The sequence below is a fragment of the Nocardia sp. NPDC050710 genome, from assembly GCF_040654375.1.
GTDB lineage: Bacteria > Actinomycetota > Actinomycetes > Mycobacteriales > Mycobacteriaceae > Nocardia.
The window spans coordinates 115,344-173,014 of the sequence record NZ_JBFAHV010000013.1; the positions used below are offsets into that span (position 1 = coordinate 115,344).

The following is a 57,671-nucleotide window of genomic DNA, read 5'->3' on the forward strand; positions in this document are numbered from 1 at the left end:
TCCGGGGTATCCAGGACCTCGGGCGGGATGCCGCCGTAATGCCCTACCGCGGAGAGGAATTGATCATCGGGCAGACTCGACAGGCGTCCCGGCCGCGGCAGGTGCGGCGCCACCGACCCGCCGAGGAACAGCATCTCCGGAGCGACTCCGGCGGGGAGTCCGCGTGCGACCTCGAAGGCCGTCAGCGCGCCGAGGCTGTGGCCGAAGAAGGCGAACGGCACATCGGTGAGCGGAACTACCTGCGCCACTGCGGCATCCACCAATTCTCCGAACCGGCGGATCGGCGTCTGCCCGAGATGCCGTTGCCTGGCAGGCAATTCGACGGCGCACAACTCCACCCAGTCGGGCAACCGTGTCCGCCACTGCGTGTAGGACGCGGCCTTCCCACCCGCGAACGGCCAGCAGAACAGGCGTAACAGCGCGGGCGCGGCCGGCCGCCGGTGCAGCACCAACCGATCCGCGGGTGGTGCGGGCGGCGTACTCGCCATGGTCGGTGGGGTCGGCAGGCTCGCCACCGGTGGCGCGGACCGAGCGCTGGGCATTCGCGCAGCGGTCGGCTCCGTGTGAACGGCCGACTGCGATGGTTCGGTCCGGAACATTGCGAGATCACCGATGGTGACCACTCGTGACACCTCGACCCCGACCGCCGCGAAGAACTTCGACAACGGCGCCGAAGGGCCGACCTCGACGATCGCCGTTCCGGTGCGGCCGAGTGCCCGCATATTGTCCTGCCACCGGACCGGCGCGCTGATCTGGCGGACGAGATGGTCGGTGAGTGTCTCGGGCCGGTGGAACTCGCCGGTGAAGTTCGAGGTCACCGCCGTCGCACGATCCGCACGCAGCCGTGGCGCGCAGTCGGCGACATACCCGGCGAATTCCGATTCGATCGACCGCATCCACCGGGAATGAAAGGGTGCGCTCACCCTCAGCGGAACGAACCGCAGCTCCGGAAGACGCTCGGCGAGAAGCGCTCTGGCGGCCGCGACGTCCTCGGCGGCCCCGCTGATGACGAGTTGATCCGGTGAGTTGTCGTTGGCGACCTCGGCACCGACGCCGGCGACGAGTTCGGCCACTCCGTGCGAGGCGATATCGGGCAGGATGAGCGCGGCCATCGCGCCGGCACCCTCCGCTACCGCCCGCTGCATGAGCGCACCGCGGGCCCGCACCAGCCGGACCCCGTCGGCGAGTTCGAGGACGCCCGCCGCGACCAACGCGCTGTACTCGCCGAGGCTGTGTCCGCCGAATGCGATCGGCCGCACGCCGCATTCGACCGTCAGCACCCGGTGCACCGCGATCTCCATGGTGAGCACGCACGGCTGGGTGTACTCCGTGCGATGCAGCCGTAGATCCCGTTCGGCGCAGATCCGCAGCAGGTCCTCCCCTACCGCCTCGGCGGCCTCGTCGAAAGCCGCACGCGCGAGCGGGAATTCGGCGCAGAAGTCGGCGCCCATCCCGACCCGCTGCGCGCCTTGACCGGGGAAGACGAGGGTACGTTCGGCATTCATCGCACTACCTCCGCGGACCCCATCGGCGAGACGAACGCCGGATATGTGCGTCTCATCGCGCCGCCTCGACGGTCGATTCGGCCGCCTTCGACGCCGGGATATAGCCGACCTCCGCGCAGTGGGCCAAATAGACCTGAACCAGTTGTTCGGTGGACGGACATTCGATGCCCGCCGCGCCGAGCACCCGCCGGGTGTACGCGCAATCGGCGTAGGAGCTCTCCTCGTAGTGGATGAAGCCGAAGAGCTCGATGCCGTACTTGAACATCTCCAGGGTCTGGCTGTCGTAGACCTCGTCGGTGCCGCGGCGATAGATCTCCCGTTCGGTGACCCGGCGATGGAATTCCTCGAGCGGCACGAGATCGACGTCGTACCCGGCCTGTTGGACGTAGCGCACGACGTCGTAGTAGCGCCGGATGTCTGGATTGGTCAGGTGATAGGTCTCCCGATAGGTCGGTCTGCGCAACCCGATGTGCACGATGGCCGCGCTGACATAGTCGACCGGCGAGATGTCCCAGTACACCGGCGTCAGCATCGTCTCGCCGCTCTCGATCATCGTCTTGAGGATGTCGTAGTAGACGCCCTTGACACTCACCTCGGAGAACGGATACCGCCCGGTGACGCTGTCGCCCATGATGTTTCCCGGACGCACGATGTCCCACAGCAGACCGCGCTCGCTCGCCGCCCTGATGAGTTTCTCGGACTCGTATTTCGTCTGCTGATATGGCAGATGGTCGTAGGCCTGGCCCAATTCGAGGTCGCGCTCGGTGAACGGCGGGTTGTTGAAGTTGAGCCGGTCACCCAGCACGCTGAAGCTGGAGACGTAGACGAGATACTTGCCACGCGACTCGAGCGCGAAATCAACGGCGCGCCTGGTGCCTTCGACATTGATCGGGGCGAGCGCGTCGTAGAAGGTGACGAGCGTGGTACGGCCAGCGGCGTGGATGGTCAGGTCGACCTCTTGCGCGATGCTGCGCCAAGTCGACTCGTCCAGGCCGAACAGGTCGTTCGATACGTCACCGAGCACCGGCGTCACCCTTGCCGCAAAGGCGTCGTCGAGGGCGCCGTCCGGGTCGTAGGTGGAGAGGAAGTGCTTGATCCGTTTCTCGGCCGCCTCCAACGAGGTGCCGCGTACCAGGCAGGTCACCCGGACGTCGGTCTGCGCCAGCAGATCGTGCAGCACCTTGCCGCCGAGCACACCGGTAACGCCGGTGATGAAGACCGATGCCACCGCGATCGGTGCGTCCATGGTGACGACGGGGATTTCGACCTGCGCATCGACCGAGCGTGCGTCGGCCGTGCCCTGCGGAGCACCGATCGGCGCGGTCGAGGATGCGATGATCCCTTCGGCGACGAGGTAGTCGGAGAGCGCGCTGATCGTCGGGTACAGCTCGATCGATTCGGCCGGAATCTTGACCTCGTGCAGCTTCATGAGCCGGTTGAGCATGCGCACCGTGGCCACGGAGTCGAAGCCGAAGTCGACGAACTCCGCGTCCAGCTCGAGCTCCGCCGGATCCGTTTTGGTGAGATCGGCGAAGATATCGCGGATCTGCTCCTGGAGCAGTGCGCGCAACTCGTCGTCGGATTCGCCGGGCACCGCGGGTTCCGGCTCGGCCACGATCGGCGAAGCGGCCACTACCACGCCGTCGCCATCCCCGGTATGGGCGTTCACCTCGCCCGCCGGGATAGTCTGCGCGGCCGCACCATTGGGCCGGTGGCCGTTGTGCTGACCGGCACCGGTCAGCTCCGGGTGCTGCGCGACAACCGTCTTCGCGACGAGTGTCGACATCCCGGTGGGCGCGGTGCGGCGGCGGTAGTCCTCGGGCACGATCCAATGCCTGCGTCGCGCGAACGGGTAGGAGGGCAGGCTGACGATGCTGCCGAAGGGGCGCTCGTAGACCCGTTCCCACTCCACCGTCCACCCCGCGGCCCACAATTCGGCCGCTCGCGGCAGGTTGCCGGAGCGCAGCAGGCCGCGCAGCTCGGTGCGGTCCGCCTCGGATTCACCGGGTAGCTCGTCGAGGTCGCGATGGGTGCGGGCCACGCCTCGGAACACCAGCAGCCCCGCCGCGGGCACCTGCGCGGCCGGATCGACCGCACTCTCCAGCAGTTCGACCAGTTCCGCGGTGGAGGTGGCCACCACGGCAAGCCGATGCTCGAACGCCACCCGGCCGACGGCCAGTGTCCAGGCCACATCCGCGAGCGGCAGCGGGTTCTCGCGCAGCTGCCGAGCCAACCGGCCGACCCCCTCGGTCAGGCGGTCGGCGTCGCGCGCCGACAGCACCACGAGCCGCGGCTGGTCATCCGCCTCGGACGGTGGGAGCTGGTCGGCGTCGGTGAGAATCACATGGGCATTGGATCCGCCCGCACCGAACGAGCTGACAGTGGTGATTCGCGGTGTGCCATCCTCGGACCGCGGCCATGCGGTGGGTGTGTCGATGATCCGGAACGGGGTCGCGGCGAAGTCGATCGCCGGGTTCGACGGGTCGCTGTGCAGGTTCGGCGCCATCGTGTCGTGCCGCAGTTGCAGCAGCGCCTTGACCACACCCGCCACACCCGCGGCCGCCTCCAGGTGCCCGACACTCGATTTCGCCGAGCCGATACCGCAGTAGCCCCGGTCGGTCGTAGACCGGCGGTAGGCCCGTGTCAGCGCCGCGATCTCGATCGGATCGCCGAGCGCGGTACCGGTGCCGTGTGCCTCGACGTAGCCGATGTCGCGGGCATCCACCCCGGCAGTGGTCAGCGCACGGCCGATGAGATCGGCCTGTGCCGTGGGATTCGGCACCGTGAACCCGTTGGTACGACCGCCGTGATTGACGGCGCTGCCCCGGATCACGCCGTAGACCCGGTCTCCATCGGCACGCGCATGCCGGAGCGGCTTGAGCACCAGGGTGACCACGCCCTCGCCCGGCACATAGCCGTCACCGCCGGCGCCGAACGAGCGACAGCGGCCATCCGTGGAGGCCCATCGTCCGTAGCCGAGCAGCAGGTACTTCCCAGGATGAATCGACACATTGACGCCGCCCGCGAGGGCATAGGCGGATTCACCGCGTCGCAGACTCTCGCACGCGAGATGCAGGGCGCTCAGCGAGGCCGAGCACGCCGTGTCCACCGCCAGGCTCGGACCGCTGAAACCGAGGTGATACGAAACCCGGTTGGGGATGGCGAAATAGCCGGAGATCGGCACACCGACGAAGGCTTGGTACTCGGCGTACCCGACACCGGCGAAGACACCGGCGTCGACCAGTCCGCGGGCCCCCGCGGTCGCCCGCACCCGGTCCGGCGTGTAACCGGCGTCTTCCAAAGCAGCCCAGGATGTTTCGAGGAACAGCCGCTGCTGCGGGTCCATCTCCTCGGCGTCTTTGGGAGTGACACCGAAGAACCGTGCGTCGAACTTGTCGACGTCATCGATGAAACCGCCCCAGCGCGCGTAGGTGGTGCCGGGCTCGTCGGGGTCGTCGGAGTGGAAGGCGCGGTGATCCCAGCGGTCCGGCGGCACCTCGATGATGCAGTCGCGGCCGGCAACCAGGTTGGCCCAGAATTCTTCGATATCCTGTGCCATCGGGAACCGGCCCGCCATGCCGATAACGGCGATGTCGTCGTTCTCGTCGCGTACGGGGCGCATGGCCGTGGGGTCGACGGCGGCCGTGGGGGTGGTGTCCGCCGATCCGGCCGCCGTAGGGGTCGAGGCCGGGGCGTCGGGCGTGAACGGCGGGGTGGCTTCGGTGCGCAGCGCCACCAACCGTTCGGAGTGCTCCTCGGCGAGGTAGCCCGCGATATCCCGGACGGTTTGGTACTCGAAGAACAAGGTGCTCGGTAGCGGGCCGAAGTCGGTCTCCAGCCGATCATTCATTCTGCTGATGAGCACGGAATCGATTCCGTAGTCCTGCAACGGAATACGTGTTCGAATCCGGTCGATATCAAGTCGGCAATACGCGGCGAGCAGACCCTTCAGGTAGTCCTCCGCGATCCGCGGGAGGGAAGCGTCCTCGGTGGACCGGACGGATCGAATCGCCTGTTCCGCGGTGGATGTCGCCATCGCGGCACGCGAGGGTGACCTGCCCTGATCGGCGACGAGCGCCGGCTGCGGCGCAGCCGTAGGTCGCGATGCCGGTTCGGCAACTGTTGTCCCCGCCGTCGCGATCTCGGATGCGGTGTCGTCGGGCACCCAGCACCGTTCTCGCTCGAACTGGTATCCCGGCAGGTGGACCCGCCGCGCGAATCCCGCCGACCAGCCCGTGAATTCGACTCGCTCGCCCGCGACCCATCGCCGCGCGGTCTCGATCGGATCAGCGAGCACCGTCGCGGCATGTTCCGCAACCGTGGTGTCGGAGAGCAGGCCGGTGAAAACGGTTGCCGGAGTGTCGCCTTCGATGAAGTCCGCCAGCCGTGCGGTGAGGCCGTCGACGGAATCCGCGACGATCGCGAGTCGGTGCTCGAAGGCCGCCCGGCCGAGGGCGAAGGTCCGCGCGATATCCGGGAGCGTGACCTCCGGGTGCGCGGCCAGATACCTGCGCAGCGCCCGCACCGCGCGAGTGAGGCTGCCCGCCGTGCGAGCCGAGAGCACCACCACTTGCCGTCCATCGCTTCCGGCATTTCGGTGGGGTGCCCGAGCCGACGGGTAGTCGTCTACGACGAGATGGGCATTGGTGCCGCTGAAACCGAAGGAGCTGACGGCGGCGCGGCGCGGCCCGTCCGGCCACGCACGCAGGTCGGTATTGACGAAAAACGGCGAATTCGTCAGATCCAGTAGCGGGTTCACCGACTCGACGTGCAACGACGGGGGAATCTGCCCGGCGCGCATGGCCAGCAGCACCTTGAACAGGCTGGCCATTCCGGCCGCGTGCGAGGCGTGCCCGATATTCGATTTCACCGAGCCGATCGGGATGGTGCCTACCGTGTCGGTGTAGGGGCGGAATGCCGAGGTGAGGGCCGCGACCTCGATCGGATCGCCCAATCGCGTTCCGGTGCCGTGTGTTTCGATATAGCCGATACTCGACGGGTCGATGCCGTTGACCCGATAGACCTCGAGTTCCAGCTCGGTCTGGGAGCGTGTGCTCGGCGCGGTGATGCCATTGGTACGACCGTCGTGGTTCACCCCGATCCCGCGGATCACCCCCTGGATGGGGTCACCGTCACGTTCGGCCGCGGCCAGTGGCTTCAATACCACCACGCCGACGCCTTCGGCGATAACGAACCCGTCGGCGGCCGCGTCGAAGCTCGCGCAGCGGCCGTGGGGCGACAGCATCCCCATCGACGAGGCCAGCAGGTGGTACTCGGGCGTCACGAAGACCGCCACCCCACCCGCCAGTGCGAGATCGGATTCACCGGTCGCGAGGCTGCGGCAGGCCTGGTGCACCGCGACCAACGCCGACGAGCAGGCGGTATCCAGCCCGAGACACGGTCCGGTGAGATCGAGATGGTAGGCCACCCTGGCGGGCAGGATAGCCGGGCTGTTACCGGTGAACATATGGTGCGACCCGAACCCGGCGCGGTTGCGCAGCAACGTCGCGTAGTCGGATCCGGGCGACCCGGCGAAAACACCACATCGGCTACGCCGCAATGACTTCGGATCGATCGCCGCGTCTTCCAGTGCCAGCCAGCTGTGTTCGAGGAACAACCGCTGCTGCGGGTCCATATAGTCGGCCTCGGTGGGCACCATATCGAAGAACGCCGGATCGAAGCGGTCGATGTCGTCGAGGAATCCGCCCCATTTCGAGTAGGTCTTGCCGGGTATGACCGGTCCCGGCCGGAAGTGGTCGGCGATCGGCCAGCGCGACGGCGGGACCTCGGTCACGACATCCCGTCCCTCGGCTAGGTTTCGCCAGAATTCTTCGAGATTCGCGGCGCCGGGGAACCGCCCCGACATTCCGATGACGGCAATATCCATCGACTGCGGCACGGTCCTTCCTGACGGGATCGACGGTGCAGACGGTGCGATCGTGGGGCGAACGGATGGTGCCGCGGCGGGCGTTGTGGGCGCGGATGAGATGGCGGCGGGCGCCGCGGCAGTGGGTGTCACGGCGGCGAGCGCGCCGTCGTCGGCGATCCGTCGGCTCAATTGCCGCACCGACGGGTGATCGAAGACCGCTGTCGGCCGCAGCGACAACCCGTACCGGGCATTGACCCGGTCGATGATCTTGACCGCGAGAATCGAGTCGACACCGTACTCGGACAGCGGCAGCTCCGGATGCACCTCGGCGTCCGACACCCCGATCCCCTCGGCGACCATGCCGATGACCTCGGCTTCGAGGCTCGAAATATCCACCGAGTTGCCATGATCCAGTGACGCGGGCGGGGTCCCGACGGCAACTGTGTCCTGCTGCGAGACCGCTGGCGCGGAGTCACTCACCCCCGCCAGCAGGCGGAAGCTCGGCTCCGCGTCGGCGGAGAGCCCGGGGCCCCAAGCCCGCACGCCGGTGCAGCCGGCATTCGTCAGCGCGACGCGCCACTGATCCTCGGAAAGCAAGGGCGAGTGCGCGATCCGCAGTTCGGGATCCTGATATCCGTGCCAGCCGTCGAGCAGTCCGAAGGTCAATGCGAGCACCTCGAGATCGGTGGTCGCCTCGGTGAACGCCAGCACGCCCCCGGGTGCGAGCAGACGGCGGACGTGATGCAATGCGGGTCCGATCGCACGCACCGCGTGTAAGACGTTGGCGCACACCACGAGATCCGCGTCCGCGACGGGGAATCCTTGCGTCGCCGGATCGGCCTCGATATCGAGCACCCCGAAACGCATCTCGGGCCGGTCGGCGAAGGTGCGTTTGCCGTGCGCGACGAAGCTCTGCGACACGTCGGTGTAGTGGTATTCGAACGGCAGCCCGGAGGCGACCAGCGCGGCTACCACCGCGTGCGTCGAGCCGCCGGTGCCCGCGCCGACTTCCACCACCCGCAGCGGCGCCGCATTGCCGGTCCGCGCCCGGTCATCTGCTCGCTCCTGCCCGACCGCCGCCACGAGATCGGCGAGCAGGCCGTTGGCGAAGTCATAGGCCGCGTTGCCTCGGTAGATCGCACCGACCAGATCGAGCTCGCCGCCCGGGAACAGCACCTCGGTCGCCGCTCGCTCGCCGCGCAGCACCTGCGGGTAGGCGGCCAGGCAGGCATCGAGCAGCGTCACATACGGTTCGGTCTCCGGGAATCGGGCGAGCAGGTCCGCACGCATCCACGTTGTCCCCGGCGGTGGCCCGGTGACCACGATCCGGTCGCCTTCGGCTCGCACCACTCCGTGCCGGATCAGGATGTCGAGGCAGCTGGCCAGCAGTCGTCGGAAGCGAGGTAGCGCGCCGATTCGACCGCGCACCGATTCGACCGACCACTCCCCTGCCGAGAGCCCGAGGTCGGTCAGCACGCCGAATAGTCGCATCGCCGCGTAGCGCCCCAGCTCCGTTTGTCCGGGCTCAACGATCCCGCGCTGGCGCGGAGTGGACTCGAATCGTGCCACGGCCGCGTCGAATCCGGAGTTCGGTGGCGCGATGATCCAGTAATCCTGTTGATCGAAGGGGTATCCCGGCAGCGGCATCCGCCGGGTTGGTTCGGTCCAGTCGACAGCGCCTCCCGCGACCCACCGCCGTGCCATCTGTTCGGGGGACGTCGCAGGCCCGAGTTCCGCCGGCCGCGTAGCGGCGTCCGACGTTCCGGTCAGCACGGTGCTCGACCGGTCGCCGAGGTACTGCTCGAGCGCGATCGCCACGGCATGGGGGCTGGTCGCGACAACCGCGAGCCGATGTCCCCATGCGGGCCTGCCGACCTGCAGCGTACGCACCGCATCGGTGAAATCGGCGGGGTCCAGCGCATGGAAATGGCGCGCCATCGTCTCGGCGTAGTACCGGAGCCGGTCGGCGGACCGCGCCGAAAGGACGAAGACCTCTGGTTCGCCCGTCGCCGCGGGCCGCGCCCGCTGGTCGATGAACTCCGCGAGCACCACGTGGGCATTCGCACCGCCCGCGCCGAATGCGCTGATACCCGCGCGACGCGGCACCGCAACGCCGTCGACGGTCGCGCGCGGCCAGTCTTCGAGCTGTCGCGGCAGATGGAACGGCACCGTATCGAACGCGATCGCCGGATTCAGCTCCGCCGCATGCAGGGTCGGCGCGATGCGACCGTGCCGGAATTGCAGCAGCACCCTCGTGAGGCCCGCGATGCCCGCGGCCGCCTCCAGATGTCCGATACTCGATTTGGTGGAGCCGAGCGCACGCTGTCGCCCCTCGCCGACAGGATGGCCGAATGCCACTGCTAGGCCAGCGATTTCGATCGGATCACCAAGTGCGGTGCCGGTGCCGTGCGCCTCGAGGTAGTCGATCGTCCCGGGTTCGACCCCGGCCGCGCGCAGCGCCTCGGTGATCACCTCGGCCTGCGCCCCGGGGTGCGGCACGCTGTACCCGGCGGTCTGCCCTCCGTGATTCACCGCGCTGCCCAGCACCAGGCCGTGGATGGTGTCGCCGTCGGCGAGGGCGGTGCGCAACGGTTTCAGATAGACCGCGCCGACCCCTTCGCCGGGCACATACCCGTCGGCCCCGGCACCGAACGGCCGGCACCTGCCGGTGTCCGACATCATGCCCAAGCTGCTCAGCAACAGAAACTTGTCTTGGTGCAGCAGCAGATTCACGCCGCCGACGATCGCCGCGTCACATTCGCCGTCCAGCAGACTGCGCCGGGCCAGATGCAACGCGGTGAGCGACGCCGAACACGCCGTGTCCACGGTGAGACTCGGCCCGCGCAGGCCGAGGGAGTATGACGTCCGGTTGGCAATGGACGACGGAATCGACGCCACCGCGACGGGATCGCCGTTCCGGGTGGCCTCCGCGCCGAGCAGCCGGTAGTCGCTCCAGGTCGCGCCGACGAATACGCCGACCCGCCGATCCCGGACGGCCAAATCCTCGTGGTGGTAGCCGGCGTGTTCGAGCGCCGCGTACGCCTGCTGGAGGAACAAGCGCTCCTGCGGATCCAGGAGCGGGGCATGCGCGGGCGGGATACGAAAGAACTGCGGATCGAAACCGGCCACGTCCCGCAGGAAGCCACCGGTCATCGGCGGGGCGTCGGCCGAACGTTGGGCGGCGGTGAGCCACCACCGCTGCGCCGGGACGGGTCCGACCGCGTCATGTCCGTCGCGCAGGTTACGCCAGAACTCGTCGAGGGTGTCCGCATCCGGATACCGGCCGCTGAAACCGACAATGGCGAGGGGGGTTTCGTCCTCGGCGCGGCGACTCCGCGGTACAGATACGGAAACGGGCTCGGTCTCGGCGGGTGCGCCGGGCCCCGCGGGGATCTCGGTTGGTGTCGTCGCGGGCGAGGTCGGACCTGGGCTCAGTCGTGCACGCACAGTCTCCGCGTCTCCCCAGACACAGGCTACTTGGGCGCGATCGGCCGATGCGGACGACATCAGCAGATCCAGCCCGATATCGGTGGGCAGCAAGCCGATTCCCGCCCGCCGCAATGCCTCGATCTGCTCGGTGGGCGGACGCATCCCTCCCTCGGCCCACAGCGGCCAGTTGATGCTGATCACCCGGGATGATCCCGCGGCATGGGTGTGCAATTCGGCGAAGGCATCGAGATACCGGTTCGCCGCCGCGTAATCCGCCTGTCCCGGATTGCCCAAGACCGCGGAGACCGACGAGAACAGCACCATCAGGCGCGCCTCCGGGACGGCCCTGATCAGCCACTCCGCGCCGCAGAGTTTCGGCGCGAGAACCGACCTCGCCGCGTCGCCGGCCGTGCTGGCGAGCAGTCCGTCGCGCAACTCTCCCGCGCCGTGGTACACCGCGTCGATACGTCCGAAGGTGGCGCGTGCGATAGCCGCCGCTCGTTCGACATCGGCGGCAACCGAGACGTCCGCCCGCACATGCACGGCCTCGCCGCCGAGGCCGGTGATTTCGGCCAGCAGCCTCGCCCCCGACTCGTCGAGTGGACTGCGCGACACCAGTATCAGCCGAGCCCGATAATCACGGGCGAGCCTGCGGGCGAGTTGCTTGCCGATGCCGCCGAAGCCGCCGGTCACCATCGCCACCACGTGCTGTTCGAGCGGCGAGGCGGTCGCTTCCGTTGCGGCAATGGAGATTTCCCGTGGCGTCCGGATCTCGCGCCGACCCGCGCGATAGCGGATCTCGGCCGCCGGGTCGTGGTCGTCGATGGCGAGTTCGGCGGCGATCACGGTATCGAAATCGGCTGCCGTATCACACAACACGGCCCGGACGATCGGTCGTGGCAGCTCGAGCCGGACGGTGCGCCCGAAGCCACCGATCAGTGCGTTGCTGAGCGTTCCCGGGGTCGACGTTGTCGAAAGGGCCAGTATCCGGTGCGCGGGTGCGTCCGAAGCATCCGCCATGGCTCGCACCAACTCGCGCAGCGGGAGGTACACCTGTTCCGCGATGCGGTGCGGGTCGATCTCGGCTCCGGCGAGGCGCTCGCTCCACAGGTACACTGCCGCGTCGAAGGTTCGGCCTCGGGTGGACAGCTCGGTGAGCAGTAACCGCAGCTGGTGCGGGTCGGCTGGATCGACGACGAATTCTGAAGTACCGGAAACGAATTCGGCACCGGGACGTACCCGGACGACCGTTGCCTGTCCCTCGTGCAGATACGGCTGATCCGCGGTGTCGAAGACGAGCAGGCTGCCGGGCTCCCGACGATGTGGTGAATCCGCGGGCTGCCAATCGAATCCGAAGGTGACCAGGCTGTCCCGGCGCGGTTCGACCTGCCCCGCCGCCACCGGTTCCGTGGCGGCCGCACGGTACCGCGAGCCGACGGTGTCGGCCAGATGCCCGGCCAGCGCATCGATGGTCTGGTACTCGAACAGCAGGGTCGGATAGAGCGGGTCACCGACCCGTGCCTCCAACTCCGCGGTCAACCGCAATAGTCGGCTCGAATCGAGGCCGAGTTCATAGAAGCCCACGTCGGTCGCGATGCCGGTGGAGTCGACTGCCAGCTCGGCGGCGACCAGCGCCGCCAAGTCTCCGGTGATCACCGCGAGCGGATCCCGGGTATCCGCTCGGTGGCTCGGCGCGTACCCGGCCTCCGCCGGTGCCGATTCGATCGGACCGGTCGAAGCCACGACCGGTGACATCGGCTGCGCTCCGTCGGACGCGGTCAACAACCGATGGATATCCGCGCTGCCTCGAACGCGTTTGGAGGTCAGCCGGTATTCGGCGACCGGACGGCCGGCCTCGTCGTAGAGCTGCACCTGCGCCCGCAACAGATCCTGGCCGTGGCCGCCGACCGCGGCACGCACGAACACCCGCTCCGGCGTCGGGCGCCACGCCCTGACCTCGCTGAAGTGGATCGGAATGAACGCGCTGTCGTCATCGATGCCCAGTCGATGCGGGTCGACGAACGGCACGATTGTCGACGCGTCCAAGAACGTCGGATGCAGCAGGAACCCGGGCAGATACGCCGCACCTTCGGCGCCGAGCGTCAGCTCCGCGGTCACCACATCCTCATGGCGACCGAAAACACCCGCGGCACGCATGAAATCGCGATGCTCGATACCGCGGCTGCCGCTCTGCCGATACATCTCGTCCAGACCTCGGGCCGCGACCAGCGCCGCCCGGACCGCACCAGGCGCCACGGGTACCGGATCGACACGCGAATCAGCGCGTGCGACAACGCATTCGGCGACCAACTCGATCGGGCCGGTCGGTACGCCCGCATCGAGGCGCTGTACATCGATCCGGACGCTGCCGCTACTCGCCTCCACTCGGAACGCGATGCGGACCGCGCCGCCGGAGTCCAACGCGACCGGCCGATGGAAGAATGCCTCCCGGATGACCAGGTCCGCCGGTGTATAACCGGCCGCCATCGCGGCACGCAGGATCATGTCCAGGTACACCACACCGGGCAGAATCCGCACGCCGTGCACCCGGTGGTCCCGCACCACCGGATCGTCCGCATGGACAGTGGTGGCAAAGCTCTCCAGTTCGATCATGCCAACGGCTCCACACGCAGGAACGACGCGGCGGGCACTTTCGGTGCGGGACCGGTGGGCACCGGGGGAAGTACGAACCGGGGCCCGGGATCGGCCGATGTGCTCGGAACCGTTTTCGGCAGCATGAAGCTCCTCTTGCGGAAGACTGGTGGCGACAGCGGGTTACGCACCGGGCGGTGCCCCGCCGGTGCCTCTTCGACGATCAGGTGCGCGTTGGTGCCGCCGAACCCGAACGAGCTGACGCCCGCGGCACGCGGCCTGCCGTCGGCGGTGCGCCACGGGCGCAACTCGCGGTTGATGTACAGCGGTGACCCCGCGAACGCGAAACGCGGGTTGAGGTTCTCGCAATGCAGCGAAGGCGGCAGCGCGGCATGGTGCACCGCGAGAATCGTTTTCAACGCACCGGCGATTCCCGCCGCCGAAAGCAGGTGGCCGATATTGGTTTTCACGCTGCCGACCGCACACGGCTCCGGACCGCGCGAGCGGTCGCCGAGCACGGTTGCCAAGGCTTTCAGTTCGATCGGATCGCCGATCATGGTGCCGGTGCCATGTGCCTCGACGTAGGACAGTGCGTCGGGAGACATGCCCGCCGCGTCGAGGGCGGCGGTGATGACCTCGATCTGTGCGTGCATATTGGGGGTGGTGATGCCCATCGTGTGCCCGTCATTGCCGATCGCCGAGCCGCGCAGCACCGCGTAGACCCGGTCCCCATCGCGGACCGCGTCGTCGAGTCGCTTGAGCATCAGCAGTGCCGCGCCCTCCCCTGGCACGAAACCGTCGGCATGCTCGGAGAAGGTGGCGCAACGACCGTTCGGGGACAGCACACCGGCCGCCGCCAGCGTCAGGAACGGTGTCTCGTCCAACAGCACCTCGACGCCACCGGCCAGTGCCGCGTCGAGTTCGCCCGCGCGCAACGCCTGGCAGGCCAGGTGCACCGATACCAGCGACGACGAGCAGGCGCTGTCCAGTATGAGATTGCCCGCGTGCCAATCGAAGTAGTCGGAGATGCGAGCGGCGATGAAGTTCTGCCCGATACCGACAATGGTGTGCCGGTCGGCGACCGGGATGCGGTTGAAGTAGTTGGCCGTGCGGCTGCCCGCGTACACCCCGATCCGGCGGCCCGAGAGCTCATCGCGGGAATATCCGGCATCCGCGGTCGCCAGCACGGAGGCTTCCAGCAGCAATCGCTGGAGGGGATCCATTTGCCAGGCGAGCGCGTCACCGATCCCGAAGAACTCGGGGTCGAACAGGTCGACGCCGTCGACGAAACCGCCCCATTTGCTGTTGGTCAGTCCTTGACCGCCGGTCGGGTGGTAGTACCTCGCGGGATCCCAGCGCGCCGGGTCGACCTCGCGGATACCGGATTCGCCAGCGGCGAGCATGCGCCAGAACGCGTTCGGGTCGTCCCCGCCCGGCAGGCGGCAGCCGATGCCGACTACGGCGATCGGTGCCACCGACCCACCGCGCCGCTCGCCCGATACCGGGAGTGCGCCGGTGCGGTGCGCGCCATTCGTCGCGGCGTGGTCGACTGTGCGCGCCGGACCTGGATCAACCGGGGGTGGAGTCGGATTCGGCTGCGACGCCGCGGCGAACAATTCCGGATGCTGTTCGGTCAGCAGGTCGGCCAGTGCCTCCAAGGTGGGGTACTCCAGCACCAGCGCGGGGTCGAAGGGCTGTCCGGTCACCTTTTCGATGCGGCGCACCGCGGAAGCGATGAGCACGGAGTCGGCGCCGTACTCCTCGAAGCGCTTGTGTCCCTCGAAACGGGCGGGAGCGAGCTTCAGCTCGTCGGAGAAGATCCCCAGTAGCTCTTGATATGCCCGGCTCGGCCCGCCGCGTGCAGCGGCGTCGACGGCGGGCGGGACGGAGGGCGGAGCCGCGGCCGATGTCGATGCCGCCGCGGGCTTCGACGGGCGGAGCGAGAGTTGCAATGGTGCACCGTGATAGGGCAATACGACCGGCGTGTCGGCCAACCCGAGCATGCCATCGAGCAGATCGAACCCCTCCGCGGCCGTCATCGTCGGCAGTCCGGTCGACCGATACGCCGACGTCGTCACCTCACCGAACCCGGTGCCACGGAAAGACGGCCACTCGATCGAACGGAACCAGGTCCTGCCGGTGGCGTGCTGGGCCTCGGCGAACCGGTCCAGGTGTGCATTGGCCATCGCGTAGTCGGACAACCCAACCGCGAGACCTGGCAGGACGGCCGAGACGGAGGAGAACAACACGAAGAAGTCCGGCCGATCCGCCGCGAGCACCTCCGCGAGCACCTCCGTTCCGGCGATCTTCGGCGCCAGCAGGTCCGCCACCGCGGGCGCGGTCTTGCGGACGAATGCGGGGCTCTCCGCGGAAACACTTCCCGCGCAGTGCAATACCCCGCCTATCGGGCCGAGCTCGCGCCGCACTTCCGCGAAGAAACGGGTCAGCGCCGCCGCGTCGGTGAGGCTGCCGAAGTAGGTGCGGATCGCGACGCCTCGGTCGCGCAGCGCGGCCAGTCGCCGCACCTTGGCCGCCTCCGGCCCGTCGGCGTCGGCCAGCCGAGACCATTCGGATTCGGGTGGCAGCGGCTCCCGTCCGAGAACCACCAGCCGCCGTGCGCCGCGCTCCACCAGCATGGCCGCGAACTCCGCACCGAGGCCGCGGGTTCCGCCGGTGACAACGTAGGTGCGTGCGGGATCGACGACGAGTCCGGTGCGTGGCGTCACCGATTCGAAACCGACAGTTTCGCGCTGCCCGGCCCGGTACCGCACCCGCGGAGCGGCATCGTCACCGACGGACGCGCACTCCGCACCGAGGATCTCGATCAGCGAGTGCGGATCCGCACAGACGGTGGCGCGGTGGTCGACCAGATGCACGGTTCGGGTGTGCACGTCACCGATCTCGTCGGCGAGCGCCGCGACCAGCCCGGCGAGCGGTGTGCACTCCGAACCGTCGACGCCCGGATTGCCCGCTGCCACGTGCAGCAGGATCAGGGCGCCTGCCCGGGCGTCGATCACTCCCTGGTACAAGCCCATTCGGCCGAAATCCGTCGTCGGTCGGTGGCCCGGAGACAGCGGGGCGAGGTCGCAGAGATCGATCACGCTGCCGGTATCCGGGTATCGAGCCAGCAGCGCACGGCCGAGCTCAGCGCCCGCGGCGAAATCGGCACGGTCGAGGTCACCGCCGCGTGCGGCATCGGCGACCCGGATGAGGCGCTTCGGATCACCGAGCGCCGCCATGAGCGCCTCGACCAGGGATGCCGGTGTCGCGGCGTCGTACAGGACCACCGGCCGGTGGTCGCGTACATCACCGCGGCCGGGCGTCGCGGGCCGCCAAACGGGAATCAGCGCACGCCGTTGATCGCGCCGGGAAACCGTATCGGTCTCGGTATCAATGGTTTCGAGAGCGACATTGGCAGCGTCCCGATATCCGGCATGCGCCCTGAGATCGGTGGCACCGACTTCGCGACCGGTGGCACTCGCTCCGGGGACGGGTGCGTCGATCGCCGTCGAACTCTCGTGTCCATCCGCTACGTCGGGGATCCAGTACCGTTCGCGAGCGAACGGGTAGGTCGGCAACGGGATGCGGCGGTGGGGACCGTTCTCCCGCACCGTCTCCCAATCGATCTCACCGCCGTTGAGCCAGCCCGCGACGCGGTGATCCGCGGCCGCGCGTGCGGCACCGCGTGCGCCGGGGGCATCGTCGATCCAGGCGCGTACCGCCACGCGGAGCTCGGCCAGGTCGCGGGCTTCGAACGCGGTCCGTACGCTGCTCGCCAGCCTGCCGACCTGCATCGTGTACGCCAGATCGGCCAGGTTCGGCTCGTTCGTGGACAGGAAACGATCCAGTGCGGCCACGTATTCGGCGAGGCGCTCGGCATCCCGTGCCGAGACGGGCACCACCTGATCGCCATGCCACCGGGTGACGGGCCGCTGATCCACGTACTCCTCGAGCACGACGTTCGCATTGGAACCGCCCGCGCCGAATGAGCTGATCGTCGCACGTCGCGGCTGCCCGGGGCCGCCCGACGGCCACGGCAGCGGTCGCTCGGGAATACGGAACGGAGTACGCGCGAAGTCGATGTTCGGGTTGGGTGGCGTCGCGTGCAGTGAGGGCACGATCGTCTCGTGGCGCAGTTGCAGCAGCACCTTGGTCAGTGCCGCCACGCCTGCCGCGGCTTCCAGATGCCCGACGTTGGACTTCACCGAGCCGATCGGCAGCTCGACCCGTCCCGTACCACCGAATACCTTTGTCAGGCCAGCAATTTCGATGGGATCGCCGAGTGCGGTCCCGGTGCCGTGTGCCTCGATGTAGGACACGGTCTCCGGATCGACGCCGCCGGTGCGCAGCGCCGAACGGATCACCGCCGCCTGCACCGTCGGATTGGGCACGGTGAAGCCGTTCACCCGGCCGCCGTGGTTCACCGCACTACCCTTGATGACCGCGTGGATGGTGTCGCCGTCGGCCTCGGCATCGGCCAGCGGCCGCAGCACGAGCGCGCCGACACCCTCACCGGCCACATACCCGTCGCCCCCCGCCCCGAAGGAACGGCAGCGCCCGTCGGTCGAGGCGAACTGCCCCTGGCTCAACGCCACGAATTTGTACGGGTGCAGCGACAGGTTCACCCCGCCGACCACGGCCAACCGGCACTCCCCGGTCCGCAGACTCTGGCAGGCCAGGTGCAGCGCGGTCAGCGAGGACGAACAGGCGGTGTCCACGGCCATGCTCGGCCCCTGGAAATCGAGCGCGTGTGACACCCGGTTGGCGACACTCCAGAAGGTCGATGCGGGCAGGGTCCCGCGGCCGAGCCGCGCCTCCTCCGCGCCGAACATCTGATATGTGCCCCACATGATGCCGAGGAACACCCCGGCATCCTCGGGACGCAACCCGCCACGCGCCAGATCCGCCCTCGAGTGACCCGCGTCTTCCAAAGCGGCCCAAGCGGTTTGCAGGAACAGCCGCTCCTGCGGATCCATCACCTCCGCTTCACGCGGCGAGATCGCGAAGAACAGCGGATCGAAACAATCGACATCGTCGAGGAACCCGCCCCACTTGGTGTAGGAGGTATACGGGTTGTGCCGATCAGGGACGAAGTACCGCGAATGATCCCACCGCTCTCGCGGAATCTCGGTAATGCAGTCGCGCCCCTCGAGCAGCACCCGCCAGTACTCATCCAACCCGTCCGCCCCCGGATACCGACCGCTCACACCCACGATCGCGATATCCCCGGCGCCATCGCTCGGACGATCCCGCCGCGACGGCGCGGAGAGCGAGAGATCTACTGCCCGAACGGTTTCCGAAGCCGAATCGCTCATTGCAGCCTCCTGTGTACCGTTCTCGTCGAACGCGGGACCTGCACGACCTGCCTCATGCGGGACACCTTTTGCCGATGCGGGCGGGCCGGGGCGGTAGGTCTGGACGGGAAGGTCGGGCTGTAGTGGTCGCGAAACCGCATCCGGTGCCGCCCCCTCCGTTGACGAACTCGCCGCGGGGAAGCCGCGGTGCCGCGCATCCGGCTCTGCGCCGGCGGGACCCAATTGCACAAGCAGATCGATCACCGCGCGCGGGGTCGGGTATTCGAAAGCCAGCGTGGCGGGCAGGCGGTGCCCGACGGAGCGGGACAGCTCGTCTCGAATCTCGATGGCCGCCACGGAATCCAGGCCGAGTTCGTGCAGTGGACGATCGAGGTCGGCATCGGGAGTCAGGCCGATACAGCGCCGGACCAGTGCCGCCATCTCGGCGTCGAATCCGTTTCGCTCGTGGATGAGACGGCGCTCCACCGGGACGGAAGACGGGGCGGGCGGCGGTGTCTCGCCTGCGGCCAGGCCGGCCAGTACGTCGGGCACTTCGGCACCGGACCGATGCAGGGCAGACAGGTCGAGCGCCAATGCCGTACGGGCACCACTCTCCGAATCTATGACGCGCGAGAGGATGTCGAACGCATGACGCTCGGAGAGCAGGTGGTAGCCACGGCGCGCGAGGCGTTGCACATCGTTCTCGCCGAGACGATCCATCATGCCGGTTCCGGCCCAAGGGCCCCAGGCGATCGACAGCGCGGGTAAGCCGACGGCTTGGCGCAGCTCGGCCAACCCGTCCAGGAATGCGTTGGCCGCACTGTAACTGGATTGGCCGGGCAGGCCGACCACCGCCGACGCCGAGGAGAACAGCAGGAAGAACCGCAGTGCGCGCGGTGCGGTCAGCTCGTGCAGATGCCAGGCGCCGTGCAGTTTCGGAGCGAACACCCGGCCGAGTCGGGTCGAGGTCTGCTCGGCGATCACCCCGTCATCGAGCACACCCGCCAGGTGAACGACCCCGGCCAGCGGTGGGAGTTCACGGTCGATCCAGCCCAGTGTCGCCGCTACCGAGGCACGATCGGCCACGTCGAGGGAGCGCACCTCTATCTGCGCGCCACGTTCCCGCAGCTCGGTGATCAGCTGGATTGCCGTGGCGTCCGGTGCGCTGCGCCCGGCCAGGACCAGGCTGCGCGTGCCGCGCTCGACCAGCCAGCGGGCCAGGGTCAGGCCGATTCCGCCCAATCCCCCGGTGATCAGCACCGTCTGCGCGGTGGCCGCGTTGTCGTAACCGTTCCGTCCGGGCTCCCGCGCCGGTCGGAGTTGCGATGCCGGAACAAGCCGCGGCAGCAGCCGTTTTCCGCCACGTAGCGCGAGTTGCCGGTGTGGTGTGTCCGAGAGTATCTCGGCGACAACCGCGTTCACATTCACTGCGGTTCGATCGTCGAGATCTATGATTCGGCAGCCGATTTCATGCTGCTCGAGTTGCGCGCTGCGGGCAAAGCCCCACAGTGCGGACTGATCCGGCGCGACCCGATCGGAGGCGTCCACGTACTGGCCGTTGCGGGTGAGCAGCCACAGCGCGGGTTCGCCGGTGACGGCCGCGGCCTGCACGAGGTGCAGCGCGCCCACGACCGCCTGCTGCGCCCGATCCGGCGTCGTAGCCTCGGCCTCGCCCACCGATGTGGTGTAGACGATGCCGCGCAGCGGTGTCCGCCCGTCCCCCGCCGCGCCGAGCAAGGCGCGCACCGCCGCCGGTACCCCGAGGTCCACCTCGAACTCGTCGTCCGCGCGGAATCCGAACCCGCTGCCGGGCCGCGCCACCGCGCAGTGCGCGCCCGAAGCCCGCAGGCGAGCCGCGATCGCGTCGCCCGGTCCGCCCGCGGCGCCGATGACGAGCCAGCGACCCGCCGCGGCGCCGATCGCGACCGGCCCGGCGTCCTGCCAAGCCATCCGGTAGAGATCCCCGTGGGCCGCATCCGGACGTTCGGTGGCCATCCGCATCACTCGCAAGCCGTCCACGATCAGCACCGGAGCACCCTCCTCGTCGAGCAGTCGGACCTCGGCGACACACACCTGTGGCGTCTGCTCGAGGACGCGCACCTGACCGAATCGGATTCGCCCGCCCGCAGCCGCGACGCTCACCCGGTCGATGGCAAGGGGCACCCAGGTGTGGTTTTCCCCCGCCTGTGGCGCCATCGCGGCATAGGTGGCCTGGAAGGCCGCATCGAGCAGGACGGGATGCACCATGTCGGCGCCGGAATCGGTATCGGGATCCGACAGCCTGACGACGGCTTCCCGATCACCGGTCGCGACCTCGACGACACGCCGGAACGCGGGGCCGTAGTGCAGTCCGGCGGCGGCGAGCATCCGGTAGAAGTCGTCGGCGGATTGCCTTGTGGTGCAACGATTCAGCAGTTCGGCGATGGTGACGTCAGCGGTGGGTCGGATGGCGGCGGCGGTGACTTGCGCACGGGCGTGGGTCTGCCAGCCGTCCGCAGTCCGGCTCGCGACCTCCACGGCGAAACCGTTGGGCTGGGGCGTGAACCGCACCTGGGCGGAATGGTCCTTCGTCAGCGTCAGACCGCTGGCGATTACGAGGTCCTCGATCTCGACGACCTCGGTGCCGGTCACCTCCCGTGCCGTCGCCATGATGGTGGCGACGAACCACGCGGCCGGAACCACCACATCGCGATCGACCACGTGATCGGCCAGGTACTGCGGTGCGGCTGGAGCCAGGGTCAGGGCGAAATGTGTGGCATCCCCGGGCAAGTCGAGTCTGCGCGGAAGGTATGGAAGCAGCGTGTCCACTCCTACTGTCGTGGCGGTAACGGTCGGCCGATGACTGGCATTTCCGAAGCGGTGCACGGTCGCGTCGTGTTCGTCCCGGCCGGGCGCCGGAGTCTTCCGCGGCTGATCCACCCAGTAGCGCTGCCGCTGGAATGGGTAGGTCGGGGCGAGGACACGCCGCCGTGCGTGCGGCCGGTGCACGCGTTCCCAATCGATGGTCACGCCGCCGACGTATAACTGCGCCAGCGCATCAGCCGTCATCTCCCGGTCGTCGCGACCGCGACGCAGTGCTGGGACGAACCGCGCGGTGCCCTCGATGGCACGACTGCCCAAGGTGGAAAGTGTTGGCTGCGGCCCTATTTCGAGGAATGTATCGATGCCGAGTCCGACGAGTGCCCGCATTCCCTCGGCGAAGCGGACCGGCTGCCGAGCATGTCGCGCCCAGTACTCCGCGGTGAGCTCTCCGGCGCGCAGGGGTGCGCCGGTGACATTCGAGATCATCGGGATCACGGGGTCCCGCGGCACGGTACGCCGGGCAGCTTCGGCCAGAGCGTCGAGCATCGGGTCCATCAGGGGTGAATGGAAGGCATGCGACACGGGCAGGGCGCTCGCGCGAATTCCCGCCGCCGCCAAGTCGTCCCGCAGCAGGTCGAGCGTGCGGCGAGATCCGGCGACGACGATCTGAGCCGGGCCGTTGAATCCGGCGATCGCCACCGCAGGCTCGTAGCGTTCGAGCAGCCGGGCGATCGCCGCCGGATCGGCCTCGACCGCCAGCATCGCGCCACCATCCGGCAGGCTCTGCATCAGTCTGCCGCGAACGGCGATCAACCGCAGCGCATCGTCCACCTGCATCGCACCGGCCGCGCATGCGGCCACATATTCGCCGACACTGTGACCGAGCACCGCGGCGGGCGTAATCCCCCAGTCGCGCCACATCTCCCACAGCGCCCACTCCACCGCGAACAGCACGGGCTGGGTGAACACCGTACGGCCGAGCACCTCCGCGGACGCACGGCCGGCGTACAAGGCATCGATCAGCCCGATACCGTCCGCGATCGGCCCCAGCACGTCATCGCAGTGCTGCAACGCGCGCCGGAACACCGGTTCGGATTCGAACAATCCACGGGCCATGCCCGGATACTGCGATCCCTGGCCGGTGAACAGCAGCGCGACCTTCGGCGCGGCCGAGGTGCGCTCGACGCGGCCGCGCACCGCCGACCGTGGGTCCGCTGCCGCAGCGCGCAATCGCGTGGCGGCGTCGTCCGCCGTCTCGGCGACCACGGCCAGGCGCTGCTCGAAGTGGGTGCGCCCGCTCGCGGCGGTGTAGGCGAAATCCGCCAGCTCGCTGCCGCTGCCACTCAACCGGTCCGCCCAGCGCTTCGCCGACTCGGCCAGTGCGGCATCGTCACGTGCCGACAGCACCAGCACCTGCGGCGCCGGATCAGACGGCGTGCGGGCGGATTCCACCGCGGGCTGCCGGAGAATGAGGTGAGCGTTGGTCCCGCTCATCCCGAACGAGCTGATGCCGACCGTACGGCGGCGGCCGGTCTCCGGCCACGCACGCGGCTCCCGGACCACCTCCAGCGGCAGTCCCGACCAGTCGATCAGCGGATTCGGTGTGTGGAAATGCAGGCTCGGCGGAATCTTCGCGTGCTGAACCATCAAGACGGCCTTGATCACACCGGCGACACCGGCCGCCCCTTCGGTGTGCCCGATATTCGTCTTGACGGAACCGATCAGCAGTGGCGCGGTGCGATTCTCGCCGTAGACCTCGGCAAGTGCGGTCGCCTCGATCGGATCGCCCAACGGCGTTCCGGTGCCGTGCGCCTCCACGTAGGCGACGTCACCGGGGCGAATTCCCGCCTGCGCCAAGGCATCGCGAATAACTCGTTGCTGGGCCGGTCCGTTGGGGGCGGTGAGCCCATTGGACCGGCCGTCGTGATTCACCCCGATGCCTTGAACGACCGCGAGGACCCGGTCGCCGTGCCTGCGAGCGGCGGACAGTCGCGTCAGTACGAGGACACCGCAACCATCCGCGCGGACATAGCCGTTGGCGTCGGCGTCGAACGCCCGCGAACGACCGTCGGGCGACAGGGAGGCGAGACGGCAGAACCCGATCGTGGTCTCCGGTGCCAGCTGCAAATTGACGCCACCCACCAGTGCCAGATCGCAGCGCCCGGCTCGCAGACCGTCCCAGGCCGACTGCACGGCGACCAACGATGAGGAACATGCCGTATCGAGCGTGACCGCCGGACCCTGCAACCCGAGCGCGTAGGCCACCCGCCCGGCGGCGACGCTCGGTGCCGAGCCGATCACCGAGTAAGCGCCGATCGACGTCGGATCCGTTGCCTGCGCGGGTGTTGCGGCGTACTCACTGAAGCACAAGCCGACGAACACGCCGGTCCGGCTGCCCACCAAACTCCCCGGCGCCCGTCCGGACCGCTCCAGCGCCTCCCAGCTCGTCTCGAGGAGCAGTCGCTGCTGCGGATCCATGGCCCTGGCCTCGGCCGCGCCGATGCCGAAGAAGGCGGGATCGAATTCGTCGGCGCCGTCGACGAATCCACCCCATCGGGTGTACATCGTGCCGAGGGCGGCGGGGTCCGGGTCGTAGAAGGCGTCGACGTCCCACCGCTGCGGCGGCACCTCGGTGATCGCGTCGCGGCCCGCCCACAGCAGGTCCCAGAACTCCTCCGGGGTACGGACGCCACCTGGGAATCGGCAGGCCATGCCGACGATCACGATCGGGTCGTCGTCCTCATCGATGTGGTTGGCGGCAGGGGCGTCTCGATCGTGACGGACAGCGCTCGCCACGTCATCGAGTCGGTAGTCGCGCTTCGGGTGCTCGACATGATCAACACGGTCCGAATGGTCGGCCTGCCCGACACCATTGGCACGATCGAGGCGGTAGTCGCCCTTCAGGTGGTCGACATGATCAACACGGTCGGAATCGTTGACCTGGCCGACACCATTGGCGGGGTCGAGTCCACCATCAGTACCTTTGCGCTGCACCAATTTCGCGATCTCGCGCACGGTCGGATAGTCGAAGACGAGTCCGACGGGCAGGGGTGCGCCGATCTCGGTGGCCAATGCGGCGCGCAACTCCATCCCGATGAGCGAGTCGATACCGGCGTCGTGCAACGGCAGATCCGGATCGATTTCGGTGGTCCGATCGAGCACGAGCATCGCGACTCGCTGCACAAGCGCTATCCAGGGAGCCGTATCGGGTTGGGTAGCAGCGCTTTCCGAAGGAAAGCGCCCGGCCACCGGCTGCGGAGTTGTCTCGGTACCGGTGGGTTGCGTGTCCTGCATCGACTCCCGTTTCCCGTCCGTGGCTGTACCGCGACTCGGATACGCGCCGTACCAGCGATCGGCCGCGAAATCGAAGACGCCGGGACAAGGACTGTCGGCCGTCAGCAATCGGTCCAGCGCCGCGGTGGCGTCCGCCGCACGCAGCGGCGGCAGCCCCCGTCGGTCGAGACGCCGCGTGAGCTCGGGCCGCCCCGCGGCCATCCCGATATCGGCGAAGGGTCCCCACCCGATGCTGAGCGCGGGCAACCCGTCGGCGCGCCGCCGCCACGCCAATGCATCCAGCGCCGCGTTGGCGGCGGCATAGTTCGCCTGCCCCGGGGTGCCGAGCCAGCCAGCGACCGACGAGTACGTGATGAACAGGTCCAGTTCCGTGCCGCGGGTCAACTCGTCCAGATGTTGGGCCGCACGGTATTTCGCTCCGAGTACCGCCTGGAAGCGGGGCCAGGACATTTGGGTGACAACACCGTCGTCGAGCACGCCCGCGCAATGGATGACGCCACGCAGCGGCGGCAACCCCGATTCGTCGATCCCGGCGAGCAACTCCACCACCGCTTCCCGGTCGGCGACGTCGACTCGACGAGATACGACGTCAACGCCGTCGGCGCGCAGCGAAGCCATGAGCCGTTCGCCCGCGTCGTCCGGTTCGCGTCTCCCGACCAGCAGGAGCGTGCGTGCCCCGTGCGCGGCGAGCCACCGCGCCGCGGCCGCGCCGAGTCCGCCGAATCCCCCCGTGACCAAGTAGGTGCCCGTGCCCGAGATGGTTTGGGTGCGGTCCGATATCCCACGGGTTGTCTTGCCTCGCAGCACAATCGGGTCCGCGTGCCGACGCTCCCACAAGGCCCGGAACGCGGACTCCGCGTCGTCTGCCTCGTGCACCGCCGGTTGCCAGGCAACCAACGTACCGTTGTCGAGCAGTTCCATCACCGTGCGCAAGATCGTCCCGAGCCGTTCCGGATCGGCCGAATTCGGATCGAGCACTCGGTAATCGATACCGTGCCCGGCGGGTAACCCGTGTTCGCGCCGGGACTGGACCGGATCCTCGATATCGATGAATCGTCCATGTCGGCCGACGACTTCCGCGGCACGTCCGGCGAACTCACCGGCGATCGCGTTGAGTACCACATCGGCTCTCCGGCCGCCGGTGAGCGCGTCGAGTTGGTCGGAAAGGCCGGGCACACGCCAGGTGTCGACCTGTGCGAGATCGAGTCCGACGCTCGCCGCCCAGCGGCTGAGCGCGCGAGTGCCCAGCACATGCGCCCCCGCCCACCGGGCCAACCGTACGGCTGCCATACCGATTCCATCCGCGGGAGCGTGCACCAGCACGTGTTCACCCGCGCGCACACCCGCCACCTCGAACAGTCCGTACCACGCGGTAACGAACGCGGACGGAATGGTGGCGCCCTCGGTGAAGGTCATTCGCGCGGGCAGCGGCGCCACCAGCCGGTGATCGACCGTGATGTAGCGCGCGAAACTGCCACTCGCCAACGCCACCACCCGGTCACCGACGCGGAACTCGGTGACACCGGCGCCCAGCGCGGTGACGCGGCCCGCGCATTCCAGACCGAGCGGTGCGGGAGCCTCCGGGTGAGTCCCGAGCGCCAGCCACAAATCACGCGCGTTCAGACCGGTGGCCTCGACCGCGATTTCCACTTCGCCCGGCGCCGGCGCGGGTCGGGCAGTCGAATCCCAGTGCAGTCGGCCGAGGTCACCGGATCGGTGGGCCACCAGACGGTAGTTGTCCGCCACATCCGAATCCACCAGTCCGTCCGCCAGGTGGGCGGAGAGCCACCGGCCGTCCCGAACGGCGAGTTCACGGTCTTCGATCCCGGCGATCAAGCCGTCGATGACCAGCGCCGTGTCGACCGCACGTCCCGCTTCCAGATCGACCATCCGACAGTCGAATTCGGGATGCTCGGTGGCGAGAGTGCGCCCCAGCCCCCACATCATGGACTGCTCCGGATCGGGGCGGTCGGAGTCCGAGACGCGTTGGGCACCCACCGTGAGCAGCCACAGCGTGCCCGGCGCGCGGCCCGCACCGTCCAGCGAGCGAGCGAGCCGCAGCACCGTGCCGACCCGGACGGCCGTGGAACTCGTGGTCCAGGCGTAGACGATGCCGCCCAACGGCGTACCGGCGAGAAACTCCTCGAGGTTCGCTTCCGCGGGTTCGATCGACAACCCCCGGCCGAGCACCTCTTCCGGGCGAACCACGCTGGTCTCGATATTTCTGGCCGCCAGCCCGGCGGCGACGGTGTCTCCCGCCGGTCCGTCACTGAACACCAGCCATCGCCCTGCGGAGTCCTGCCCTGCGGGGAGCTGGTCACCAATGGTGATCGGTGTCCAGTCGAGATGATGGAGCAGTCGGTCGACCGCGGTTGCCGCCTCCTCGGGACCAGCAGATTTCCTGTGCATGCCCGAAGTTCTCGCCTCTCGTGGGGCATCGGCGGCCGCGATGAGGCACGCACCACGGATCGTCGCGACCATGCGTCCGGCGCTGTCGATCAGGACGGCGTCACCGATGATCACGCGCTCACTGCGATCGGTCACCCGAACGTGGCAGCGGAGACCATCGCCAGCCGCAATCACGCTGCGGGACACTGTGACTCGATCAATCAACGCAGGAAGAAAGAGAGCGTCCGGATCCGCGGTCAGCACGATGCTGTGCAAACAAGCGTCGAGCAGAACCGGATCGAGAGAACCGGACTCGCTGCTCGCGAACGACCGCAGCGAGGTCTCGGATTCGGTGGCGCTGATCCGCCGGAACCCGGCGGCGCACCGGTAATCCTCGCCGAGCGACAAACCCAGCTCCGCCACCCGGTCGTAGTAGGAAGGCCAGGCCTTCGTGTCGGCACGGTGGTCACTACCGCGATACGGAACGGGTTCGGCATCGCTGTCGGCCGCCCGCAACGCCGCCCGAGCGAAGACCGTCGGTTCACCACCGTCGGAGCCGCTGAGGAACCGCGCCTCGTATCCGGTCGCCACGGCCTCCAACCGCACCTCGACCGCGCCCACCGACCTGACCGCGAGAGGCGATGTCAGTCGCAACCGGGTGACCTCCCACCGATCGGGTCCCGGTAGCTCGGCCGCGATCCGGGCGAGTTGCGTGCCCATCCACGCTGCGGGCACCGTTGGCGCACCGAACAATCGATGGCCGCTGAACATGCCGGGCTCGACCGTCAACACGATGGTCGACGGCCCGCCGACCGGCTGCTCGGGCGCAATGTCAGCTGCCCACCCTCGGCGCGTCGAGTTGTCGACCGGCCGGGACGGTGCTCGGTCATGGGCCGACGGCGGGGATGACGGATCATCGGTCGACAGGGCAGGTGTCACGCTGTCGGCGGTCTGCGCGGGCGTGAGGTCGAGCCAATGCCGCTTACGCTGGAACGGATACGTCGGCAGTTCGATTCTCCGCCATGCTCGTTCGGAATACAGTGTGTCCCAATCGATATCGTCCCCCTCGACATATCGGCGAGCCATCGCCGCAGACTCGTGCGAGGTGGTCGCCGGATCCGCAACTGTGCCTATGGCGTTGCTCCCGGTTGCCAACGACTCGAGTGCCGTGCGCAGTTGCGCGGCGGTGTCGAAGACGATCGCCACCCGGTCGGCGAAATGCGTACGGCCGGTATTCGCCGAGGCGCACAGGTCGCGAAGCCCGGCGTCGGGGTGTGTGGTCAGGAAATCCAGGTATCGAGTGGCCAGGTCGCGCAATGCGCCCGCACTCTTCGCGGACAGGGCCAGCAGGTGCCCGCCCGTACGGTCGGGAGTGTCGCCGTGCGAAATGGCAGGGGGCTCCTCCAGTACCACGTGCGCATTCGTCCCGCTGATACCGAATGCGCTCACCCCCGCCCGGCGTGGCCGTGACGAGCGTGGCCACGCCCGTTCCTCGGCGACGACACGCACATCGATGTCGTCCCAGTCGATATGGGGATTCCCGGACCGGAAATGCAGGGACGGGGGGATCCGGTCGTGCCGCATGGACTCGACCACCTTGATGATGTTGGCGATCCCGGCCGCGGCCTGGGTGTGCCCGATATTCGATTTCACCGAACCGATCAATAGCGGTGCGCCGTCGGGCCGTTCGGCTGTCAGTGCCGAGGCGAGCGCATTCACTTCGATCGGATCGCCGAGTGCCGTTCCCGTGCCGTGCGTCTCGACATAGTCGATATCCGCTGCCGTCAGCGTCGAATCCGCCAGCGCTGCCCGGATCACGCGTTCCTGTGCGGGCCCATTCGGCGCACTCAAGCCCTGGCTGCGGCCATCGGAATTGACCGCCGAACCCCGCACCAGGGCAAGAACCCGATCCCCATCGCGGCGCGCGTCCGACAATCGTTTGAGCACGAGCGTTCCCGCACCGTCGCTCCACACCACACCGTCGGCGCGGGCATCGAAACTCTTGCACCGCCCGTCCGCGGCCAACCCGCGCGCCCGCGCGAAATAGATGTCCAGTGAAGGTGTCAGCACCACGGTCGCCCCGCATGCCAGCGCCAGATCGCATTCTCCGCGCCGCAGGCTCTGCACCGCCAAATGCACGGTGACCAGCGACGAGGAGCACGCGGTATCAACGGTCAGGCTCGGACCATTGGCGCCGAAGAAATAGGATAACCGCCCCGAAGCGACACTTGCCAGATTTCCGGTGCCGAACCAGGCATTCGGCGCCACATCGGCCCGCGCCATCCGCTCCGCGTAGTCGGTGGACATCAGACCGACGAACACACCGGTGCGGCTCCCGATCACCCGATCCGCCGGGTACCCCGCGTGTTCCAGTGCCTCCCAAGAGGTTTCGAGCAGCAACCGCTGCTGCGGATCGAGCATCCGCGCCTCGCCGACCGAAATACCGAAGAATCCGGCATCGAACTCTTCGACATCGTCGACAAACCCGCCCCACCGGGTATATGTCTTCCCCTCGGTATCCGGATCCGCATCGAAGTACGCCTCGACATCCCACCGATCCGCGGGAACCTCGGTCACCGCATCGGTTTCCTCGGACACCAACCGCCACAGGTCTCCGGGGCCACGTACCCCACCGGGATATCGGCATCCCATCCCGACAATCGCGATCGCGTCGTCGTACCCGGATCCGGCGACTTCCAGCTCCTCGCGGCTCGTAACCTTCGACCGCCCACCGTGTTTCGGCCGAGCAGAGGCAGTCTGCCGTTCGGCTTCGCGGAGGGTCCGCGCCGTGGCGCGGTCCTCGGGTTCACTTGTCGACGCGGCGGGTGCAGCGGGATCGGCTTCTTCGGCGGCGGCGAACATCGCAGTGTGGCCGGGATCGCGCACTGCCGCACCCACGCGTGACAGGGGCTGTTCGGCGGCGAGCCGGGCGATCTCGTCGGCGACGGCGGCAACAGTCGGGTGGTCGAAGAGCAGCGTGGTGGGTAGTCGGACCCCGAGTTCCGATGACAAGGTATTCCGAAGTTCCACTGCCATCATCGAATCCAGGCCGAACTCGCGCAGTGGAGTACGGTCCGCGACCGGCGTCTTACGGCCCAACGCGGTGGTGGCGTGCGCGCGGACTGTCGTCAGGATGTCCGCGGTCGAGGGATGTGCGGCGGAGCTCGGTTGCGTGGCAACCAGCGACTGCGCGCTGACGGCGGGCTGGGTAGCCATGTGCGGAGAGGGGGCGGCAGCCGGTTGTGCGGTGGAATCCTCCGAACTCGCAGTGGGAGGCGGGTATACGGCTATCACACCATCGGCACCCAATAGCGACTTCAGGGTTCGCACTCCGTCCTCGACGTCGAGTTGCGCCACGCCGTGACGCTCCCAGCCCCGGCGGGCCGCCGCGTTCAGGCCGCGCGCCATACCGGTGCCTGCCCATGGCCCCCATTGGATGCTCAGGGCCGGCAGGCCCTCGGCAATCCGAAGTCGGGCAAGGGCGTCGAGGTAGGCGTTCGCGGCCGCGTAGTTTCCTTGTCCGGCGGTGCCCACGGTGGCGCTGACCGAGGAGAACAGCACGAACACGTCGAGCGATTGGGCAGCGGTGAGCTCATGCAGATTCCAGGCACCGAGCGCCTTGCCCGCGAACACCCGACGCACGCGCTCCGGGGACTGTTCGATCAACAGCGCGTCGTCCAGTACCCCGGCACAGTGCACAATCCCGGCGAGCCGAGGCAGTTCGCCATCGAATCGGGAGAGCAAGGCAGACAGGGCTGCTCGGTCGGCAATATCGACCTCAACGGTCTCGACCCGGGTGCCGAGCGCCGCGATGCCCGCAATCGCGGCCGCGGCGTCCGCATTCGGACTCCGTCTGCCCGCCAGCACGACCATTCCGGCACCTGTCTCGGCCAGTGCGCGTCCCGCGAGCAGACCCAACGCACCGAGCCCACCGGTGATCAAATAGGCTGCGGCCCTGTCGAGTTCCGTAGTGCTACGGAACTCCGGTAGGGAGAGCGTGTGGTCGCGCTCGGCGGGTGCCACCATACGTGGCGCATGTCGATCCCGTCCCCGCAGCGCGATCGCTGGATCGGTGGCAGCGGCGAGGAGTTCGGCGACGAGCCGGTGGTCGTCGGATCGAGTGTGATCCGGCAGATCGATCGAACGGCAGCGCAGCTCCGGCAATTCGGTGCGCACTACCGTCCCGAGTCCGTACAGCGCGGCGGCCGCCGGACGCACCCGCTCATCCGGCGCTACCGCGACGCCGGCGGTGGTGACCACGTACAGGGGTCCGTAATGCGCGGCACGGGCCATGGATTGCACGACCTCGAGGGCGAGCTCGGTTTCGATGCCCGCCGTGATCGCGCTGTCGTCGGCCTCGGCGTCGCCGAGATAGACAACCGACCGCCCTTCCTCGGCGAGCATCCCTGCGATGGCGGCCCGGTCGGTCGTCCGCTCGATCCCCACCGCCGCGTGACCCGCCGCACGAAGCGCCTCGACCAGCCGATCCGCCTGCATATCGGCTCCGATGACCAGCCACGAATCCAGCTCGGCCACAACGGGTTCAGACGCCTTTGGCTCCCAGGTCGGGAAGTGAATCAGGTCGGGCATGATGCCGCTCTCGTGCGCTGGTCGACCGAATCCGGTCGTCGCGAACCACACATCTTCGATATCGCAGATGAGGTCGCCCTCGGTATCGAAGACCCGGATTCGATTGGTTCGGCCGGTGCGGGTCGCGAGCGCCCACGCCGTCTCGACCGCGTCCGTGCGGTGGATACGCAATCCGCCGATTCCGACCGGCAATTGGCCGGTATCCCCCTGGCGGGTCACCAATGCGAGCCCGGTTTGCACGGCGGCGTCGAGCAGGCACGGCAGCAGCGCCTGCGGTTCGTCGGCCAGCTCGGCGGGGCGAGACAGCTCGGCCAGCATGAAATGATCGCCGGCACGCAGCTGCCTGATCCAGCGAAACCGGGGGCCGAACGTCAGTCCCGCCTCGGCGCAGTTGCGATAGAACTCGGCCACGTCCCATTCCGCCGCGTCGCTGCGCACGACCGCGGCGAGGTCGTTCACGCCCTCCGACCGCACCGTTTTCGTGCGTACCGCTGACGCGGAAACGGCCGCCACTCCTCCGGTTTCGGCAGAGAACCTGATATCGATGCGATCGTCGGCCGCGTCGACCGTCGGCGCTGCGAGCTGCTCCAGCGGAACCGGCCGTGCGATAACGAAATCGACCAGCTCACGACCCGCACCGGCGGCCCGCAGTGCGGCCCATGCCAGATATGCCGCGGGTACCACCGGCCGATCCTGGAACCGATGTTCAGCGAGGTATCCGGTGTCCGCGGACGTTTCGGCACTCAGCGGCAATGCCAGACGCTCTCTCTCGAACGGGTAGGTCGGCAGTCCGTTCCGTCGCCGAGCCCCCTCCGGTACGACCGCTGCCCAGTTGACATCCGCTCCAGCACGGTAGATGTCGCCGAGGCTCGTCAGGATCATCGTGTCGTCGGTGGAGGAGCGGCGCTGGCTCGGCAGCCACATCGCCTCGGGATCGACGCCTCGCCCGAAATCCAGTAGCACCGGATGCGGCCCCACTTCGAGATACGCGTCCGCACCGAGGTCGGCTACCGCCCGTATCCCATCCGCGAAACGTACTGTCCCACGGGCATGTTCGCGCCAATACGCGGCATCCATCGCTGCGCCCTCGATGGACCTCCCGGTCACATTCGACACCAGCGGGATCGAGGTGATCCGGGACGACCCCGGCACCAGCTCCGCCACCTTCGCTTCGAATTCGTCGAGGATCGGGTCCAGCAATGGCGAATGGAACGCCGTCGTGCCGGGCAGCGCGACGGCACGAATGGCACGCTCGGCAGCCGAGTCGCGGACTCGCTGTACCGCGGCCTCGGTGCCCGAGACAACGAACTGGCGTGGTCCGTTGACCGCCGCCACCGCCAGGTCCGACGCGAGTTCACCGAGCAGATCGGCGAACTCGTCCCGCGCGCCGAAGATCGCCGCCATCGCACCCTGCCGCGGTACCGCCTGCATCAGCCGCCCACGCTCGGCCGCCAGCCGCAACCCTTCCTCGAGGTCCAACACACCGGCGACGGTCGCCGCCACCAGCTCGCCGAGACTGTGCCCGAGCACCACATCCGGGCAAATCCCCCACGCGGCCCAGAGTTCGACGCACGCCCACTCGAACGCGAACAGTGCGGGCTGGGCGTACTCGGTACGCGTCAGCGCCTCGTCGCCCACCTCGAACAGCAGCGACCGCAATCGCAGACCACCGGGCAGCACACCGAGGATGTCGTCACAGCGATCCAGGGCCGCCCGGAAGACCGGGTGACGGTGGTACAGCGCGGTGCCCATACCCGCGTACTGCGCGCCCTGGCCCGTGAACAGCATGGCGATCCGGGGATTTCGCCGCTCTTCGGGTAACCCCTCGCGCGGTTGCGGCGCCGCGAGTAGGTTCGCCGCCTCGACCGAGGTCGAGGCGACAATCGCACGCCGGTGCGCGAAGTGCGTTCGCCCGAGCGCCGCGGTGGCGCCGATGTCGGCGAGCGGCAGTTCCGCGCGGGCGAGTAGCGAGCCGTACCGCGCGGAGAGCGCCTCGAGGGCCGTGTCGGTCCGCGCCGAAAGGGCGAGAACCGCAGGCATTTCGGTGCCAGCACCGATTTCGTCGACGGCAGCCGCCGCCTCGAGCACCACATGCGCGTTCGTCCCGGAGAACCCGAACGAACTCACCCCGGCCAGCCGCGGCCCGTCCGCCTCCGGCCACTCGACATCGCGCGTCGGCACCGCCAACGCCGTACCGTCGAGCGCGATTCGCGGATTCATCGTGTCGAATTCGTACTGGCGCAGAATCCGGCCCCGCTGCAACAGCAGCACGGCCTTGATCAGTCCCGCGATCCCCGCGGCCGCTTCCAGATGTCCGATCTGCGACTTCACCGAACCGAGTAAGCAGACCGACCCATCGGATCGCGGTGCACCCAAAACCTCCGATAGCGCCTCGATTTCGATCGGATCTCCGAGTGGAGTTCCCGTCCCGTGGGTCTCGACATAGCCGATCCGCGCCGCGTCACAACCCGCGTCGGCCAGCGCCTCGAGCAGCAACTCTCGTTGTGCCACGGGATTCGGCGCGGTCAGCCCCATCGAACGACCATCGTGATTCACGCTCGAGCCTCTGATGAGCGCATGTATCTCGTCGCCGTCCGCGATCGCGCGCGAAAGCCGTTTGAGCACAACCACTCCTGCGCCCTCGCCGCGCACATACCCGTTCGCTCGCGCATCGAACGGTCGGCACCGGCCGTCGGCCGACAGCGCGCCCATCCGCGACAACGCCGCCGAAGTCAGCTCGGACTGGAGCAGATTGACCCCACCGGCCAATGCGATATCGGACTCCCCCGACCGCAGACTGCGACACGCTTGATGCACGGCGACCAGGGATGACGAGCAGGCCGTGTCGAGAGCGACGGTGGGACCGCGCAAGCCGAGCAGATAGGCCACCCGACCCGCGACGGTGCTCGACATCGTTCCGGTGAGCGTGTGCGCGTCGACCGACCGCACCCAGTCCGGCGTGATGGTCCGCTGATACTCCTGCCAGCTGACGCCCAAGAAGACGCCGGTTCTCGCGGCGGCCGCGCTGCCAGGCAGTAGCGCAGCGTCTTCGATTGCCTCCCAGACAACTTCGAGCACGAGACGTTGTTGTGGATCCATCGCGGCGGCCTCCCGCGGCGCGATTCCGAAGAATTCGGCATCGATCCCATCGATCGGCGCGTCGAGCAATCCGGCCCGGCGCAATCCGCTCGGCTGCGCCGGATCGGTGATCGGCCACCGGTCCGCGGGGACATCGACGATCGCGTTACGCCCCGAAATCAGCAGTTCCCAATACTTTTCGGGATTATCGGCGCCACCCGGGAAGCGGCAGCCGATCCCCACGACGGCGATCGGTTCGTGCGCCTGCCGCTCCGCCTCCAACTCCTGAATCCGACGTAGTGCCCGAGTCAGCAAGGCCCGTAGGCCATACCCATCATCCACCATCTAGCCCGCCAACCACATCGCGCCAAAGTTGTGACGAGCAACATACGACGGCCCCGGTATCGCGTCAATTACCAATAGGGTGCACAAAAGTAGCTAAAGTTACCAGCCGGTAGCTTGTTGCTCAGCGAATGATGTTTGCTGAGACCAAATATTCGTGCCCGAAGGATTGCTCGAGAGTGATTCTGCGGGCGCATCTTTCGATGAATCGCGGGGTACAACCGAGCGGCTCGCATCACCGTGTCACTACTGCGCGGTCGAAGTGTCACGGACAGTGGGGGTTTCGAGCCGCGCCGGAAGCCGAGTAGTTGAAAACGCAATCAGCCACCCGGGCAACGCGATCGAGTACAGACATCGAATCACTGTGGTACACAAGGTATTTCGTATCGTATCCGTCGTCGCTATCGCAGGCCTGAATCGAGGGCTCGATCGCATCGAGCACCGACACAGTCGTCATCGACGTCGCAGTCCCAGACAGGCCTTTCGGCACGGCTGACAGCCGTATTCAGAACCGATTGGGGTCCACTGGCTTTGGAAGAACGGAGGTTCGGCGAATTCGACCCGCCGAGAGTTGTCCGAGTGGATGCTCGCCGACCGAAGTGCTCAGCCCATGCCGTCGACGTCGTCACCGTTCGGCGAGCCGTGGCCGCGCCCGGTAGCCACTTCGTTCGGTTCGTCGACGTCGACTCGACATAGAGTGAGTCCGTGGGCGTGGTGGTCGTTGTCGTGGGAATCATCGTTCTGGGAGTCTTCGGCGCGCTGCACCGGTATCTGTGGCAGCGGCTCGTGCGGGATACAACGGTGCGCGGGTCTATCGCCCGCCGAGTCGGTACCGGGGTTGTCATTACGGGACCGGTGCTGTTGATCGGTGCGTTCGCGGCCGAATCGGCCGGGATTCCGTTCCTGATCATCCAGACCATCGCCTGGCCCGGCTATATGTGGGGCGCGCTGTTCGTCTATCTCGTGCTGTGGCTGCTGGTGGGTGAGCTGGTACGGCCGCTTCTCCTGCGATGGAACGCCCGCGGGAACAACTCCGCGACAACGGTCCCGGTACCCGAGGAGGTCGTGGTTCCCGAAGCCGGGGCATCCGATGCCGGGATGCAAAATCGACAGGAGCACAAGGAGCGTCGCGAGCCGGTTTCACGGCGGCTCTTCGTTTCTCGCGCGGTGGGCGGTGCGGCGGCGCTGGCGGCGGTGACCACCGTCGGCTACGGCACCCATGGTGTGCTGACCGGTCCGCGGGTGAAGCAGTTGACGGTGCCGCTGGCCAATCTGCCGCGCGCCGCGCACGGATTCCGGATCGCCGTGGTCAGCGATATCCATCTCGGTCCGATTCTGGGCCGCGGGTTCGCCGAGCGGGTGGTCGAGACGATCAACGGCACCCAGCCGGACCTCATCGCCGTGGTGGGCGACCTGGTGGACGGTAGCGTCGAACACCTCCGGTCAGCGGTCGAACCGCTGTCGCGGCTCCACGCGCGACACGGCGCCTATTTCGTCACCGGCAACCACGAATACTTCTCCGGCGCCGAACAGTGGACCGAGCATGTACAGGAACTCGGATTGCGTCTACTGGCGAACAGTCGCACCGAACTTCCGCATTTCGACCTCGCGGGCGTCAACGATATTCAGGGCGAACGCATCGGACAGGGGCCGGATTTCGTCGCGGCGCTCGGCGACCGCGATCTCGCGCGTACCGCGGTGCTGCTGGCGCATCAGCCGGTGCAGATCCATGACGCGGTCGAATTCGGCGTCGATCTGCAACTGTCCGGCCACACCCACGGCGGCCAGGTGTGGCCCGGCAATTTCCTTGCGGGCCTGGCCAATCCGACCGTCGCGGGCCTGGAACGCTACGGCGATACCCAGCTCTACGTCACCCGTGGCGCGGGCGCGTGGGGACCTCCGGTCCGGGTGGGCGCCCCCTCCGATATCACCGTGATCGAGCTCGCGTCGAAACAGGCGTGACGAAACCGGGAACCTCTCGAAAAATCGATGTGCGGCCCGGAATGTCGGCGGCGATTCTCATCGAGACCGATCAGAGCCGGATTCAGGACCATCCGGCTGCGACTGTTCGTAGCGGGGGCCGACAAGGGCGATGGCGGTGTCGACCGCGACGTCGATGATGTCGCGGATGTCCTTGCCCGCTTCGACGGTGGAGGCGATGAGCTCGCGGAAGCCGCCGTAGAGGATAGTGGCCATTTGGCGGGTCGGTGGGTGCAGGCCGGGAGCTTCGAATCCCGGTGTGGCGGTCAGGCTTTGGATGAGGGCGATGAAGGCCTCGCCCGCGTCGTGGTGGAGTTGGCCGGCGGCTTCGCCGAGGGCGGGGGTGTCGCGAATCCACGCGACGGTGATCGTCGGGTCCTGCCGGGCGGCGCCGATCCATGCCTCGATGGCCTGGCGGACCTGGGTGCGCCAAGGCGCGGCGGGGTCGACGGCATTGGCGATCTGCTGGATCGTCTCATTGTTGCGTTCGGTGAGCAGCGTGATGAAGCAGTCCTGCTTGCTGTCGAAATGTTCGTAGAAGGTGCGGCGAGAGGTGCGCGCCTTCCGGACCACGTCGGCCACGGTCGTCTCGCGATAGCCGCGCTCGCGTACGGAGTCGGCCATCGCATCGAGGAGCCGGAGCCGGAATATTGATTCCGGAGCGGCCTCGGTGGCGGTACTGGGGGCAGGCTCGGCGCGGGTCATGACAATCAGGTTAGTTCGCCCGCCGCCACGCCGATCACGGCGTGGCGGGCACTGGAACATGCTCGGGGTCGGTGCTCCGGCTCGCGAATCGGATGGTGCCGTCCTCGATCCGGCCGTGGCGCAGCGCGAGCACGTCGTGGGCGTAGTTCATGCCCAACCGCCATGGCCGTCGCGACCCGGCGGTCGGGAATCGGTCGATGGAGCGCTGGACGTATCCGGATTGAAAATCCAAAAGCGGCGCTGCGGCAATGCTCGGATCGGGCCAGGGCGTGCAGTGGTCATAGCCGTTGGCGTCCATATGCCGTAGCAATCGGCAGACGAATTCGCCGACCAGATCCGCCTTCAATGTCCAGGACGCGTTGGTGTAGCCGATGGTGAACGCGAAGTTGGGGACGCCGCTGAGCATCATCCCCTTATAAGCCATGGTGTCGGGCAGGGCGATGGCACGGCCGTCGACGGTGAGCTCGACTCCGCCGAACGCGAGCAGCTGCAGGCCGGTCGCCGTCACCACGATATCGGCCGCGAGATCGGCGCCGGAGGTCAACCGCACTCCCTCGGCGGTGAACCGGTCGATGCGGTCGGTCACCACCTCGGCGCGACCGGCACGGATCGCACGGAACAGATCCCCATCGGGCACCAGGCACAGCCGTTGATCCCACGGGTTGTAAGTCGGTTTGAAGTGGACGTCCACGGCGTATCCGGCGGGCAGCTGCGCGGCCGTCTGTTTGCGGATGAAGTTCCGAATCATGCCGGGCCTGCGCTTGCTGAGCTGGTAGATCATCGTGCTGATCAGCACGTTCTTCCATCGGGTGATGGTGTAGGCCCGACGCGCTCCCAGCCGCGCGCGCAGTCGCGTGGCCACGACGTCCTCGGTGGGTACGGACATGATGTAGGTCGGCGACCGCTGCAGCATGGTCACCCGCGCCGCCGCCTCGGCCATGGCCGGAACCAGGGTCACCGCGGTGGCACCGCTTCCGATCACCACGACACGCTTACCGGCGTAATCCAGGTCGGCGGGCCACTGCTGAGGGTGCACCAATTGGCCTCGGAAGTCCTCGATTCCGGCGAAGTCGGGGGCATAGCCCTCGTCATATCGGTAGTAGCCGCTGCACATGTACAGGAAGCCGCAGGTGAGCGCCGATTGCATGCCGTCGTGCTCGACCGTCACCGTCCAGCGCGCATCGGCCGTCGACCATGCCGCACCGACCACCTTGTGCCCGAACCGGATTCGACGATCGATCCCGGCATCGGCAGCGGTATCGCGAATGTAGTCCAGGATCGATGGCCCATCGGCGATCGCCGCGGCCTGTGTCCAGGGGCGGAAACGGTAACCGAGCGTGTGCATATCGGAATCCGAACGCACACCGGGATAGCGGAACAGATCCCAGGTGCCTCCGATCGCCGTGCGCGCCTCCAGAATCGCATAACTGCGTCCCGGGAACGCCGTCTGCAGATGGTGCGCCGCACCGATTCCCGAGAGTCCCGCGCCGACTATCAGCACATCCACATGTTCGCTCATGCCGCCACTCCCGCCTTGGCGCGGGCGCGGGCGCGCAGCCGCCGCTCCAGCACCGCGTACACGTCGTAGTAGTGGGTCGGGGCGACCCGCGCGAGCGCGTCGAACAGGTAGGCGTCGGGGCCGACCAGAATGCGGGACTTCCCGCGTTCAACTCCGCGACAGATGATTTCGGCCGCCTTGTCCGGCGAGGTCATGGTCAACGCCTCGAATTCTGCCGCCATCTCCTCATGCGAGCGGCCGTATCCCTCGGGATCCTTGCGGACCCGGGCGTTGCGCGCGATGTTGGTGGTGATCCCGCCGGGATGCACGTTCACCGCGGATACTCCGGTGCCCCGAAGTTCCTGGCGCAGAGCGTCGGTGAAGCCGCGCACCGCGAATTTCGCCGCACAGTAGGCACTTTGATACGGCATGCCGACCAAACCGAACACGCTGGAGGTGTTCACGATGGCCCCCTGGTCCTGCGCGACCAGGATGGGCAGGAACGCCCGGGTACCGTTGACGACCCCGTCGAAGTTGATCCGCCGCAACCATTCATCGTCTTCCGGTACCGCGTCGAGCACCGAGGACGACACGCCGACTCCGGCATTGTTGAACACCGCGGCCAGCGGCGCGGTCAGCCAGTCCCGGACGTCGTCGGCGAAGGCCAGTTGATCGGCGGCGTCGGCCACATCGAGCACCCGGGTCAGCACCGGGCCGGTCAGCGACGCGGCCGTCTGCTTCAGTCCGGCCTCGTCGATATCGGCGATCGCCACCGGTGACCCACGGCGGGACAGCAATTGGGCGAGACTGCGGCCGATTCCGGAGGCGGCGCCGGTGATCATGGCGGGGCGGCCGGACAGTGGCCTAGCGGTGCGGGGCATCGGTGCTCCTGGCGGTGCGGATATGGGTGTCGAGCAGGTCGGTCAGCGCCGGCCAGACACCGACGGGCAGGTCATGGCCCATGCCTGGCAGGGTGTGCAGGCGCGCACCCGCAATGGCGCGCGCGGTGCGGGTCGCGCCGGTCGGGTTCACCATCAGGTCGCGGTCTCCGTGCACAACCAGGGTCGGTGCGGCGACGGCGCCGAGTTCCGCTGTCCGGTCACCGGATTTGAGGATGCCGGCCAGCTGACGGCCGACCCCCGCCGCCGGGCGCGGATCGCGATCCCAGGTCGCCGCCGCGGCGGCGGCCACCGCGGATTCGTCGAACGGGTATCCACGCGAGGAGATGTGCCGATACATGCGGACCGCGCTCGCGATGTGCTCGTCGCGATTTCGGGCCGGTCGGCCGAACATCAATCGCCAGGTCGACAGGGCCGGTCGGCCAACGCGTGGCGCCCCGGTGGTGGACATGATCGAGGTCAGCGAGGCAACCCGGTCCGGATAGCGGGCGGCGACGGTCTGCGCGATCATCCCTCCCATCGACATGCCGACCAGATGCGCGGAGTTCAGGCCGAGGACATCGAGCAGTCCAACGGTATCGGCGGCCATGTCGGCGAGGTCGTATTGGTCTGTGTGCCAACGCTTTCGCAGCAGGTCGACCGGACCCGGCGGCCGAAACCCGAAGTGGGTGGACTTCCCGACATCTCGATTGTCGAAGCGGATGACGTTGTAGCCGAGATCCGCGAGGGGCGCGCACAACCCGTCCGGCCAGTCGTGCATTTGCTGCCCGAGCCCGGCGATCAAGACGAGTGGGATCTCGCCGCCACCCGAACGCCGGTAGCAGAGGGTGACACCGCGGCCGACGTCGGCGAGTTGGTCTTGCCCACCCGTCGCCCGGCCACCACCCCCCATCGAATCGCTACGCGATGCTTCCCTCATGCCGTCACCTGCGCGGCGTGCGTCTCAGCGGCAACGGGGGGCCGGGGCGGGCGGTGGCGCACCACGGCTCTGCCCTTCTTGGCGGGCACCAGTGCGACGCCGCGGAAGTGCGTGCGCTCGTCCGCGGCGGTGGTCGGCTCCAGCGTGAAATCCCTGAGCAGCGTGCGCAATACGATGTTCATCTCCATGGTGGCGAACGCCGCGCCGATGCAACGCCTGGCGCCGCCGCCGAACGGGATCCAGCTGAAGGTGCCCGGCCGGACTCCGACGAAACGGTCCGGATCGAAGGTGCGTGCGTTCGGGAACAGCTCCTCGTTGTCGTGCATGAGCCGGATGCTGACCAGCACGTTCTGCCCCTTGGGCAGCGTCCACCGACCCAGCTCCATCGACTCCGCGCGAATCTGGCGCGCCGTCGCGTCGACCACCGGCCGGACCCGCTGTACCTCCAGCAGCGTGGCCTCCCGCAGTGCGGAACCACCCGCATCGACCTCGGCGACCAAGCGCCGCAAAACCTCCGGATGTCTACGCAACCGTTCGATGGTCCACGAGAGAGTGGTGGCCGTGGTCTCATGCCCCGCGGTGAGCAAGGTCAGCAGTTCGTCGGCGATCTCGCTGCGAGTCATCGCGGTGCCGTCGTCGTATCGGGCCTGCAGCATCATTGCCAGCACGTCGTCACGGTCGGCGAGCCGCTCATCGGCAACGGCGCGGTCGATGAGCCTGCCGACGATCTCGTCGTAGTGGCGCCGGTGGGCGGCGAAGCGAGCCCATGGCCCGAACCGCCCCAGGAACTTTCGCGGCACCGGCACAGCGGCCAGCGCCGATCCGACCAGTACGAGTTTGGGCAGCAGCTCACGCAGCTCGTCGAATTCCCTACCCTCGGCACCGAATACGGCGCGCAGGATCACATTCAGGGTGATCCGCATCATCGAGTCCATGGTCGCGAACTCCCGCCCTTGTGGCCAGGTGGCCAGTTCGCGGATCGTTTCCTCCTCGACCAGTGTCTCGTACACGGCGAGGCGGCGCCCGTGGAACGGCGGAGTGAGCAGTTTGCGCTGTTTGCGGTGCTCGGCGCCCTGCAGCGAGAACAGCGAGCCCGGACCGAGGAACTGCCCGAGGTTGACGTCGACATTATCGGCCACGTCGGAGGACGCGGTGAACAACGCCTTGACCTCGGCCGGGTCGGACAGCACCACCATGCGACCGAACCTGGGTAGGTACACGGTGAACGCCGAGCCGTAACGGTCGTACAGCCTGCGCCACGCGTGGGTACGGCCGACCATCACCTCCAAGCCCTGCAAGAGGTCCGGAGTGGTCGGCCCGTCGGGCAATTTCACCGTGGTCATGCGGAGCTCCCAGTGTGGTACTTCTGCGTACCAACACTACGGTACGTTGATGTACCAGATGTGGCAAGGGTCACTTTCGGCCCGATCCGGCGCGCGAACGCGCAGGAAAAACCGATCGACCGGTTTTATGTGCGCTGAGCGGGGAACGCAGTATCGGTGAAGGACGAATTGGAACGTGAAAGCAAATGGGAGGTCGACCAGGTATTCACTCTTCCGATGCTCGACGACTTCGTCCCCGATAGTCGCGTCGAGAAAACCTCGGTCGAACTCACCAGCACCTATTTCGACACCGCCGAGCACGACCTGCTCTCGCACAACGTCACCCTGCGCCGCCGTGAAGGCGAGGACGAATCGGGATGGCAACTGAAGATCCCGCACCCACGCGGTCGCCTCGAACTACTCGCCCCACTGTCGAAGGATCTGCCCCACGATCTCACCGACATCGTCACCGGGGTCTGCTTGGGAAAGAAGCTGCGAGCGGTCACGCGGATCGACACCCAGCGCAACCGGCACCGCGTTCTCGGGTCGGACGGTGAACTGATTGTCGAGGTCGACGACGACACCGTGCGCGCGATACCGGCCGACGAGCCCGCGGACGTCCTAGCCTGGCGTGAGGTCGAGATCGAACTGGGCCCGCATACGAACAAGGTCCCGACGGCGCTGGTGGACAGTCTCGCCGAGGCGGGCGCGCAGTCGGCGCACTATCCGTCCAAACTCTCGCGCGCTCTACCCGAACGGTCCGAGCCCGCCGTCGGCGAATCCGCGGCGGAAGGTGCGATACGCACATACCTCCGCACCCAGATCGACGCGATCTTCACCGGCGACGTAGAGCTGCGCCGGGGCCGGGATCCGATCCACGACACCCGCGTCGCGGCGCGACGACTGCGGAGCACGCTGCGGGTGTACGGCAAGCTGTTGGATCCCCGCGCCGTCGGCGATACAGAGAACGAGCTGACGTGGTTCGCGGGCCTGCTCGGCGAAGTACGTGACTGCTACGTCCAGCGTCGCCGCCTCGCCGACCGGCTCGGGAAACTGCCGCCCGAACTCGTCCTGGGTCCGGTGGCGGCGCGAATCGACGCGACATTGCTGGAGCGTCAGCTGCCGAGCCGCAATGCACTCGCCGAGGCCATGAACACTCCCCGCTACCTGAAGTTGCTCGCGACCCTGCAGGCGTGGCAGTCGGAGCCGCCGTTCGGTCCTCGGATTCGTCGGCGCGAACTGGTCACCCGCGCCGACAAAGCCGCGCGTAAAGCCGATCTCCGCCTCGCGACCGCCCTCGCCGATCAGCGAGCCGAGTCATTGCACCGCGCACGCAAAGCCGCCAAACGGGCCCGCTACGCCGCCGAATTGCATAAGCCGGTACGAAAGTCCGGCCGTGCGAAGTCGAACATCGCGTATTACAAGAAATTGCAACGCGTGCTCGGCGACTACCATGACGGCATGGTATCGGCCGAATTCCTCTGGCGCACCGCGACATCCGCAGGCACGACAGTCGGCGAGAACGGCTTCACCTTCGGCCTGCTGTACGCCGATGAGAAGTATGCGGCCGATCGCGCACGGGAGAAGGTCGCCGAGATCGCCGCCGCACGGTAGATATCGCGGGCGCGAAGAGGGTGTGACCGCCAACGCGGCGCACCGCGGATCGCGTCTGCCGGGCAGCGGCGAATCAGATTGTCACAGTTCGGGTTTTATACTTCATTCGTTCGGTTGGCGGATATTCGTATCTGTCGCACCGAAGAGTTGGTCGAAGTCGAGTGCGCTGGGCCGGAATCCTTTGCGCTGTTCGTTTGCCTTCAGGATCTCCGCCTTGTGTGGGGTCTCCCACCACGGCAGCGTCCGCGCCAAAACCGGCGCACCGAACGACGGCAGCACAACGACGTGTCCGAGCGGGAGGGTGAGCAGGTCAGCCACCGAGAACGGCATCGCTCTGGCATGCCCTCGCGCTCGGGCAAAGAGATCGGGCAGGGAAAAGCGCGGGGGTGACGCGGTGTTGGCGGCACCCGCCTGCCCGGCTGTAGGCGTTGCCGGATAGCCCATCGCCTCGAGGTGTGCCCGTGCGAATCCGATATCTGCGAGGCCGCCGCCGATCACGCGAATATCGGCCGCGGCCCAGATGTCGGCCATACCGTCGGCACCCCAGACATTTACCCCGTGATCCCATGCCTGCAGCATGACCATCGCCATGATTCCCCGCGCGCCCAAACTGCTGTACACACGCGGTAGTTCGCGCCACCGAAGGAGTTGCGGCGTGTCGTCGAAAATCGCGAGCAGAGGAATGGGCAACATTCCATCTCTGGACATCGTGGCCATTCGCAACGCCACGTCGAGCACTGCTTCGGTCAACGCACTGATCAGTGGTGCGGCACTGCCACGACCAGGTGACGAGAGCGCGTATAAGGTGCCATTTTGCGCGATGAATTCATGCTCATCGAACATCCTGCGGTCATTGCTGCGCGTGATCCACGGCTCCAGGCCGGAGGACCGCAAGCAGCGCATTATCCGGATGGCGGCAGCGAAGACGCGATCGCGAGCCCGGGGGTCGCCGTTGTACGTCGAAGACAGGACGGCGGCGGCTCGCTGATGGTTCGCCTGACGCATAATCACGATCGGTTCGAAGTCGTGCGGACTTGTCAGCCAGTCGAAGACATCCATGATGGATCGCCGTCCCACCGCGGCAGCCAAGAACAGATTGGCCAGCAGGTCCTGGCAATCCGCGGCGGCCGGCATATCCGAGTCGGCGTCGAAACCGTCGGCACTGTCCGCGAAGTGCGCCACCAGCCTTGCGGCCCGCATTTCCGCACCGTCCCGCTCAGGATCGACCCAGGCCAGCGGATCCCAGCACCATGATGGTTGCTCACCAGCGAGACCGTGCGGATCGAACACGAAAGTCGGACTCCCCTTCGCTTCCCTCACCTCGCGGGTCAGGTCGACCACATCGCGTTTGGTGGAGGTCACGAAAACAGCGCCGATCGCGTCCAGAATTGCCGGCACAACTCGCGCCGACGTCTTTCCACGGCGTGGACCCACAATGTCGAGCTGGGTGTCACCGTAAGAGGCGTACAACGGTTTGCCACCCCGCACCGAAACGCCCAGGGGTACCCCGGGCGCATCGGCGTAACCAAGTCGCAGCCCACGTTCCGTAGCCTTCTGGCGAGCACCCGCTTCGGTGAAGGGCGCCAGCTCCCGCCGTGTGGCACGCAGAATCGGCTTTCGCCGAACGATCGGATTCATCAACAGCAACGGTTCCCCGTCCGTTGGCAACGGATCCGGGGTCGTGGCAACCGGTATCCGGACCTGCGATTCGACGGTGGGGGGCTGTTCGGGCGGACCGGAGTGTCCGATATTGCGGGCGAAGAGGAATCGGTTCGAGTATCCAGCGCTGTGACGGTCCGGTCGCGGTTTACCTTCGAGTACCAGCAGGTCGGCGGCCCGGCGGAAAATATCGTCGAGGGTGAGTCCGGGCCCCGCTTCCGGGTTGCCGTGCTCGACAACGTCGATGAACGCCTTGGTGAAAAACGTTTGCGGTCTGCGATGTTCGTCTTCGAGCTGATACCACGCCGTGGAATATGGGCCGGTCGCCATCATCAAGTAGGCGCCCGGAGCGGGCGGCAGCTCGATTGTTCCGGAGAGTGTGCCGTTCGGGTTCACCGCCAGACCGGCAAAGCAGCAATCCAGAATCGCGATCTTCGTGGTCGCCCTGCTCGCACGAAAGGCATGTCGCACCTGATCGAAAGGGATGCTCGTGGTCGTGCGCCTGCTGCCTCGGGTGGACGTGTCACGAAACGCCAAGCACAACCGGTCATCCTGGTCGTATTGCCCATGTCCGACGAAGTAGAACAGGGCGATATCACTCGCCTGCTCGAACTTCTCGACCAATTCATCCGCCAGATTTCCCGGCAGACGCTGATTGCCGACCACGAATACCCGCTCGCTCGGCCAGCCACATAACGGACCGGCCAGCAAATCCGCCATCCGCTGGAGGCTGTGGCGCGCCGCGGGCACCGGCGCCAACTCCGAGTAATCCCAGGTGCCGATAAGGATCGCCTGGGAACGGGAGAAGTTTCCGTCAAGGGCGTCCGGCATCGATCACCTTCTGGATCAGCGCCACGCATCCGCACCCCGTGGCAGTGTGCCCCACTCTATCGGGTCGGGTGAAAGTCTTTCTGCCGCAATCAGTGTTGTCGCAGAAGATCGACGACGTCGCTCACTCCGGATCCGTCAAGTCCAGACCGAGGTGTTCGATGTGGTAGACGGCTTCGTCGAGCAGTAACGCGACGTGATCGTCGTACAGGCTGTAGATCACGCTGCGTCCGTTGCGCATGCCGGTGACCAGGCCCATGGCCCGTAACAGCCGAAGTTGATGCGATACGGCGGATTGTTCCATCTCGACCGCCTCGACCAGGTCGCCGACCGAGCACGGCCCTTGCCGTAGCCGCGTCAGTATCCGCAGCCGATTCGGCGTCGCCAGCGCTCGCAGCGTCGCAGCGACGGTCGCCGCCGAGTCCGCGTCCAGTTGCGTCGGCGGTGTCGCTCTGCCCTGGACTACATGTCCCACGACCGATACTGTACCGCTCAGCAAATATATGGAGACATCTTCATATATTCCTGCATCGACGCTCTCGACTCGACGTCCGTACGGAGTATTCGCATCGTCCTCGTCGGACTCGACGACATGCGGCTGCTCACCAACCGGAGGCGCAGTGGGGGTATCAGACCCCCGCGGGGATCTTCTTGGCGTCCTTGCGGATCCCGAAGGCGGTGACGATCTCCATGATGCCGAGCACGATCAGCCAGATGCCCGCGACAAGAACCAGGGTCGCCGTCGAGGTGATCGGCCACACGATCAGCACCACACCGGCGATCGCGGTCAGCACACCGAAGAATATCTGCCAGCCGCGACCCGGGACCGGCTCGGAGATCGCGGCCACCAACAACGAGATGCCGCGAAACAGCCATCCGATGCCGATCCACAACCCCAGCAGAAGGATCGAGGTCAACTCGTCACGAAAGCAGAAAATGCCGATGATGATCGACAGCACGCCGGTGATGAATGCAAGCACCCGCATGCCAGTGCTGACGTGGGTGCCGAAGGCCGCGATCAACTGCAGGACGCCGGAGACCACCAGATAGATACCGAAGAGGATGCCGACGACGACCAGGGTCGGACCCCGCCAGATCAGCATCATGACACCAAGGATCACCGACAGGATGCCGATGACCAGAACCGATTGCCAGGCACTCTTCGCAAGCGACTGCAGAGGGCCCTCGAGCACACTGTTTGTGGTCATGACGTGATGTTATGCCGTGCGCAAGAGGTTTTCTGAGCATTTGCTATATAACGCGCCGGGTGCCTACACCGCTCTGACCGGCCGATCTATTCCTTGGCGGCGGCGATGTTCACCATCCAGGCCACGCCGAATTTGTCCTGGCACATGCCGAACTCGTCGCCCCACATCTGCTTCTCCAGCGGCACCGTGACCGCGCCACCGGCCGACAGTTTCTCCCAGTAGCCGCGCAGTTCGTCCACGTCGTCACCGCTGAGGCTGACCGAGATGCTGCTGCCCGGGTGGTATTCCATACCTGGCGGGGTGTCCGCCGCCATCAGGGTGAAGCCGCTCTGCGTCTCCAGCATGCCGTGCATGATCAGGTCCGCGCCGGGCGCGTCCTTGTCGCCGAATTCACCGAAGGTGCTGAGGGTCAGCTCACCGCCGAACACCTCGCGATAGAACTCGAGGGCCGAGCGCGCGTTCTCGTCGAAGCCGATGTACGGATTGAGCCTGGAGACCATGGGAATGCTCCTTAGCTGTAGGTGCCGCCATCAGCGAGATTACTGCCATGGACAACCCGATGTGACCGATAGCGCCGCACTCGCCCGGTGTTTACCGCCGTTGCGCTCGGGGAAGTCATCCCTCAGTGGCTCTCCCCGTTGCGCACCGGCACGGTCGTACGGACGAGTCTGGTTGGTGAGTCTCTGGTGGCTAGGAGTAGAGGGTGGCGGTAGTACTCGTGCTGCAGGCACGTGGACTGGGTGACTTACTCACCGCGGTCCCGGCGCTTCGTGCGCTGCGACGGGCCAAGCCGCGCGACCACATCGTGCTCGCCGCCCCGCAACGGCTGAAACCGATCGTGGACATCATCGCCTCCGTCGACACCATGGTGCCCACCGCCGACGTGACCGCATTGCGCTGGGACGGCCCCACACCGCAGCTCGCGGTGAATATGCACGGCCCGAGCGCCGAGAGCATTGTCGAGCTGACAAGGACCGAACCCGACCGCATCCTGAGCTACCGCAACGCGGCATTCCCGGATCTGGACGGCCCGGTCTGGCAGCCCGATATGCACGATGTCGAGCGCTGGTGTCATCTCATGGAGTCCGACGGCATCGTCGCGGACCGGCGCAATCTGGGCTTGGTGCCGCCGGTCGCCACCACCAGCCACCGCGACTGCGTCGTGGTGCATATCGGTGCGGGCGCCCCGGCGCGGCGCTGGCCGCCGGATCGGTTCGCCGCCGTGGTCCGGCATCTCCTGGTCCTCGGCCGCGAGGTGGTGCTCACCGGCGACGAATTCGAACGCGATATCGCGCTGAACGTCGCGGCGCGGGCCGGCCTCCCGGTACACCGGGTACTCGCGGGCGAGCAGAACCTCATCGAACTCGCCGCCACCGTCGCAGAGGCGGCGCTGGTCATCTGCGGTGACACCGGCGTCTCACATCTGGCCACCGCGTTCGGCACCCGGACGGTGCTGTTGTTCGGCCCGACGTCGCCGCGCTGGGGCGGACCACCGCCGCACCTGCTCGGCAGGCATGCCGTGCTGTGGGCCGGTCAGGTCGGCGACCCGGACGCCGACACCCCCGATCCCGGACTGCTGCGCATCGGGGTCACCGAAGTCATCGCCGCCGTCGATAAACAGCTGACCCAGCGCACCTGGCCGGGTACCGGCACCGAGCGCCGACGCTCGCCGTACCGCCGCGTCGGCTGAACCCGGGTCGCGTTCGCACCGCAGTGCCAGCCGGTGGGAGATCTCGTTCAGCTCACACCTCGGCCCGCGCGTCGCTGAGGGCGGCGGCATAGGCGGCGAGGGCGCTCGGCCAGAACTGTTCCAAATAGTCGCGCGCGTCGCCGAGACCGCGTGGGTCCAGCGAGTACAGCCGCCGCGTCCCTGCCGGGCGCACCATGACCAGCCGGGCGGCACGCAGCACCTTCAGGTGCTGCGAGACGGCGGAACTGGTGATGCCGACCGTCGCGGCCAGTTCCCCGACCGACCGCGGAGCCTGCGGTAACGCCTCGAAGATGGCGCGGCGAGTCGGGTCAGCGAGAGCTTCCAGCGCTAGAACTCCGTTAGTGGCCACTTAAATAGTGTGATCAACTAGCGGGCTGCTCGTCAAATCACCGATTTACAGCATTTCCCCAGGTCGACTCACGATCCGCGCCATTCCGTTATCTCTCCGTGATCTTCCGTCAGGGCTTTTACCTTGCTGTGATGGTAGCCACAAGGTTACTGACCCTGCATAACGCTCCCGTACGTTCGAGTCATGCCCGTGACCGATCTGTTATTTTCTCGTCAGCCCGGCGCGACCCGCTCCCGCCGCTACCGCGTCGCCACCCGTGTGGTGGCCGCGTCCGCCGTCGTTACCGCCGCGTTCGGCGTGTTGGCCGCCACCAACCAGCCCGACTCCGACACCGGCCACACCAATGCCGCCGCGTCCGTGAGCGCCGATTCCCTCGCCGCCCCGGCCGCGCCCGCCCCGGACGCGCCCATCCCGGCTGCGCCCGCCCCGGACGTGCCCGCCCCGGACGCGGCGTCCATCAACTCTCTCACGCCGCCCGAACCGCCGCCCGTAGCGCCGCCCGCTCCCGAGCCCGCGGTCTGGGAGCAGAACAACATTGCCGCTGAGCCTCCCCGGCCGCTCACCGTACGTCCCGTCGGGGGTGTGCTGACCTCCAACTTCGGCATGCGCTGGGGTGCCATGCACGCCGGACTCGACTTCGGCGACCCGCTCGGCGCTCCGATCGCGTCCGTGACCGACGGCGTCGTGATCGAAGCGGGTCCCGCCTCCGGTTTCGGCCTGTGGGTGCGCGTGCAGCAGGACGACGGCACCGTCGGCGTCTACGGGCACGTGAACGACATCCTGGCCTTCGTCGGCCAGGAGGTCCGCGCGGGCGACATCATCGCCACCGTGGGCAACCGCGGCTATTCGACCGGCCCGCACCTGCATTACGAGGTGCACGAGCCCGGCATCGGTGCGATCGACCCGAGGCCTTGGCTGGCCGCACGCGGCATCGACGTCGGCTTCGCCGACTGACATCCCGCACCTCGCGAGTGCAATGAGGGGCTCGCGACTGACCGGACCGACCTGACCAATGCCCGCGAACAAGGATGTTCGCGGGCATTTGTCGTATCCGGGCCCCTACCGCAGTGGCGAGCATCGGTGCGGCCTAGCACCCGGGTACTGGATCCGAATGGTGCCGCGGCGGGACGTGTTCGGGTATGTCGAATCCCTAGCGTCGAAGCATGTCGACGATCGATATCGATTCCGCCATAACGAATTCCACGCCCGGACGGCACCGCCGCACGGCCGGACTACCCCGTGGAGGACGGCTGCACCGTCCGCTGCTGGCCATGGTGTACGCCATGACGGCACTGGCTGTCATCTCGGCCATCGGCATGCTCGTCGACGATCGCCAACTGCTCGGTGAGTCGGTGTGGTTGAAGCCGTTGAAGTTCGGGGTCGCATTCGCGCTCTACGGGCTGACGCTGGCCTGGCTGCTGTCGTTGCCGCACCGGGGCCGCCGGGCCACCTGGTGGCTCGGCACCATTTTCGCGGTCACCGGCTTCCTGGATGTCGGATTCATCGCGGTACAGGCCGCCCGCGGCACCTTCAGTCATTTCAACAACTTCGACCTCGACCCGGTGAACACCATCGGACAGCAGATATTCATGTCCGGCGTTCCGGGTTTGTTCCTCGCGAATCTTGTTATCGTGCTGATTCTTTCGTGGCAGCGACTAGTGGACCGGCCCACCGCGCGGGCGATCCGCGCCGGACTGGCGCTGGCGGTGCTCGGCATGGCACAGGCCTATCTAATGGGGTACACCGGCAAACAGCGGGTGCTCGACGCCGACGGCGCCGTCGTCGAACTGATCGCCGGGCACACCGTGGTCGACGCGGCCACCCGCACCGAGGCGACCCGAGACGCGGTCGGCATGCCGATCACGCACTGGAGCACCATCGGCGGCGATCTGCGGATACCGCACTTCGTCGGGCTGCACGGAATCCAGGCGCTACTCCTCGCCGTGGTCGCGTTGGCCCGGCTGGCGCCGCGCTATCCCTGGCTTCGCGCAGAACGCACCCGTGCCGAGCTGATCGGGGTGCTGGCACTGGGCTACACCGGACTGTTCGCACTGGTGTTCTGGCAGGCGATGCGCGCACAACCACTCACCCACCCGGACTCCGCCACTCTCGGCGTTTTCGCGGGACTGATCTCGGTCGTCGCCGGGCTGACCGTGCTGGTCTATCTGCGGGCCCGGCCGCGGGCCGGGCTCACCGGAGGCGCTCGGCCTCTCTCGTGAGCTCGACCAGAGTTTTGCTCAACATCGCCAATTCGCTGGTGTCGGCGCCCTCCTCGATCGCGATCGCCACATCCTCGGCCGCGCAGCGGGCGGCGAACCAGCGATCGGCGAGGTTCGCCGCCTCCTGCGCGCTGAGCACGACAGAGTCATTGGGAATCCCGGTCCCCTTCAGACTGTTGCGGTGCTCGTAGGCGCGTTGGCGACAGGATTGACGGCAGTACCGGCGACGGCGTCCGGCCTCCGATTCGTTGATCTCCCGCCCACACCACAGGCAGCAGGAAAGCACGCGGCGCGACATGAGGCAGAACATTAATGCTTCCCCCGCCCAACACGCCCACAGGTCCCGGGAATCGGTGCGGCCGGGGCGGCGACCGGCCCGGGGCTTGGTCGGGGAAACCCACCCGACCGACTACACTAGAACGGTTCACCGTCGCCGGGGCGGGGAACTAATGAGGCAGGCCCGTTCGTTGCACTGATGGTCCAGCGAGCGCGCGACGTGCTCGTCCGGACACGGTCGCAGCGCAACACAGACTCGAGCACACAGGGAGAGGCACACCATGGCAGATCGCGTACTCCGGGGCAGTCGGCTCGGAGCGGTGAGCTACGAGACCGATCGCGACCACGACCTGGCTCCGCGTCGGATCGCCCGGTACCGCACCGATAACGGCGAGGAATTCGATGTTCCCTTCGCCGACGATGCCGAAATCCCCCCGACCTGGTTGTGCCGTAACGGTCAGGAAGGCGTCCTGATCGAGGGCACCACCCAGGAGACCAAGAAGGTCAAGCCCCCGCGCACCCACTGGGACATGCTGCTGGAGCGTCGCAGTAAGGATGAGCTCGAGGAACTGCTCAAGGAACGCCTCGAACTCCTCAAGACCCGCCGCCGGGCGTAAGACAGACCGAAGGCCGCCTCCGTCGATCGAATCGACGGAGGCGGCCTTCGCTGTATCTAGTGGCTGGCGACCTTGCGGTAACGCAGCAGCGCGAGCGGGACAGCCACCGCGAGAATCGCGATCGAACACGCGATGGCGTATCCGACGCAGTGATCGGCGGCCCAGCCGCTGGGCGGCACGAACGACGGCGGCGAACCGTTGTCGAAAAGTTCGCGCCCGGCCGCGGATACCGCGGTGATCGGATTCCATTCCGCGATGGTGCGCAGCGGTCCCGGCAGCGTCTCCGCGGAGATGAACGCCGAGGATATGAAGGAGAGTGGGAAGAGCCAGATCAAACCCGCGCTCTGGGCCACCTCGACGGTCGGCGACAACAGACCGGTGAGCGCCCCCACCCAGGACATGGCGAAGGCGAACAGCAGAATGATGCCGAAAGCGAGCGCGGCATCGGCGATCCCGCCGTTGATACGCCAGCCCACTACATAACCGCAGCCGACCATGACCGCGAGGCTGAGGATATTGACCACCAGATCCGAGAGGGTGCGGCCCATCAGCACGGCCAGCCGCGACATCGGCAGCGTGCGCATCCGGTCGATGATGCCCTTGTGCAAATCCCCCGCCAGGCCGACGGTGGTGAAGGCCGCGTTGAAGGCGACCGTCTGCGCGAAGATTCCGGCCAGCAGGAATTCCCGGTACTGGCTGCCGCCCAGCGAGGCGCCGAAGATGTAGGCGAACAGGAATACGAACATCAGCGGCTGAATGGTCGCGGTGACGAGCAGGGTCGGCACCCGCAGGATGGTCAGCAGGTTGCGGTAGGCGACGATCGCGCTGTCGCGGAAGATCCGCAACCGCGGCGCCGGAATCTCCTGGGACATGTCCGGCCGCACCGGCTTCGGCGCGGAATCCACTGACGCTTCGTCGTCCACGACGGTACCGGCGACACTCACGACATGATCTCCTCTTGTACGTCATCGGTTTCCGGCTCGGTGGCGGCGCCCGCCGCGGAAGTGCCGGTGAGGGAAAGGAATACGTCGTCCAGAGTGGGCCGGTGTACCTCCGCGTCGACCACGCAGACGCCGGCGTCGTCGAGTCGGCGCAGCGCCTCGACCATGGTGCGCGAACCGTCGCCGATCACGATCGACACCTCGACGGTCCCCGGCTCGTACACGGGTTCCCCGATGCCGACCTGGGCCAGCACCGCGAGTGCGGGCGCCGTCTCCTGGCCCGCGGCCAGGGTGATGGTGAGCCGGTCGCCGCCGATGGAGGTCTTCAGCTCGTCGGCGGAGCCGCGGGCGATGACCCGGCCACGGTCGATGACGGTGATGCGGTCCGCGAGCAGGTCGGCCTCTTCCAGGTACTGGGTGGTGAGCAGCACGGTGGTGCCGTCATCGACGAGATCGCCGATGACCTTCCACATATCGAGCCGACCCCGCGGGTCCAGTCCGGTGGTCGGCTCGTCCAGCACCACCACCGCGGGCCGCGCGACCAGCGCGCCCGCCAGGTCGAGCCGACGTGCCATACCGCCGGAGTAGGTGCCCGCGCGTCGGTGCGCGGCGTAATCGAGGCCGAGCGCGCCGAGTAGTTCGGCGGCACGGGCCGTCGACTGCCGCGGCGACATGCCGTACAGCCGAGCCACCATGCGCAGGTTCTCGTATCCGGAGAGGTTGGCGTCGACGGCGGCGTACTGGCCGGACAGACCGATGCGCCTGCGCGCCCCCGCCGGATCGCGCAATACGTCGACACCCGCGACGCGCACCGATCCGGCGCACGGGCGTAGCAGTGTGGTGACGATCCGCACCGTCGTGGTCTTGCCCGCGCCATTGGGCCCGAGCAACCCCATCACCGTGCCCGAAGGGATCTGCAGATCGATATCGTCGAGCACCCGCACCTTGCCGTAGTTCTTGACCAGGCCGCGCACTTCCACCGCAAGACTCATGGCCGCACCTCGCTTTCGCTCGGTTCCGGCATGGGGCGCGACGCCGCGCCGACCATGCTCACGACCGCGCACCGCCGGCGTTCAGCGCGTCGGACGCGCCCGTCGGGCGCGAGGCCAGACGCCCGCGCAGTACGGCAGTGCGCACCAACGCGCCGAGTTCGTGGAAACCTGGTTCGTTGCCGCCCGGCGCCGCGGAGTCCGTGGCACTGCCGGACATCGGCAGCACCCGAGGGTGCTGCGGCGCCGGGCCGGCGGCTGCTCGCTCACGCTGACTCACTCGGTATTCTCCTTCGCAGTTCCGTTGGCGCCGTCGAGATGCCGGTGCAGCACCGGTCCGATCACGGCGAGCGATTCGGGTGTGGCCATGGCCGCATGGCGGCACGGCAGTTCGTGATCGAGGACCGCGCCGGTGACGAATGGTTCCCAGGCCGCCGCACGGCGGGCCGGGTCGGCCTGATTGATCTCGTCGGCACCCGCTGTAAAGAACAGCAAGTCGCCGTCGAAGGTGCGGGGCCGGAAGCCGTGCGCGAGCACGGTGCCGTTGGCGTAGCCCGTGTAGAGCCGCTCGAGGTGCTCGACGGTGAGCGCCGCGAACGGGCCTGGCCGCGAGTGCAGCAGGTCCGCCGCCTCGCTCAGGGTGATCTCCGGGTCGAGCTCGGCACCCTCGTCGAGCAGGTCGCTGCCGAACTCACCGACGATTTCGGCAACGCTCGGGATGGCGTGCTCCAGCCATTCGTCGGAGAGCTGGTAGCTGTCCATCATCGACAGCAGCGCGACCTGATCGCCCGCTTCCTGCAGCTGCACCGCCACCTCATGCGCGATCAGGCCGCCCAGCGACCAGCCGAGCAGGTGGTACGGCCCGGACGGCTGGACCGACTTGATGTGGGCCACATAGTGTCCGGCGGCCTCGGCGATCGAGTCGAACCCGTCCTCCCCGGCCACATGCGGGGACTGCAACCCGTACACCGGACGGTCCGGCGCGAGGTGCGCGGTCAGGCCGGAGTAGCACCAGGACAGACCGATCGCGGGATGGATGCAGAACAGCGGGGCACGGCTGGAGGCCTGCCGCGGCCGGATCGGCAGCACCGGCGCGAGCGCGGCCGCCATGGCCGCCGCCGGTCCCGCGGCACCGTCCACCCGCGCCGCGATGGCGGCGGGTGTGGCCTCGCCGAACATCAGCTGCACCGGCAGGTCGATGCCCTCGGCGCGCAGTTGCGCCACCACCTTGGTGGCCAGCAGCGAATTGCCGCCGAGCTCGAAGAACCCGTCGTCGACGCCGACCGAATCCGCACCGAGCACCGTGGCGAAGGCCGCGCACAGCGCCGCTTCGGTCGGGGTGCTCGGCGCCCGGTAGCCGACGGACGCGGCGAACACCGGTTCCGGCAGCGCCGCGCGGTCGAGCTTGCCGACCGGGCTGAGCGGCACCTCGTCGAGCAGCATGATCGATTGCGGCACCATGTAATTCGGTACCAGCGTGGCCACATGCTCGAGGAGCTCCAGCACGGTGACCGCGGTCCCGGTCCGCGGCTTGACATACGCCACCAGCGCGGTGGTGCCCGCAGGGGTGCGGTATCCGATGGTGGTCGAGAATTCCACATTCCCGTGCCGGGCCAGCGCCGCGTCGATCTCGCCGAGTTCGATGCGGAAGCCTCGGATCTTGACCTGGTGATCGGTGCGGCCGACATACTCGATCTCGCGGGCCAGCGGCACTACCGATCCCGAAGACGGTACGGACACACCGGTCTTCACCGACCGCCTTGCCCTGGAGACGTTCACCGACGGCGCCTCCGACTGCCTCGCCCCGCCGAACCACCGCACCAGGTCGCCGGTGCGGTACATCCGGTCTCCCGGCTTACCGAACGGATTGGCGACGAAGCGCTGCGCGGTCAGGCCGGGACGATTCAGGTAGCCGCGGGCGAGTGCGTTACCAGCGAGGTACAGCTCACCGGTGACGCCGACCGGCGTCGGGTGCAGGCGCTTGTCCAGGATGGTGGCGTTCACGCCGCGGATCGGGCCGCCGATGGTGATCGGCCCGCCCGGCACCATGGGCTGCGAGATCACCGTGACGATGGTGGTCTCGGTCGGCCCGTACGCGTTGTACAGGTTGCGGCCGGGCGCCCAGCGTGTGACCAGATCCGGCGGCAGTGCCTCGCCGCCGACCAGAACGTGCGCCAGTTCGGTGACCCCGGTCGGATCCACCGTGCCGAGCGCGGAGGTGGTGATGAACGCGTGGGTGATCCGCTCCTCGATGAAAACCCGCGCCAGGTCCGCGCCACCGACCACGCCGGGTGGCGTGATCACCAGACTCGCGGCGCCGCCGAGTGCGAGCAGCAGGTCCAGCATGGCGGCGTCGAAGCTCGGCGTCGCGAAATGCAGGACCCGGGAGCCGGGTTGGACGTCGAAACGCTGTGCGGTCTCCGCGGCGAAATTGGACAGGCCGCCATGCGTGACGACCACACCCTTCGGGGTTCCGGTGGAGCCCGAGGTGTAGATCACGTACGCCGGATTGTCCATCCGCAGCATCGAGGTCCGCTCCCCCGCCGCGATCGGGGCGTCCGAGGCGTCGAGCACCATTGCCCGGAAATCCGGATCGTCGAGCACGATCCACTCGACACCGTCGGGCAGCTCGTCGTGGTACTCGGCGAGCGTGATGCCCAGTTCCGCACCGGAATCCGACAACATGTGACTGATCCGGTGGGCCGGATACAGCGGGTCGACCGGTACGAACGCCGCGCCTGCCTTGGCCACCGC

General features: G+C 67.6%; 24 protein-coding genes (2 of these 24 cut by a window edge). 6 read left to right on the top strand and 18 right to left on the bottom strand.

Annotation, left to right across the window (positions count from 1 at the left end; all coding sequences use genetic code 11):
• The 3 genes in view from AB0H61_RS22320 to AB0H61_RS22330 are tightly spaced (at most 52 nt apart) and all read right to left on the bottom strand, a layout consistent with a single transcriptional unit that may run on beyond the window.
• Positions 1 to 1,505: the 5' portion of a thioesterase domain-containing protein gene (locus tag AB0H61_RS22320; protein WP_357307463.1), read on the bottom strand. The gene continues 289 nt to the left of window position 1, outside the view; only the first 1,505 of its 1,794 coding nucleotides appear in the window; it begins with the start codon at positions 1,503 to 1,505; the stop codon falls past the left edge of the window.
• Between the two features lie 52 nt (positions 1,506 to 1,557).
• A complete protein-coding gene (locus tag AB0H61_RS22325) occupies positions 1,558 to 13,416 on the bottom strand; it encodes an SDR family NAD(P)-dependent oxidoreductase (RefSeq protein WP_357307465.1) in 11,859 nt (3,952 codons plus the stop codon).
• A complete protein-coding gene (locus tag AB0H61_RS22330; protein ID WP_357307467.1) occupies positions 13,413 to 35,186 on the bottom strand; it encodes an SDR family NAD(P)-dependent oxidoreductase in 21,774 nt (7,257 codons plus the stop codon). The genes AB0H61_RS22325 and AB0H61_RS22330 overlap by 4 nt, the downstream gene beginning before the upstream one ends.
• Positions 35,187 to 35,888: 702 nt before the next feature.
• Here AB0H61_RS22330 and AB0H61_RS22335 point away from each other — a divergent pair.
• Positions 35,889 to 37,145 (top strand): metallophosphoesterase, encoded by a 1,257-nt coding sequence (locus tag AB0H61_RS22335; protein WP_357307469.1) that lies wholly within the window; start codon positions 35,889 to 35,891, stop codon positions 37,143 to 37,145.
• A 57-nt stretch (positions 37,146 to 37,202) separates the two neighbouring features.
• Here AB0H61_RS22335 and AB0H61_RS22340 read toward each other — a convergent pair whose 3' ends face one another.
• From AB0H61_RS22340 to AB0H61_RS22360, 5 genes are read right to left on the bottom strand one after another with little or no spacing between them, the layout of a single operon-like run.
• Entirely contained in the window at positions 37,203 to 37,868 is a 666-nt protein-coding gene (locus AB0H61_RS22340) for a TetR/AcrR family transcriptional regulator (RefSeq protein WP_357307471.1), read from the bottom strand.
• Positions 37,869 to 37,902: 34 nt separating this feature from the next.
• Entirely contained in the window at positions 37,903 to 39,387 is a 1,485-nt protein-coding gene (locus tag AB0H61_RS22345) for an NAD(P)/FAD-dependent oxidoreductase (protein ID WP_357307473.1), read from the bottom strand.
• Positions 39,384 to 40,247 (bottom strand): SDR family NAD(P)-dependent oxidoreductase, encoded by an 864-nt coding sequence (locus AB0H61_RS22350; RefSeq protein ID WP_357307475.1) that lies wholly within the window; start codon positions 40,245 to 40,247, stop codon positions 39,384 to 39,386. Before AB0H61_RS22350 ends, AB0H61_RS22345 begins: the two co-directional genes overlap by 4 nt.
• Entirely contained in the window at positions 40,231 to 41,184 is a 954-nt protein-coding gene (locus tag AB0H61_RS22355) for an alpha/beta hydrolase (protein WP_357307477.1), read from the bottom strand. The genes AB0H61_RS22350 and AB0H61_RS22355 overlap by 17 nt, the downstream gene beginning before the upstream one ends.
• A complete protein-coding gene (locus tag AB0H61_RS22360; protein ID WP_357307479.1) occupies positions 41,181 to 42,527 on the bottom strand; it encodes a cytochrome P450 in 1,347 nt (448 codons plus the stop codon). The genes AB0H61_RS22355 and AB0H61_RS22360 overlap by 4 nt, the downstream gene beginning before the upstream one ends.
• A gap of 156 nt (positions 42,528 to 42,683) precedes the next feature.
• Between AB0H61_RS22360 and AB0H61_RS22365 the strand changes: the two genes are divergently transcribed.
• Positions 42,684 to 44,120 (top strand): CYTH and CHAD domain-containing protein, encoded by a 1,437-nt coding sequence (locus AB0H61_RS22365; protein WP_357307481.1) that lies wholly within the window; start codon positions 42,684 to 42,686, stop codon positions 44,118 to 44,120.
• 102 nt (positions 44,121 to 44,222) lie between these two features.
• Here AB0H61_RS22365 and AB0H61_RS22370 read toward each other — a convergent pair whose 3' ends face one another.
• From AB0H61_RS22370 to AB0H61_RS22385, 4 genes are all read right to left on the bottom strand, one after another.
• A complete protein-coding gene (locus tag AB0H61_RS22370) occupies positions 44,223 to 46,610 on the bottom strand; it encodes a TraM recognition domain-containing protein (RefSeq protein ID WP_357307483.1) in 2,388 nt (795 codons plus the stop codon).
• Between the two features lie 121 nt (positions 46,611 to 46,731).
• Positions 46,732 to 47,082 (bottom strand): metalloregulator ArsR/SmtB family transcription factor, encoded by a 351-nt coding sequence (locus AB0H61_RS22375; RefSeq protein ID WP_357307485.1) that lies wholly within the window; start codon positions 47,080 to 47,082, stop codon positions 46,732 to 46,734.
• Positions 47,083 to 47,236: 154 nt separating this feature from the next.
• Positions 47,237 to 47,815 (bottom strand): HdeD family acid-resistance protein, encoded by a 579-nt coding sequence (locus tag AB0H61_RS22380; protein ID WP_357307487.1) that lies wholly within the window; start codon positions 47,813 to 47,815, stop codon positions 47,237 to 47,239.
• 86 nt (positions 47,816 to 47,901) lie between these two features.
• A complete protein-coding gene (locus tag AB0H61_RS22385; protein WP_357307489.1) occupies positions 47,902 to 48,315 on the bottom strand; it encodes a VOC family protein in 414 nt (137 codons plus the stop codon).
• Between the two features lie 203 nt (positions 48,316 to 48,518).
• On the opposite strand from AB0H61_RS22385, the gene AB0H61_RS22390 reads away from it, so the two are divergent.
• Positions 48,519 to 49,505 (top strand): glycosyltransferase family 9 protein, encoded by a 987-nt coding sequence (locus tag AB0H61_RS22390; protein WP_357307491.1) that lies wholly within the window; start codon positions 48,519 to 48,521, stop codon positions 49,503 to 49,505.
• Between the two features lie 52 nt (positions 49,506 to 49,557).
• On the opposite strand, the gene AB0H61_RS22395 is transcribed toward AB0H61_RS22390, so the two are convergent.
• The gene (locus AB0H61_RS22395) at positions 49,558 to 49,875 is read right to left on the bottom strand and encodes a metalloregulator ArsR/SmtB family transcription factor (RefSeq protein ID WP_357307493.1); all 318 of its coding nucleotides are present in this window, start codon (positions 49,873 to 49,875) and stop codon (positions 49,558 to 49,560) included.
• A 183-nt stretch (positions 49,876 to 50,058) separates the two neighbouring features.
• Here AB0H61_RS22395 and AB0H61_RS22400 point away from each other — a divergent pair, with 183 nt between their 5' ends.
• On the top strand, positions 50,059 to 50,829 hold the full coding sequence (locus AB0H61_RS22400; RefSeq protein ID WP_357307495.1) for a M23 family metallopeptidase: 771 nt from the start codon (positions 50,059 to 50,061) through the stop codon (positions 50,827 to 50,829).
• Between the two features lie 209 nt (positions 50,830 to 51,038).
• Positions 51,039 to 52,094 carry a hypothetical protein gene (locus AB0H61_RS22405; protein ID WP_357307497.1) on the top strand — a complete coding sequence of 352 codons (1,056 nt, stop codon included), beginning with the start codon at positions 51,039 to 51,041 and terminating at the stop codon, positions 52,092 to 52,094.
• On the opposite strand, the gene AB0H61_RS22410 is transcribed toward AB0H61_RS22405, so the two are convergent.
• On the bottom strand, positions 52,066 to 52,392 hold the full coding sequence (locus AB0H61_RS22410) for a hypothetical protein (protein WP_357307499.1): 327 nt from the start codon (positions 52,390 to 52,392) through the stop codon (positions 52,066 to 52,068). The two genes, AB0H61_RS22405 and AB0H61_RS22410, sit on opposite strands and share 29 nt — an antisense overlap.
• A gap of 259 nt (positions 52,393 to 52,651) precedes the next feature.
• Here AB0H61_RS22410 and AB0H61_RS22415 point away from each other — a divergent pair, with 259 nt between their 5' ends.
• Entirely contained in the window at positions 52,652 to 52,987 is a 336-nt protein-coding gene (locus AB0H61_RS22415) for an RNA polymerase-binding protein RbpA (RefSeq protein ID WP_063018216.1), read from the top strand.
• A 56-nt stretch (positions 52,988 to 53,043) separates the two neighbouring features.
• On the opposite strand, the gene AB0H61_RS22420 is transcribed toward AB0H61_RS22415, so the two are convergent.
• The 4 genes from AB0H61_RS22420 to AB0H61_RS22435 form a co-directional block, all read right to left on the bottom strand.
• Positions 53,044 to 53,826, bottom strand: a complete 783-nt coding sequence (locus tag AB0H61_RS22420) for an ABC transporter permease (RefSeq protein ID WP_357307554.1) — start codon at positions 53,824 to 53,826, stop codon at positions 53,044 to 53,046.
• Between the two features lie 101 nt (positions 53,827 to 53,927).
• Positions 53,928 to 54,920: an ATP-binding cassette domain-containing protein gene (locus AB0H61_RS22425; RefSeq protein ID WP_357307501.1), complete on the bottom strand. Its 993-nt coding sequence runs from the start codon at positions 54,918 to 54,920 to the stop codon at positions 53,928 to 53,930.
• Positions 54,921 to 54,978: 58 nt separating this feature from the next.
• Entirely contained in the window at positions 54,979 to 55,197 is a 219-nt protein-coding gene (locus AB0H61_RS22430) for a hypothetical protein (protein WP_357307503.1), read from the bottom strand.
• On the bottom strand, positions 55,194 to 57,671 hold the 3' portion of the coding sequence (locus tag AB0H61_RS22435) for an amino acid adenylation domain-containing protein (protein ID WP_357307505.1). It continues 11,355 nt past the right edge of the window; the window shows 2,478 of its 13,833 coding nt (coding positions 11,356-13,833); the start codon falls outside the window, past its right edge — the gene reads right to left on this strand; its stop codon occupies positions 55,194 to 55,196. The genes AB0H61_RS22430 and AB0H61_RS22435 overlap by 4 nt, the downstream gene beginning before the upstream one ends.

Coding starts and splice junctions, on each gene's coding strand:
- AB0H61_RS22350 (WP_357307475.1), bottom strand. CDS start 40,247: ATGCCCCGCACCGCTAGGCCACTGTCCGGCCGCCCCGCCATGATCACC.
- AB0H61_RS22355 (WP_357307477.1), bottom strand. CDS start 41,184: ATGAGGGAAGCATCGCGTAGCGATTCGATGGGGGGTGGTGGCCGGGCG.
- AB0H61_RS22360 (WP_357307479.1), bottom strand. CDS start 42,527: ATGACCACGGTGAAATTGCCCGACGGGCCGACCACTCCGGACCTCTTG.
- AB0H61_RS22385 (WP_357307489.1), bottom strand. CDS start 48,315: ATGGTCTCCAGGCTCAATCCGTACATCGGCTTCGACGAGAACGCGCGC.
- AB0H61_RS22340 (WP_357307471.1), bottom strand. CDS start 37,868: ATGACCCGCGCCGAGCCTGCCCCCAGTACCGCCACCGAGGCCGCTCCG.
- AB0H61_RS22405 (WP_357307497.1), top strand. CDS start 51,039: ATGTCGACGATCGATATCGATTCCGCCATAACGAATTCCACGCCCGGA.
- AB0H61_RS22415 (WP_063018216.1), top strand. CDS start 52,652: ATGGCAGATCGCGTACTCCGGGGCAGTCGGCTCGGAGCGGTGAGCTAC.
- AB0H61_RS22425 (WP_357307501.1), bottom strand. CDS start 54,920: ATGAGTCTTGCGGTGGAAGTGCGCGGCCTGGTCAAGAACTACGGCAAG.
- AB0H61_RS22410 (WP_357307499.1), bottom strand. CDS start 52,392: ATGTCGCGCCGCGTGCTTTCCTGCTGCCTGTGGTGTGGGCGGGAGATC.
- AB0H61_RS22370 (WP_357307483.1), bottom strand. CDS start 46,610: ATGCCGGACGCCCTTGACGGAAACTTCTCCCGTTCCCAGGCGATCCTT.
- AB0H61_RS22380 (WP_357307487.1), bottom strand. CDS start 47,815: ATGACCACAAACAGTGTGCTCGAGGGCCCTCTGCAGTCGCTTGCGAAG.
- AB0H61_RS22325 (WP_357307465.1), bottom strand. CDS start 13,416: ATGATCGAACTGGAGAGCTTTGCCACCACTGTCCATGCGGACGATCCG.
- AB0H61_RS22330 (WP_357307467.1), bottom strand. CDS start 35,186: ATGGTGGATGATGGGTATGGCCTACGGGCCTTGCTGACTCGGGCACTA.
- AB0H61_RS22345 (WP_357307473.1), bottom strand. CDS start 39,387: ATGAGCGAACATGTGGATGTGCTGATAGTCGGCGCGGGACTCTCGGGA.
- AB0H61_RS22400 (WP_357307495.1), top strand. CDS start 50,059: ATGCCCGTGACCGATCTGTTATTTTCTCGTCAGCCCGGCGCGACCCGC.